57 protein-coding genes (1 of these 57 cut by a window edge) are annotated in these 55,522 nt (G+C 62.2%); 22 read left to right on the top strand and 35 right to left on the bottom strand.

Translation table 11 applies throughout. From position 1 onward, the window contains the following. A protein-coding gene (locus tag Q1B40_RS00285) for an NAD(P)/FAD-dependent oxidoreductase (protein ID WP_299808274.1) crosses the window boundary here: on the top strand, positions 1-224 show its 3' end. Its footprint begins 1,006 nt before the window's first position; the window shows 224 of its 1,230 coding nt (coding positions 1,007-1,230); the start codon falls outside the window, past its left edge; it ends in the stop codon at positions 222-224. 170 nt (positions 225-394) lie between these two features. On the opposite strand, the gene Q1B40_RS00280 is transcribed toward Q1B40_RS00285, so the two are convergent. Continuing rightward, positions 395-1,426: an L-idonate 5-dehydrogenase gene (locus Q1B40_RS00280; protein WP_299808271.1), complete on the bottom strand. Its 1,032-nt coding sequence runs from the start codon at positions 1,424-1,426 to the stop codon at positions 395-397. An 89-nt stretch (positions 1,427-1,515) separates the two neighbouring features. Between Q1B40_RS00280 and Q1B40_RS00275 the strand changes: the two genes are divergently transcribed. The 3 genes from Q1B40_RS00275 to Q1B40_RS00265 are packed head-to-tail and all read left to right on the top strand — an operon-like array spanning position 1,516 to position 3,794. Next, positions 1,516-2,283, top strand: coding sequence for an SDR family oxidoreductase (locus tag Q1B40_RS00275; RefSeq protein WP_299808268.1), 768 nt, complete (start codon positions 1,516-1,518; stop codon positions 2,281-2,283). After that, positions 2,283-2,777, top strand: a complete 495-nt coding sequence (locus Q1B40_RS00270) for a gluconokinase (RefSeq protein ID WP_299808265.1) — start codon at positions 2,283-2,285, stop codon at positions 2,775-2,777. The genes Q1B40_RS00275 and Q1B40_RS00270 overlap by 1 nt, the downstream gene beginning before the upstream one ends. After that, a complete protein-coding gene (locus Q1B40_RS00265; RefSeq protein ID WP_299808262.1) occupies positions 2,778-3,794 on the top strand; it encodes a LacI family DNA-binding transcriptional regulator in 1,017 nt (338 codons plus the stop codon). It abuts the gene before it with no gap. A 74-nt stretch (positions 3,795-3,868) separates the two neighbouring features. On the opposite strand, the gene Q1B40_RS00260 is transcribed toward Q1B40_RS00265, so the two are convergent. From Q1B40_RS00260 to Q1B40_RS00245, 4 genes are read right to left on the bottom strand one after another with little or no spacing between them, the layout of a single operon-like run. Continuing rightward, on the bottom strand, positions 3,869-4,711 hold the full coding sequence (locus Q1B40_RS00260; RefSeq protein WP_299808259.1) for a hypothetical protein: 843 nt from the start codon (positions 4,709-4,711) through the stop codon (positions 3,869-3,871). Beyond that, a complete protein-coding gene (locus Q1B40_RS00255; protein ID WP_299808256.1) occupies positions 4,708-6,336 on the bottom strand; it encodes an acyl-CoA synthetase in 1,629 nt (542 codons plus the stop codon). The genes Q1B40_RS00260 and Q1B40_RS00255 overlap by 4 nt, the downstream gene beginning before the upstream one ends. Further along, positions 6,333-7,502, bottom strand: coding sequence for an acetyl-CoA acetyltransferase (locus Q1B40_RS00250; protein WP_299808253.1), 1,170 nt, complete (start codon positions 7,500-7,502; stop codon positions 6,333-6,335). The genes Q1B40_RS00255 and Q1B40_RS00250 overlap by 4 nt, the downstream gene beginning before the upstream one ends. 31 nt (positions 7,503-7,533) lie before the next feature. Continuing rightward, on the bottom strand, positions 7,534-8,343 hold the full coding sequence (locus Q1B40_RS00245) for an IclR family transcriptional regulator (RefSeq protein ID WP_299808251.1): 810 nt from the start codon (positions 8,341-8,343) through the stop codon (positions 7,534-7,536). A 212-nt stretch (positions 8,344-8,555) separates the two neighbouring features. Between Q1B40_RS00245 and Q1B40_RS00240 the strand changes: the two genes are divergently transcribed. The 5 genes from Q1B40_RS00240 to Q1B40_RS00220 all read left to right on the top strand — a co-directional run bounded on the left by Q1B40_RS00240 (position 8,556) and on the right by Q1B40_RS00220 (position 13,173). Further along, positions 8,556-9,578, top strand: a complete 1,023-nt coding sequence (locus Q1B40_RS00240) for a TRAP transporter substrate-binding protein (RefSeq protein WP_299808248.1) — start codon at positions 8,556-8,558, stop codon at positions 9,576-9,578. A 102-nt stretch (positions 9,579-9,680) separates the two neighbouring features. Continuing rightward, the gene (locus Q1B40_RS00235) at positions 9,681-10,214 is read left to right on the top strand and encodes a TRAP transporter small permease subunit (RefSeq protein WP_299808246.1); all 534 of its coding nucleotides are present in this window, start codon (positions 9,681-9,683) and stop codon (positions 10,212-10,214) included. A 3-nt stretch (positions 10,215-10,217) separates the two neighbouring features. After that, positions 10,218-11,585: a TRAP transporter large permease subunit gene (locus tag Q1B40_RS00230; protein ID WP_299808243.1), complete on the top strand. Its 1,368-nt coding sequence runs from the start codon at positions 10,218-10,220 to the stop codon at positions 11,583-11,585. Continuing rightward, positions 11,582-12,397, top strand: coding sequence for an SDR family NAD(P)-dependent oxidoreductase (locus tag Q1B40_RS00225; protein WP_299808240.1), 816 nt, complete (start codon positions 11,582-11,584; stop codon positions 12,395-12,397). Before Q1B40_RS00230 ends, Q1B40_RS00225 begins: the two co-directional genes overlap by 4 nt. A 23-nt stretch (positions 12,398-12,420) precedes the next feature. Further along, positions 12,421-13,173: an SDR family NAD(P)-dependent oxidoreductase gene (locus tag Q1B40_RS00220; protein WP_299808237.1), complete on the top strand. Its 753-nt coding sequence runs from the start codon at positions 12,421-12,423 to the stop codon at positions 13,171-13,173. A 49-nt stretch (positions 13,174-13,222) separates the two neighbouring features. Here Q1B40_RS00220 and Q1B40_RS00215 read toward each other — a convergent pair whose 3' ends face one another. The 7 genes from Q1B40_RS00215 to Q1B40_RS00185 form a co-directional block, all read right to left on the bottom strand. Next, positions 13,223-14,299: an ABC transporter ATP-binding protein gene (locus Q1B40_RS00215; protein WP_299808234.1), complete on the bottom strand. Its 1,077-nt coding sequence runs from the start codon at positions 14,297-14,299 to the stop codon at positions 13,223-13,225. Positions 14,300-14,370: 71 nt separating this feature from the next. Continuing rightward, complete coding sequence (locus Q1B40_RS00210; RefSeq protein ID WP_299808231.1) at positions 14,371-15,426, bottom strand: carbohydrate ABC transporter permease; 1,056 nt, start codon at positions 15,424-15,426, stop codon at positions 14,371-14,373. Next, positions 15,419-16,387, bottom strand: coding sequence for a carbohydrate ABC transporter permease (locus tag Q1B40_RS00205; protein WP_299808228.1), 969 nt, complete (start codon positions 16,385-16,387; stop codon positions 15,419-15,421). Before Q1B40_RS00205 ends, Q1B40_RS00210 begins: the two co-directional genes overlap by 8 nt. Before the next feature lie 74 nt (positions 16,388-16,461). Next, positions 16,462-17,724 (bottom strand): ABC transporter substrate-binding protein, encoded by a 1,263-nt coding sequence (locus Q1B40_RS00200; RefSeq protein WP_299808225.1) that lies wholly within the window; start codon positions 17,722-17,724, stop codon positions 16,462-16,464. A 35-nt stretch (positions 17,725-17,759) separates the two neighbouring features. Next, positions 17,760-18,815, bottom strand: a complete 1,056-nt coding sequence (locus tag Q1B40_RS00195; RefSeq protein WP_299808222.1) for a Gfo/Idh/MocA family oxidoreductase — start codon at positions 18,813-18,815, stop codon at positions 17,760-17,762. Next, positions 18,812-19,816, bottom strand: a complete 1,005-nt coding sequence (locus tag Q1B40_RS00190) for a Gfo/Idh/MocA family oxidoreductase (protein WP_299808219.1) — start codon at positions 19,814-19,816, stop codon at positions 18,812-18,814. Before Q1B40_RS00190 ends, Q1B40_RS00195 begins: the two co-directional genes overlap by 4 nt. Next, entirely contained in the window at positions 19,816-20,880 is a 1,065-nt protein-coding gene (locus Q1B40_RS00185) for a Gfo/Idh/MocA family oxidoreductase (protein WP_299808216.1), read from the bottom strand. The genes Q1B40_RS00190 and Q1B40_RS00185 overlap by 1 nt, the downstream gene beginning before the upstream one ends. A 140-nt stretch (positions 20,881-21,020) precedes the next feature. On the opposite strand from Q1B40_RS00185, the gene Q1B40_RS00180 reads away from it, so the two are divergent. From Q1B40_RS00180 to Q1B40_RS00140, 9 genes are all read left to right on the top strand, one after another. Then, positions 21,021-21,725, top strand: coding sequence for a GntR family transcriptional regulator (locus tag Q1B40_RS00180; protein WP_299808212.1), 705 nt, complete (start codon positions 21,021-21,023; stop codon positions 21,723-21,725). Positions 21,726-22,159: 434 nt separating this feature from the next. After that, the gene (locus Q1B40_RS00175) at positions 22,160-23,158 is read left to right on the top strand and encodes a tripartite tricarboxylate transporter substrate binding protein (RefSeq protein ID WP_299808209.1); all 999 of its coding nucleotides are present in this window, start codon (positions 22,160-22,162) and stop codon (positions 23,156-23,158) included. Positions 23,159-23,257: 99 nt separating this feature from the next. Next, complete coding sequence (locus tag Q1B40_RS00170) at positions 23,258-23,746, top strand: tripartite tricarboxylate transporter TctB family protein (protein ID WP_299808206.1); 489 nt, start codon at positions 23,258-23,260, stop codon at positions 23,744-23,746. Then, positions 23,743-25,275: a tripartite tricarboxylate transporter permease gene (locus Q1B40_RS00165; RefSeq protein WP_299808203.1), complete on the top strand. Its 1,533-nt coding sequence runs from the start codon at positions 23,743-23,745 to the stop codon at positions 25,273-25,275. The genes Q1B40_RS00170 and Q1B40_RS00165 overlap by 4 nt, the downstream gene beginning before the upstream one ends. Then, entirely contained in the window at positions 25,272-25,952 is a 681-nt protein-coding gene (locus Q1B40_RS00160; RefSeq protein ID WP_299808200.1) for a TetR family transcriptional regulator, read from the top strand. Before Q1B40_RS00165 ends, Q1B40_RS00160 begins: the two co-directional genes overlap by 4 nt. 5 nt (positions 25,953-25,957) lie before the next feature. Continuing rightward, a complete protein-coding gene (locus Q1B40_RS00155; protein WP_299808196.1) occupies positions 25,958-26,806 on the top strand; it encodes a sugar phosphate isomerase/epimerase in 849 nt (282 codons plus the stop codon). A gap of 56 nt (positions 26,807-26,862) precedes the next feature. Beyond that, positions 26,863-28,014, top strand: coding sequence for a Gfo/Idh/MocA family oxidoreductase (locus Q1B40_RS00150; protein WP_299808193.1), 1,152 nt, complete (start codon positions 26,863-26,865; stop codon positions 28,012-28,014). Between the two features lie 3 nt (positions 28,015-28,017). Continuing rightward, positions 28,018-29,196, top strand: coding sequence for a dihydrodipicolinate synthase family protein (locus tag Q1B40_RS00145; RefSeq protein ID WP_299808190.1), 1,179 nt, complete (start codon positions 28,018-28,020; stop codon positions 29,194-29,196). 2 nt (positions 29,197-29,198) lie between these two features. Beyond that, positions 29,199-30,038, top strand: coding sequence for a sugar phosphate isomerase/epimerase (locus Q1B40_RS00140; RefSeq protein ID WP_299808187.1), 840 nt, complete (start codon positions 29,199-29,201; stop codon positions 30,036-30,038). 176 nt (positions 30,039-30,214) lie between these two features. Here the strand turns inward: Q1B40_RS00140 and Q1B40_RS00135 are convergent, their stop codons facing one another. The 17 genes from Q1B40_RS00135 to Q1B40_RS00055 form a co-directional block, all read right to left on the bottom strand. Then, a complete protein-coding gene (locus Q1B40_RS00135) occupies positions 30,215-31,180 on the bottom strand; it encodes an amidohydrolase family protein (protein WP_299808185.1) in 966 nt (321 codons plus the stop codon). A gap of 11 nt (positions 31,181-31,191) precedes the next feature. Next, entirely contained in the window at positions 31,192-32,358 is a 1,167-nt protein-coding gene (locus Q1B40_RS00130; protein WP_299808182.1) for a M24 family metallopeptidase, read from the bottom strand. Then, positions 32,355-33,281, bottom strand: a complete 927-nt coding sequence (locus tag Q1B40_RS00125) for a D-2-hydroxyacid dehydrogenase (RefSeq protein WP_299808173.1) — start codon at positions 33,279-33,281, stop codon at positions 32,355-32,357. The genes Q1B40_RS00130 and Q1B40_RS00125 overlap by 4 nt, the downstream gene beginning before the upstream one ends. 7 nt (positions 33,282-33,288) lie before the next feature. Continuing rightward, on the bottom strand, positions 33,289-34,587 hold the full coding sequence (locus Q1B40_RS00120; protein WP_299808170.1) for a TRAP transporter large permease: 1,299 nt from the start codon (positions 34,585-34,587) through the stop codon (positions 33,289-33,291). Then, a complete protein-coding gene (locus Q1B40_RS00115) occupies positions 34,584-35,093 on the bottom strand; it encodes a TRAP transporter small permease (RefSeq protein ID WP_299808166.1) in 510 nt (169 codons plus the stop codon). The genes Q1B40_RS00120 and Q1B40_RS00115 overlap by 4 nt, the downstream gene beginning before the upstream one ends. A gap of 56 nt (positions 35,094-35,149) precedes the next feature. Next, positions 35,150-36,139 (bottom strand): TRAP transporter substrate-binding protein, encoded by a 990-nt coding sequence (locus tag Q1B40_RS00110; protein ID WP_299808163.1) that lies wholly within the window; start codon positions 36,137-36,139, stop codon positions 35,150-35,152. Positions 36,140-36,208: 69 nt separating this feature from the next. After that, positions 36,209-37,018 carry a glutathione S-transferase family protein gene (locus Q1B40_RS00105; protein ID WP_299808160.1) on the bottom strand — a complete coding sequence of 270 codons (810 nt, stop codon included), beginning with the start codon at positions 37,016-37,018 and terminating at the stop codon, positions 36,209-36,211. 10 nt (positions 37,019-37,028) lie between these two features. Next, positions 37,029-37,964 carry a 3-keto-5-aminohexanoate cleavage protein gene (locus Q1B40_RS00100; RefSeq protein WP_299808157.1) on the bottom strand — a complete coding sequence of 312 codons (936 nt, stop codon included), beginning with the start codon at positions 37,962-37,964 and terminating at the stop codon, positions 37,029-37,031. A gap of 14 nt (positions 37,965-37,978) precedes the next feature. Beyond that, on the bottom strand, positions 37,979-38,998 hold the full coding sequence (locus Q1B40_RS00095) for a branched-chain amino acid ABC transporter permease (RefSeq protein ID WP_299808155.1): 1,020 nt from the start codon (positions 38,996-38,998) through the stop codon (positions 37,979-37,981). Then, a complete protein-coding gene (locus Q1B40_RS00090) occupies positions 38,998-39,861 on the bottom strand; it encodes a branched-chain amino acid ABC transporter permease (protein WP_299808153.1) in 864 nt (287 codons plus the stop codon). Before Q1B40_RS00090 ends, Q1B40_RS00095 begins: the two co-directional genes overlap by 1 nt. Before the next feature lies 1 nt (position 39,862). Beyond that, a complete protein-coding gene (locus Q1B40_RS00085; protein WP_299808150.1) occupies positions 39,863-40,567 on the bottom strand; it encodes an ABC transporter ATP-binding protein in 705 nt (234 codons plus the stop codon). Beyond that, positions 40,560-41,288: an ABC transporter ATP-binding protein gene (locus Q1B40_RS00080; RefSeq protein ID WP_299808147.1), complete on the bottom strand. Its 729-nt coding sequence runs from the start codon at positions 41,286-41,288 to the stop codon at positions 40,560-40,562. The genes Q1B40_RS00085 and Q1B40_RS00080 overlap by 8 nt, the downstream gene beginning before the upstream one ends. Before the next feature lie 63 nt (positions 41,289-41,351). After that, positions 41,352-42,638, bottom strand: coding sequence for an ABC transporter substrate-binding protein (locus Q1B40_RS00075; RefSeq protein ID WP_299808144.1), 1,287 nt, complete (start codon positions 42,636-42,638; stop codon positions 41,352-41,354). Positions 42,639-42,674: 36 nt separating this feature from the next. Further along, complete coding sequence (locus Q1B40_RS00070; protein WP_299808141.1) at positions 42,675-43,604, bottom strand: 3-hydroxyacyl-CoA dehydrogenase family protein; 930 nt, start codon at positions 43,602-43,604, stop codon at positions 42,675-42,677. Then, a complete protein-coding gene (locus Q1B40_RS00065) occupies positions 43,604-44,404 on the bottom strand; it encodes an SDR family oxidoreductase (RefSeq protein WP_299808138.1) in 801 nt (266 codons plus the stop codon). Before Q1B40_RS00065 ends, Q1B40_RS00070 begins: the two co-directional genes overlap by 1 nt. Beyond that, on the bottom strand, positions 44,404-44,751 hold the full coding sequence (locus Q1B40_RS00060) for a cupin domain-containing protein (RefSeq protein ID WP_299808135.1): 348 nt from the start codon (positions 44,749-44,751) through the stop codon (positions 44,404-44,406). The genes Q1B40_RS00065 and Q1B40_RS00060 overlap by 1 nt, the downstream gene beginning before the upstream one ends. Positions 44,752-44,810: 59 nt before the next feature. Next, positions 44,811-45,647, bottom strand: a complete 837-nt coding sequence (locus Q1B40_RS00055; protein WP_299808132.1) for a cyclase family protein — start codon at positions 45,645-45,647, stop codon at positions 44,811-44,813. 208 nt (positions 45,648-45,855) lie between these two features. Between Q1B40_RS00055 and Q1B40_RS00050 the strand changes: the two genes are divergently transcribed. Together Q1B40_RS00050 and Q1B40_RS00045 are read left to right on the top strand one after the other, a co-directional pair. After that, entirely contained in the window at positions 45,856-46,653 is a 798-nt protein-coding gene (locus Q1B40_RS00050; RefSeq protein WP_299808129.1) for an IclR family transcriptional regulator, read from the top strand. 349 nt (positions 46,654-47,002) lie between these two features. Next, a complete protein-coding gene (locus Q1B40_RS00045; RefSeq protein ID WP_299808126.1) occupies positions 47,003-47,671 on the top strand; it encodes a GntR family transcriptional regulator in 669 nt (222 codons plus the stop codon). A 126-nt stretch (positions 47,672-47,797) separates the two neighbouring features. Here the strand turns inward: Q1B40_RS00045 and Q1B40_RS00040 are convergent, their stop codons facing one another. The 6 genes from Q1B40_RS00040 to Q1B40_RS00015 form a co-directional block, all read right to left on the bottom strand. Next, positions 47,798-48,664 carry a dioxygenase gene (locus Q1B40_RS00040; RefSeq protein ID WP_299808122.1) on the bottom strand — a complete coding sequence of 289 codons (867 nt, stop codon included), beginning with the start codon at positions 48,662-48,664 and terminating at the stop codon, positions 47,798-47,800. A 10-nt stretch (positions 48,665-48,674) separates the two neighbouring features. Then, positions 48,675-49,979 (bottom strand): TRAP transporter large permease, encoded by a 1,305-nt coding sequence (locus Q1B40_RS00035; protein ID WP_299808119.1) that lies wholly within the window; start codon positions 49,977-49,979, stop codon positions 48,675-48,677. Continuing rightward, positions 49,976-50,515, bottom strand: coding sequence for a TRAP transporter small permease (locus tag Q1B40_RS00030; protein ID WP_299808116.1), 540 nt, complete (start codon positions 50,513-50,515; stop codon positions 49,976-49,978). Before Q1B40_RS00030 ends, Q1B40_RS00035 begins: the two co-directional genes overlap by 4 nt. Before the next feature lie 17 nt (positions 50,516-50,532). Continuing rightward, positions 50,533-51,615, bottom strand: coding sequence for a C4-dicarboxylate TRAP transporter substrate-binding protein (locus Q1B40_RS00025; protein WP_299808113.1), 1,083 nt, complete (start codon positions 51,613-51,615; stop codon positions 50,533-50,535). Positions 51,616-51,712: 97 nt separating this feature from the next. Then, positions 51,713-52,354: a malonic semialdehyde reductase gene (locus Q1B40_RS00020; protein WP_299812461.1), complete on the bottom strand. Its 642-nt coding sequence runs from the start codon at positions 52,352-52,354 to the stop codon at positions 51,713-51,715. A 5-nt stretch (positions 52,355-52,359) separates the two neighbouring features. Continuing rightward, positions 52,360-53,241, bottom strand: a complete 882-nt coding sequence (locus Q1B40_RS00015) for a fumarylacetoacetate hydrolase family protein (RefSeq protein WP_299808110.1) — start codon at positions 53,239-53,241, stop codon at positions 52,360-52,362. Between the two features lie 80 nt (positions 53,242-53,321). Here Q1B40_RS00015 and Q1B40_RS00010 point away from each other — a divergent pair, with 80 nt between their 5' ends. Then, a complete protein-coding gene (locus Q1B40_RS00010) occupies positions 53,322-53,708 on the top strand; it encodes a YciI family protein (RefSeq protein ID WP_299808107.1) in 387 nt (128 codons plus the stop codon). 58 nt (positions 53,709-53,766) lie between these two features. Further along, positions 53,767-55,275 (top strand): malonyl-CoA synthase, encoded by a 1,509-nt coding sequence (locus Q1B40_RS00005; protein ID WP_299808104.1) that lies wholly within the window; start codon positions 53,767-53,769, stop codon positions 55,273-55,275. Positions 55,276-55,522 lie beyond the last annotated feature (247 nt).

Raw genomic sequence — 55,522 nt, 5'->3', positions numbered from 1 at the left:
CGCTGGGCCAGGCGGACCCCAGGAACCCGGGCCTCTGGTTCACCGGGTACAGCTTGTACTTCCAGGGTTTCTTTCATGCCGCCGGAATAGGCGCCGCACGCATCGCAAGCCAGATTGCGGCCCAACCCAAGGGGCAGGCATCGCCAAAGTCGCCCATTCCATTGTCGGCGATTGCGGGAAACATGAACCAGCCAACCGAGCCCCTGAAAGCCGCGGAGCAATGACACTGCTCTGCCGAGACCCGCTTGAGCCTTGCCGGAAGGTGTCGCACGAAGCAGACATGCCGGAGGCAATAAAGCGATAAAACCAGATTTTATGGACGTATTGGACACCGCCGGACCGGACCCGGAACCGCGTGGATGCCGCCAATCCGCCTCACTCGCATGGCTTCATTTCAGGCGAAAGAGATCTGGGTCTTGACGGCCTGCGTGCGGTCACCGGCGATCTCGAAGGCGGTGACCGCATCTTCCAGCGGAAAGGTCTGCGTGATGAAGGGTTTGACATCAATCAGACCTTTCCGCATCAGGCTGACCGCCGTGAAGAATTCCTCGTGGAAACGGAACGATCCCATGAGGGAGAGCTCCTTCGCGGTGATGGCCATCATGGGAAGGCTCATGTCGCCGCCCAGCCCGAGCTGGATGATCCGGCCTCCCGGCCGCATGGCGGCAATGCCCGCCGTGAGGGCGGGCGCGGCCCCGGAACACTCATAAAGCACGTCGAAGGTGCCCTTGTCCGGCAGGAACTGATCGAGACCGTTGGGGTCGTTCGCCATGTTGACGGTGATATCCGCCCCGGCTTCCCGCGCCTTGGCCAGGGTGAAGTCGCTCAGGTCCGTCGCCACGATCCGGTCGGCACCGGCGCGGCGGGCGGCGAGAATGCACAGGATCCCGATCGGACCGCAGCCGGTGACGAGCACCGACTTGCCCAGCAGGCTGCCAGCGCGGCGGGTGGCGTGCAGGCAGACGGCCAGCGGCTCGGCCATCGCCGCCTCGCCGGCCGTCAAACCGTCGGCGGGCGCGCACTGGATCGCTTCGGCGACAAGGCTCTGGCGGAAGGCGCCCTGAATGTGCGGAAACGGCATGGCGCTGCCATAAAAGCGCATGTTCAGACACTGGTTGTGACTGCCCTCGTTGCAGAAGCGGCAGTCACCGCAGGGACGCGACGGTGATACGGCAACCAGTTGGCCAACCTCGAGATTTTCCACACCCGCGCCCAGCTCGGTGATGGTGCCGGCGACCTCGTGGCCGAGGATCATCGGTTCCCTCAGCCGGATGGGACCGAAACCGCCGTGGTTGTAGTAGTGCAGATCGGAGCCGCAGATGCCGCCGGCAGCAAGCTGAATATGCACCTGCCCCGGGCCGGGCGTGGCGACCGTGCAGTCCTCGATGCGCAGATCCCTGGCGGCATGAATGACGATCGACTTCATCTCGGCTCACAGTCTTCGCGGTTGACATTGATTGTTATCGATAACATAAGAATTCCAACTGTCAATTCGTTTCGTGAGGAGGAAACCCGATGAGCCTGTCCCTGTTCGATCTGTCCGGAAAGCGGGCCCTGATAACCGGTTCGTCGCAGGGGATCGGCTTTGCCCTCGCCGGCGGTCTCGCGCGGGCCGGTGCGGAAATCGTTCTGAACGGCCGCGACGCCTCAAAGCTCAATGATGCCGCCACGGCCTTGAGGGCTGAAGGGTTCACCGTTCACGAGCTGGTTTTCGACGTGACCGACCATGAGGCCGTCCGGAAAGCCGTTGACGGCTTCGAGGCGGAGACCGGGGTAATAGATATTCTGGTCAACAATGCCGGAATGCAGCACCGCGCGCCGCTGGAAGAGTTTCCAGCCGATGCCTTCGAGCGCCTTCTGCAGACCAATATTGCCTCGGTCTATCATGTCGGCCAGGCGGTCGCCCGGCACATGATTTCCCGGGGAGAGGGCAAGATCGTCAACATCTGCTCGGTTCAGACCGCGCTCGCCCGCCCCGGTATCGCCCCCTATACGGCGACCAAGGGGGCCGTTGCCAACCTGACCAAAGGCATGGCGACCGACTGGGCCAAATACGGTCTCCAGTGCAACGGTCTGGCACCGGGCTATTTCGACACGCCGCTGAACGCTGCGCTGGTCAACGATCCGGAATTCAGCTCCTGGCTGGCCAAACGGACGCCCGCAGGGCGCTGGGGCAAGGTGGACGAGCTGATCGGCACCTGCATCTTTCTGGCCTCCCAGGCATCGTCCTTCGTCAACGGAACCACCGTCTATGTGGACGGCGGCATCTCGGTGTCGCTGTAATGACCGCCTATGTGATGATGGGCGTCTCCGGCTGCGGCAAGAGCGAAATCGGAGAAAGCTTTGCCAAAGCCATCGGTGGCCGCTTCATCGACGGCGACGACCTGCACCCGCAGACCAATATCGACAAGATGAGCCGCGGGGAACCGTTGAACGATACCGACCGGGAGCCGTGGCTCGACCAGGTCGGCCGAAAGCTCGACACCGAGGGACCGGTTGTCATCGCCTGTTCCGCGCTGAAGCGGGTTTACCGCGAACGCATTGCCCAGGAGGCGGGCCGTCCCGTCACCTTTCTGTTTCTCGAAGGCTCGCGCGAAGTGCTCGTGGAGCGCATGAAGCACCGCACGGGTCACTTCATGCCCGTCGCCCTTCTCGACAGCCAGTTGGCGACGCTGGAGCCTCCGGCCGCTGATGAGCTTTCCGTGAAAGCTTCCATCGACCAACCACGCGAGCAGATCATCGCGGACCTGCTCGCCGGACTTCGCGAGAGGGGATGAATGCAACGTATTGCAACGATGAAGGACGTCGCGCAAAAGGCGGGCGTCTCGGTCATGACCGTCAGCCGCGCCTTCAAGCAGCATGCCTCCGTCAGTGAAGACACGAGAAAGCGTATTCTTGGCATCGCCGAGGAGCTCGGCTACGTCTTCGACAGCAATGCCGCCACGTTCCGGACCCAGAAAACCGGTTTCGTGGCCGTCATCATCCCCTCCCTCAACAACGCGAATTTCGCCGACACCACCGCAGCCTTGTCGACCGCGCTGAAACCGGCAGGCCTGCAGGTGCTGCTGGGCTACAGCAACTACGACGTTCACGAGGAGGAGGAGATCGTCGAGCAGTTCCTCCGGCGCAGGCCCGAGGCCATTGTCCTGACGGGCGGGCGGCACACCGGGAGAACACGCGAGCTTCTGCGGCGGGCGCAGATCCCCGTGATCGAAACCTGGGATCTGCCGGAAGATCCGATCGGCCACGTTGTCGGATTTTCCAATGCGACGACAATGCATGATCTGGTCGGGCACCTGGTTGCTTCAGGTCGCAAGCGTCTCGCCTTTCTCGGGGGAGACACGAACGGCGACACGCGGGGAGCCGATCGCAGGCGCGGATTCGTCGCCGCGATGAAATACCACGGTCTGTCGCCGGATCGGCTGATCAGTGTTGGTGACCCGCCGATCTCCATGCGCGAGGGTGCCGATGCCATGTCCCGCCTGCTGCGGGATCATGCCGACACCGAGGCGGTGATCTGCGTGTCGGATCTCTCTGCTTTCGGCGCCTTGACGGAATGCGCGCGCAAGGGCGTCCGGGTGCCCGAAGACATTGCGATCGCCGGGTTCGGCGCCTACGATATTTCCGCCGTCTGTTTTCCGACCCTCACGACCATCGACCCGCATCCGGCCGAAATCGGCCGGTCCGCCGGCGAGCTGATCGTTTCCCTGCTGCGAGGGGGCCGATCAGGTAAAAATGACCCGGTCCGTATAGAAATCGCGCCGCAGCTCAGCGTGGGCGGTTCCAGCGCCTGACGTCATTGCCTGCCCCGGCATCGCCGGTCTGGGCCGGTAAAAACATGAAGGTGCCGGTCAAGAAGGTCCACACCCTAACCGGCAACGAGGATCATCTCGAAGGTGACGCAGATCGGCGCCTTGCCGGGCAGGATATCGCCTTCGAAGAAATTGCCGTCCGGATCGACGCAGAAGGTCGGCAGGAAGGACCCGTCCGGTCCGGCCGCCCGCGCCCGGTTGAGAAAAAGAACTTCCGAAATCGGCGATTCCATTGAGGATCCATCGGTGAAATCGGCCCCGATCAGACTTCCGATCCCCAGAACCACCGCATTGCCAAGTTCCAGTTCGCCGGAAAGCTCGGCAACGGCGGTCGACAGATCCTCATGGGGCGCAAGCGAGACGATGGCGGCATTGATGGCAGGCGTGTCTCTCAGCTTCCGGGGCCGGAAGAAGGAGAAATTCGTTTCCGCATCCTCGGTGACATCGAAACAACCACCATCGAACCGGTAGCCGTCGCCGGAATAATCGGCGCCAATCGTTACCTGGTCGGGCAACAGATGACCGGCGCGGCGCCCGTGTTGCGGATCGTCCCAGATGGCATGGCAATGCAGAAACCATTCGCCGTTCCGCCTGCCGACAATCGCGGTCCCCTGTGTCAGGGTCGCGCCCTGCCCGTCGTGGGTCTGACTGTACCAGGCGACATGCTCCTCGTCCGGGGAGGTGTCCGGCATGACGAACTTGTACGGCCCCATGACCAGCCCGTCGAGGCGGACCACCGCGCTGTCGCACCCGGCGGCGTCCATGACTTCGGCAATGGCGGTCATGAGCATCGCCCCTTCGCCGAGGCTGAAGGAAAGCGGTTCGGCGGAGCCGCTCACCACATGCCGGCGCGGCACTGTCGGCGGTCCCGGATGCCGGATCAGGTGAGACCGGCTCATGAGGTGCCCTCCAGCACGGGCATCAAACCGCGTGCGGTCAGCTCTTCGCGAATGAGCTTCTTGGTGATCTTGCCGTAGCCGGTCTTCGGCATGTCGGACAGAAAGACGAAATGGGTCGGCAGCTTGTATTTCGCCAGGCGGCCATGCAGCGTGGCCAGCAGCGACATCTCGTCCAGCTCCTGCCCTTCTTCGGCAACACAGACGGCAAGTCCGGTCTCGCCCCATTTCGGATGGGGAATGCCGAGCACCGCGACCTCCTTCAGCGCCGGATGGGTCAGGAGAAGCTCCTCCACCTCGCGCGGATAGACGTTGGAGCCGCCGGAGATGTACATGTCCGATGCACGTCCGGTGATGTAGAGGTAGCCCTCCGCATCCATGTGGCCGAGATCCCCCGTGCGAAACCAGCCATCGCGGAAAGCCTTCTTGTTGGCTTCCGCGTCCTGGTAGTAGCCGGCGCAGACTGCGGGGCCGGTCACGCAGATTTCACCGCTGGCGAGGGGCGGCAGATGCTTGCCGTCTTCGTCCTGAATGCTGATCTGGATGCCCGTGCGTTCGATTCCGCAGGTTCCGACCCTGGCTTGAGGACCATCCTCAAGATGATGGTCATGACGCGGCAGCACGGTGATCGCGCCCGTGACTTCGCCCAGACCGAAATACTGGACCAGAACCTTGCCCAGTTTGCGCAGGGCGAACTTCTGATCTTCCCGGTACATCGGCGCGCCGGCATAGATGACATAGCGCAGGCTGCCGTGGTCATGCTCGTCGACGGAGGGATGCTCGACCAGCATCTTCACGATGGTCGGCACGGTGAACATGTTCGTCACCTTGTGGCGCGCCACCAGCTCCCAGGCCACAGCCGGGTCAAACCGGCCTGCCGGCAGCAGAACACTGACGGCGCCGACGGCGAGCTGAGTCAGCTGATGCATCCCCGCACCGTGGGACAAAGGCGCCACCACAAGGCTGACGTCTTCCGGCGTGGAGGCCGGCATCAGGTCGTTCAGGTGATTGACGATGGTGAATGTCAGCTGACCGTGGGTGAGAACGACGGCCTTGGGACGCCCGGTAGAGCCGGAGGTGAAGAACAGCCAGCAGGGTGCATCGCGGTCGACATCGGCATTGGGCATGTCCTTGCCGAGGTTCTTCGCGATCAGGGCTTCGTAGGAAGGCCCGAAATCCGCGTTGCCGATTGCAACCACCTCCACCATGTCCGGCAGGGCCGCGCGGCAGGCCGCGGCGTGGGCCGGAAAGCCCTGTTCGCAGAACATCATCGCCGCGCCGGCCTTTTGCGCCAGATAGGCGACTTCATCCGCACCCTGGCGAAAATTGGACGGCACCCAGACCGCGCCAATCCGAAAACAGGCCAGCATGATCTCGATGATCTGGTTGTTGTTCGGCGACTGAACGAGCACCCGATCCCCATGACGGATGCCGAAGTCCTCACGCATGGCTATGGCGAGAGACGATACGCGGGCATCCAGCTCCCGCCATGTCCAGCGGTCGTCGTCCCAGATGATCGCCGGGCGGTCTCCGAGGCGGCGCGCATTTCGGGACAGGAAATGCGCGATGTTCGAGGTGCGGGTCGACCAGGGAAGGGCCGTGTCCCGATTGGCGGTTTCGAAACTCATTTTACCCGCTCCAGAATGGACACGTAATTCGCGACGGCAGCACCGCCCATGTTGAAGACACCGGCCAGCCCGACATCGGGGAGCTGCATGTCTCCGGCTTCGCCCGCCAGCTGCATTGCCGCCATCACGTGCTGGGAGACACCGGTGGCCCCCAGAGGATGGCCCCGCGACTTCAGCCCGCCGGAAGGATTGACCGGCAGCTTGCCGTCGCGCGCGGTGATCCCCTCGCGAACGACCCGGCCCCCCTGGCCGCGCCCGGCCAGCCCCATGGCCTCATATTCCAGAAGCTCGGCAATGGTGAAGCAGTCATGGGTTTCCACCATATCCAGATCGTCGAGGGACAGGCCAGCCTCTTCCAGAGAGGCTTTCCATGCTGCCCGCGCGCCGGCAAATTCGGTTACGTCACGGCGCGACAGGGCCAGGACATCGTTCACCTGGTTGCGCGCCCTGAAGCCGATGGCCCGATCCAGGGTCTCCGCCACATCCGGAGCTGCCAGGACAAGGGCTGCGGCGCCGTCGGAGATCAGCGAACAATCTGTCCGCCTCAGGGGGCCGGCCACCAGCGGATTCTTGTCGGTGACCGTGTTGCAGAAGTCCGCGTCCAGGTCCTTGCGCATGTGAGCGTAGGGGTTGCGGAGGCCATTGCTGTGGTTCTTGGCCGCGATCATCGCCAACTCTCTGGAATGGTCGCCGTTTTCCTGAAAATAGGTCTGGGCGATCTTGCCGAAGATGCCGGCGAACCCCGCATCCACCCGGTCTTCCTCTTCCCGGTAGCAGCCGCTGAGCATGATGTCGCCGGCACGGGACGTGGGAACGGCGGTCATCTTCTCCGCGCCGACGACCAGGGCAACCTTGCCGCGGCCCGCAGCGATGAAATCCATCGCCGCATAGAGCGCGGCAGAGCCGGTTGCGCAGGCATTTTCCAGGCGCACGGCCGGCACATTGCGCAAGTCGTCGAGCGCCATGCCGACCAGCGCGCCCTCGAATGCCTGGGCGGAAAACCCGTTGTTGAAGACACCGACGAAGATGCCGTCGACGTCGGTCGCGCCAACACCGGCATGCTCCAGCGCGGCAGGCACGACTTCGGCCATCAAGCCTTCCAGGCCCGGTGTTTCGGATTTTCCGAATTTGCTGTGGGCCCAACCCACAATCTGAGCATGGTTCATCTTGTTTCTCCCGGGCGTCCGGGCAGGCCGGTCAGGCCGTGCCCGGATTGTTGAATTCCAGTTTTCTGTTCAGCTTCGCTTCTATCGTGCGTTTTTCACGTTTCAGAAGACCGGCAATCTCGAGCTGGCGGTCGGGCTGCATACGCGTGTCCAGCGCAGCGATGGACAGGGCCCCGATCGGTTCTCCGCTCGGGGCCATGAGCGCAATGCCCACCGCCCATGAATTGGGCAGATAAAGCCCGGGATTGACGGACCAGCCGCGCTCCCGGGTTTCCTTCACATGCTCCCGGAGAAGCTCCAGCGTATAGCCCGGATACCCGCTCGCGAGAGTTTGCGCGTTGTCGGCGATCACGTCGTCCACTTCCCGGTCGGACAGGGCCGCCAGGATCGCCATTGCACCGGCTCCAACCCCGAGCGGATGTCGTTGCCCGGCCTGAAGGGCGTAAGTGCGAATGGGAAAGGGGCCGTCCTCCCGGTGCAGGCAAACCGAATGACGTCCGCGCCGGATCGACAGAAAGCAGGTGTCCTCACTCTCCCGTGCCAGCGCGCCAAGACTGTCAATCGCCAGATCGAGAAGATCGAACCGCCGGTTCGCCATCAGACCGATGACATAACTTTCCGGCCCCAGGGCATAGGACCGGCTGTCCTCGTCCTGCTCGACCATTCCGGCCCGGATGAGCGCCAGCAGCATGCGCCGGACGGTCGGGCGGCTCAGCCCGCTTTGCTCAACCAGAGTGTTGATCGATACGGCGTTTCCGCCTGCCCGGGCGATTGCCGACAGCAGGCCGAGTGCCCGATCGACACTCTGCGCCCCGCCCGGCTCCACCTCTTTTTGTTGCATTGCACTATCCATATTGTGGATACTAATCTCTTTTCAGCTTCCGTATTCTGTCTCTCTTTTTCCTACAATTCAACAGATTGCAAATTTTCCCTTACATTTTTTGTTTCATGACGCTACGCTTACAAGCGCGATATCATCCATAATATGGATACTACTTGAAAATTGACGGTGGCATTCACCAGAGATGAACGCGCAAACGGGAGGAAAATCCGATGAAGACTTTTGCACTTGCCGCTGCCGCGGCGCTTTCACTTTCGGTCGCCGCTCAGGCCGAAACGCTTGTCATGCAGAGCGTCTACCCCTCATCCCTTCCCCTCTTGGGAGATAGCGGCATTCGCCTGACCGAACAGGTGGAAGCCCTGACCGGCGGCGAGCTGAAAATCGAATTCAACGAGCCGGGCGCCATCGTCGGCGGAAACGAGATGTGGGACGCGATCTCCACCGGGGCGGTGGACGCTGGCTGGTACAGCCCCGGCTTCGCCCAGGGCATCATTCCGTCCGCGGCGATCTTCACCGCCGTTCCCTTCGGGCCGGATGTGCGCGCCTATACTGCCTGGTGGTACTATGGCGGCGGCAATGAACTGTGGGCCGACATCACGGCCGAGTACAACATCCACACCGAACTTTGCGCCATTCTGGTGCCGGAAGCCTCCGGCTGGTTCGCCAAGGAAATCAACAAGCCGGAAGACCTTCAGGGCATCAAGATGCGCGTCTTCGGTCTTGGCGCGGCCGTGATGGGCAAGCTCGGCGTGGAAGCCCAGTCCATGCCTGTCGCCGACACGCTGACCGGTCTTCGTCTCGGCACCATCGACGCTGCCGAAGTCTCGTTCCCGCTGATCGACAAGGCGGTCGCCATGAACGAGTACGCCTCCCACTATTACTTCCCGGGATGGCACCAGCAGACGTCGCTGATCACCTTCATCGTCAACCAGGATGTCTGGGACGGCCTGTCCGACCAGCAGCGCACCGTCATTCAGACGGCCTGTCAGGCCAATGTCGCCCTGACCGCCGCCGAAGGGGAAGCCAAGCAGTTGCAGCCGCTGGAAGACCTCAAGGCCGCCGGCGTCCAGGTGCATCAGTGGAACGACGAGATGATGGCCGCCTTCAGTCAGTCCTGGGACGAAGTTGTCGTCGAGCAGTCCGCAGCCGATCCGGATTTCAAGCGTGCATGGGAAAGCCTGTCGGAGTTCCGCAAGAACTTCCAGGAATGGTCCGACCTTGCTTACCTGAAATAATCCGAAAGGCCGGGCGCCCCGCGCCCGGCCTTTCCGGCTGTTGTCCCGCGCCATCTCGCCGGATGCAAGGCCACACTTGAGGCCGGACCCAAGGTACTTCTGATGAACACACTTCTGCGGCTCTCCGATTTGCTGGCGTTTCCCTGCCGTCTGGCGGCAAGACTGTGCGGCTGGCTGTTGCTGGTTCTGGCGGCTGTCATTCTCTATGACGTTGTCGGCCGGCGCTTCTTCTCAACCGGCTCCTTCAAGCTCCAGGAGCTGGAGTGGCACATTCACGGCACGATCGCGGTGCTCTGCTTCGGCTGGACCTATCTCGCCAACGCCCATGTGCGGATCGACATCTTCTCCGCCAACATGCGCCAGGACACCCGGCTGTGGCTGGAGGTCGTGGCCATCGTCGCCTTCCTCATTCCCTTCATGCTGTTGCTGACCTGGTTCGGATATGACTTCGTGCTGCGCTCCTTCGAGCGCGGAGAAGGCAGCTCCGGCGGGGTGGGCCTGCCGAACCGCTGGATCATCAAGTCGGTGATCCCGATCGGTGCCCTGCTGACCATATCCGGCGGGCTGGCCGTCCTCCTCAAGGTCATTGTCGCCCTTCGCCGGCCCGACATGCTGCAAAGCCCCTGGGAGACCTGATCCATGATCGAGACGATCTCCGCGATCCTGCCGGGCGCCATGTTCCTCTCGCTGATCGTGCTGCTGTTCTCCGGGGCGCCGGTGGCGATCATGCTGATGGGAACGAGCCTCATTTTCGGGCTGCTCGCGATCTGGACCGGCGACATGCGCCTGGTTCATGCGACCCTGCTGCCCAACCGGATCTTCTCCGGCACCATCGACAACGCGGTCCTTGTCGCGGCCCCGATGTTCATCTTCATGGGCCTGATCATGGAGAAGACCCGCATTGCCGAAGATCTGCTGCTGACCCTGCAGCGGCTGATGCGGGTCGTTCCCGGCGGCCTTGCCCTGGCGGTCGTCCTGATGGGGACGATCCTGGCGGCCGCCACCGGCATCATCGGCGCCTCCGTCATCATGCTGACGATGCTGGCCCTGCCCACCATGCTCGAGAACGGCTACGACAAGGGGCTATCCGCCGGCACGGTCGCTTCCGCAGGCACTCTCGGCATCCTCATTCCACCTTCGGTGATGCTGGTCTTCATGGGGGACCTGCTGTCGATTTCGCTTGGACGGCTGTTCGTCGCGGCGCTTCTGCCCGGCCTGCTTCTGGCCGCCTGCTACGTGATCTACATCGTGACCCGATCGTTTCTTCAGCCCTCGCTTGCTCCCAAGGCTCCGCCGCTGACCGCCGCGGAAAAAAGCGGGCTCTGGCTTGAAACACTGAAGTCAGTCCTGGCGCCGCTGCTGATGATCACCGCCGTGCTCGGCTCCATTCTCGGCGGTTTCGCCACACCGACCGAAGCCTCAGGCGTCGGCGTCGTGGCCGCCCTGCTGATCGGCCTGCTGCGCGGCCGGTTGAACCGGGTGACACTGCGGGAATCCATGGACGGATCGGTGACGTCGCTGGGGATGCTGTTCTTCATCTTCGTCGGTGCCACGGCCTTCTCCTACATCTTCCGCAAGGTCGGGGGAGAACATTTCATCGTGGACACGGCCCGGGCGCTGCCCTTTGGCGACTGGGGTCTGCTGATCTCCATCATGGCGATGATCTTCGTCATGGGGTTTTTCTTCGACTGGATCGAGATCACCCTGATCGTGCTGCCGATCTTCGCACCGATCGTTCCGCTGATGGATCTGGGCGACCATGTCGACAAGGCGCAGATGATCTACTGGTTCGCCATTCTGGTATCGCTCAATCTACAAACCAGTTTCCTAACTCCACCCTTCGGCTTCGCGCTGTTCTACCTCAAGGGAGCGGCAGGCAACATGCTGGCAATGCGCGACATCTATCGGGGCATCATTCCCTTCGTGATCGTGCAGCTTGTTCTGCTCGGTCTCGTCGTCGCCTTTCCCGATATCGCCTTGTGGCTGCCGGATCAGGTGATGCAATGAGCGAAACCGGACAAACAGGCCGCGTCGCCGGCAAACGCGTCCTTGTCATCGGCGGCGGGTCCGTCAGCCCCGGATGGGGCAACGGCAAGGCCGCAGCCGTTCTCTATGCCCGAGAAGGTGCAAAGGTTCTGGTCGTCGACCGGAGCGATGTAGCCGCAAACGCCACCGCCGAGCTGATCCGCGACGAGGGCGGGACAGCCGCTGCCTTCATCGGGGACATGACCGATCCAGAGGTGGCAAAGGCCTCCGTGACGTCTGCCGTCGACGCCTACGGCGGGCTCGACATCCTTCACTACAACATCGGGATCAGCACCCGTGGCGGCATCGCCGACACGACACTTGAGGACTGGCGCAAGGTGTTCGCCGTCAACCTGGATGCCGCCTTTCATGTCACCCGGGCCGCCCTGCCGGTCCTGGAACAGGGCGGCGGCGCGATTGTCTACATCACGACCCTTGCGGCCCATCTGAACGGCCCTTACGCCTATGTCGGCTACGAGACCTCTAAGGCGGCGCTCAGCCGCCTGTCGCGCAGCGTCGCGGCAGAATACGCCGCCCGGGGCGTGCGCTCCAACACCGTCGCGCCGGGCATGATCGATACGCCGCATGTGCATGCCCATGTTGCCACCTCCAGCGACGGCGCGGCGGTGGCGCAAGCGCGTGCGGCCCAGGTGCCGATGAAGCGTCAGGGCACGGGATGGGATGTCGCGGAGGCTGCCCTGTTTCTGGCGTCCGACGCGGCCGGCTTCATCACAGGCGTCGATCTTCCGGTCGACGGCGGCATGTCGATCCTCATGGGCAACGCCGCACTCTGAATTTTCTGGGAGAAAAATTTCATATGACACAGAAACTCGCTCTCGTGACCGGCGCGGCCCGCGGCATCGGTCTTGCCACCACGAAGCTCTTCCTGCGCGACGGCTGGAACGTCGCCATGATCGATCGCGATGCGCCTGCTCTGGCTGAAGCCTCTGCGGACCTCGACGGCGCCCGGGCCTTTGTCTGTGACGTGTCGATCCCCGAGGCCGTGGACCAGCTCTACAAGGATGTTCTGGAGCATTTCGGGCAGATCGATGCTCTCGTCAACAATGCGGGCGTCGCGGACTTCGGGCCGATTGAAGACACTACTTTCGCGCGCTGGCGCACGGTGATGGAGACCAATCTGGACGGGGTGTTCCTGATGTCCCAGGCCGCCATTCCGGCCTTGCGCGAAACCCGCGGCGCCATCGTCAACATCGCGTCCATCTCGGGCCTGCGCGCCTCAACGCTGCGGGTTGCCTACGGAACATCGAAGGCGGCGGTCATCCACATGACCAAGCAGCAGGCGGCGGAACTCGGCGAATACGGCATCCGCGCCAATTGCGTCTGCCCGGGCCCGGTGCGCACCAAACTGGCCATGGCCGTCCACTCGCAGGCGATCATCGCCGCCTATCACGATGCCATTCCGCTGAACCGTTATGGCTCCGAAGACGAGATCGGCGAAGTCATCGTCTTCCTCTGCGGCGACAAGTCCAGCTATGTCACGGGCCAGATCGTCGCCTCCGACGGCGGTTTCGAAAGCACCGGCATCGGCTTGCCAGACCTGCGCGGCTAAGCCGGCTTCGGCGGTCACCACCCTTTGCAGAGAGGCTTGCTGCGTGCGCTCACGCTGACAGGAGGGTTTTGCCGGATTGGGTGTCGAACAGATGCATTCTGTCCGAGGGAACAGAGATCCGGATTTCCTCTCCGATGGCAACCGGCGTCTGACCTTGTGCGTGCAGGGTGAGCTTGCGGCCATCCGCGGTCGTTCCGAAGATGTGGGATTCGCCGCCAAGCTGTTCGACCCCTCCGACATCCAGCCGGATCCCGTCCTCGGACAGATCCAGATCCGTCGGGCGGATGCCTATGGTCACCCGCTGGTCAGGCCCGCCGGAGAACTTGCCCGCCGGAACATTGAGGCGTTCGCCGGAGTCCAGAACGATCTCAGTTTGAGCGTCAGCGGAAATCCGGCCCTCAAGGAAGTTCATTTTCGGTGAGCCGATGAACCCGGCGACAAAGAGATTTGCCGGGCGGTTGTAAAGCTCCAGCGGTCGGCCGTACTGCTCGACCAGACCGGCGCGCAGAACCGCGATCTTGTCGGCCATGGTCATGGCCTCGACCTGGTCATGGGTGACGTAGATCATCGAATTGCCCAGCCGCCGGTGCAGCGAAGATATTTCGCCGCGCATTTCGACACGCAGTTCGGCGTCGAGGTTGGACAAGGGCTCGTCGAACAGGAAGCCGAGCGGCTCGCGCACCACGGCGCGGCCGATGGCGACGCGCTGGCGCTGGCCGCCGGACAGTTCCTTCGGCCGCCGCTCCAGGAGCTGGTCGATCTGCAGCATCGTCGCGACGTCGCGGACCTTGGTTTCGATCACGTCCTTCGGGGTGCGGACGTTTTCGAGGCCGAAGGACAGGTTCTGCCTCACCGACATGTGCGGATAGAGCGCATAGGACTGGAAAACCATCGACAGGCCGCGTTCGGCCGCGGACACATTGTTGACCGGCTTGCCGTCGATCAGGACCTCGCCGCCTGTGATGTCCTCGAGCCCCGAGATCATGCGCAACAGTGTGGACTTGCCGCAGCCGGATGGTCCGACGAAGACGCAGAATTCGCCGTGTTCGATCCGAAGATCGACCCCCTTGATGACTTCCAGCGCGCCAAACCGTTTAACGACGTTGCGCAGTTCGATATTCGCCATAGTCTACTCCCGTTGCGGCCGGCGCTTCAAAGCCGCTTTGGCTTGTTCTGATGGGTGGAGGCTGTCCCGGCTTATTTCCCGCCGGTCGATGCAATGCCTGTCGCGATGTATTTCTGCAGGAACATGAAGACGATAGCGACGGGCAGCAGCGTCAACACCGTTGCCGGCAGCAGCTTCTCCCAGTCCGTCAGGAATTCCCCTTGGAACGAATTCAATGCAAGCTGCAGGGTGAACTTGTCGTTTTCGCTGAGCACGATCAGCGGCCAGAGGAAATCGTTCCAGCGCCACATGATGGCCAGGATCGCCAGCACCGCGATGGCCGGCGCCGACAGCGGTATGATGATGCGCCAGAAGATCTTCCATTCACTGGCGCTGTCCATGCGCGCCGCGTCGAGTATCTCGTCCGGGATGGTGATCATGTATTGCCGCAACAGGAATACACCGGTCGGTGTCGCGGCCCCCGGGATAATGACGCCCCACAGGGTGTTGACCATGCCGAACTGGCTCACCAGAAGAAATGTCGGAACCAGAAGCACGGTTCCCGGCACCATCAGCGTTCCGATGACCAGCGCAAGAACGGTCAGCTTGCCGCGGAACTTGTATTTCGACAGGGCGAACGCGGCCATGGAATTGATGACCAGCATGATCGCGGTGGCCGTCAGGGTGATGGCCGTCGAGTTCCAGAGATAAAGCGGGAAATTCAGCCTCTCGAAAAGATCGGTATAGTTGTTCCACGCGAAGGCAATCCGCTCGATCGGCTCGCGGTCCGCCACATTCACCTTGAGCCGCGTTTCAGGCTCGGCCGGATCAACCATCTGGGCGATCAGGCCGACGCGCCGGATCTGGGCGAGTGTCCGACCTTCCTGGTCTCCTGCAATCATTTTGAACAGCGGCAACGGTTCGTCGTAGCTTTCGACGACCAGTGTGTCCTGCGCGACGGGAAGCAGCCTCGGCGGAAAACGTTCCAGCTCGGCGCCGGTCTTGAAGGACGACAGCAGCAGCCAGGCAACCGGCCCGAACATCAGCACGATGCCGAACAGCAGGTATCCGTATGTGACCCAGTCGGTCCAGTCCATCCGGCCCTTGCCAGCCCTGGTCCGGGTAAGAAATGCTACAATTCTAGCCATCGACCTTCTTCCTGTTTATCCAGAACTGCAGGGCCGTCAGGAAAATCAGCACCATTGCGAGCATGATCGCCGCAGCGGCCGCCACACCGAGCAGACGCGGCTGAACTCCGAATCCGGTTTCATAGATGAACTGCATGATGAGTGTCGTCGCCGATCCGGGACCACCGCCGGTGAAGGCATAGATTTCGTCGAACGTCTGCACCCCCTTGATCAGCGCCAGCACCAGAACGACCAGCAGGGTCGGCGACAGCAGCGGCAGGGTGATCCTGCGGAAGCAGCGCCACGGCGATGCACGATCCATAAGCGCGGCTTCATAGACGTCCTGGGGAATGGCCTGCAGACCGGCCAGCAGGATCAGCGTGTAGAAGCCCATATGCGCCCAGATCGAGATGAACGTCGACCAGAAGAAGGCCCAGTGACGCTCGATCAGCCAGTTGATAGTTTCAAACCCGAGGGATTCCAGACCCGCGTTCAGCAGGCCATTGCGCTGCAGGATCCATTTCCAGATCAGCGCGACAACCACCGGAGACAGCAGGACGGGGAAAAAGAAGACGCCGCGAAAGAGGCCGCGCGCGCGGATTTTGCGGTTCAGGACAATCGCGGTGGCAAGCGCGGCAATGACCATGATGCCGACCTGAAACACCACGAACCAGACCGTGTTCCAGACCGCGCGCCAGAACAGGTCGTTACGGCAGCTGCTCGGGTCCAGCACGTTTTCGCACTCGAGCAGATTGCCGAAATTCTGAAAGCCGACATCGGGACGGTCGCGCAGCAGAATCGCTTCCCCGCCCGTGGTCGCATAAGAGAAATTGAGAATGATCGGCAGGAAGGTGAACAGGCTGAACAGGGCCAGGTTGGGCGCCAGGAACAACCAGGCCGTCATGCCGATGCCCAGCCGCTTTTGCACCAGCAGAAACGGAATTTCGACCAGCCGCATGATCGGATTTAAAAGTTTCAGCATCCCATACCCCAGTGTGCCGAAAAGAGCCGCCCGACCCGATTGGCCGGGCGGCTCCAAGGATGATTGACCGAGGCTTACTTCGCCGTTTCGGCAAGCACCGTGGCAAGGTCGTCCCTGGCACGCTCCATCGCCTCATCGACTGAATATTCACCGACGACTGCCTGGGTCACGCGCTGCACCGTGATGTTGAACATGGCGCGATTGTTCTTGTAACCCTGATAGGCGAAAGCGATGGGAGACAGCTTTTCGACCTGTGCTCCCCAGGCATTCAGCGCTGCGGCGGCCGGCGCCGACACATCCTGGTAGTCCACGCCCGCGGCTGCGACACCGTAGTGGGCCGGCACGGACCGGGTCCGGGACGTCAGTTCTGCATAAACGTCCTGCTGCGCGAGATAGTCGATCAGTTTCGCCACCAGTTCGGGATGTTTCGTGTGCTTGAAGCCAACGATACCCGAACCGCCGGGCATGCCGCTGCATCCGCCTGCACCGCACGGCGAGCCAACCACCTGCCAGTCGAAGAGATCGCCGATCTTCTGGTCGAAGTTCAGCGTCTGCCAGCTGCCGCTGAACAGGTAGGCGAGTGTGCCGTTGATGAATTCAGCGCCCGCATCGCGGTAGCTTCCGCCACCGGCCCCTGCCCAGACATCACGCAGCATGACGCCGTCGTTGTTCCAGTCCACGAATTTCTGCACATACTCCTGGAAGGCGTCATCGACGAGGATCGGCTCACCGTTTTCATCGAAGATTCTGGCGCCATAGGAAATGGCCGGGCCCGCGATCCGGTGACCGGAGCGGTCCATGGCCATTGCAGCTTCGATCCCGGTTGCCTCGGCAACAGCGGTGGCTGCTTGCGCCCATGTGTCCCAGTCGGCGTCCGCCGACGGAATTTCCACACCCGCCTGATCGAACAGCGTCTTGTTGATATAGGCACCGGTGATGGTGAAGTCCCCGTGCATCCCGTAGATGCCGTCGTCGTCAGCGCCAACGCGATACCAGTCAAGCGTATCGCCGAAACTGTCCTCCCAGTAACCGCGATCCACATACGGAGCCAGATCGATATAATATTCGTTGAGCCCGCCCAGGTCGGTCACCCGGGCCATGTCCGGTCCTTCACCCGCTGCCAGCTGGACAGGCAGGTTTTTCAGGACGACATCATAGGAAACGATGTCGGTGACCACATCGACACCCGGATTTTCGGCTTCGAACCCGGTGAACAGATCGTCCAGAACCTTGCAGAAAGGTTCGTCGTTGCACATGAAGCGGATTTCCTGAGCCGCTGCCGGGGCGGTGAAGGCCGCCGACAGCATGAATGCTCCGATAAGTCTGGTATATTTCATATTTTCCTCCCTGGATTGAATGACTTTTCAGACGTTTATGGCGTCCATCCCCGGTAGAGGCCGGACGCCGTTCCCAATGGCAGTGACACCTGCCCGCCGCTGCGCGCGGCCTGGTAGATTGCGGTCACCAGCTCGATCGAATGGCGACCGTCCTCCAGTGTCACCTCGTTGCCCGGCGCCCCTCCCAGAGCCTCGCCGATGGCTTCGAAGAAACCCGCAAACCCGCATTTGGCTTCACGAATCGAGGCAACCACTTCATCCACGCGCGGCTGGTTGTCCGGGTCGCGGGCAATGTAGCGCCACGTCCCCTGGGCCGGCGTATAGGGCTCGGTCCCGGACTCGACGGTGAGGCCGGAGTAAATGAACCGCAGCCGGGAAACCTCGTCCGAGGACCCGAGCGTGACCGAACTGGTCGCCAGGGCGCCGTTTTCCATGCGCATGGAAATTGCCGCGCAGTCATCGACCTCGATGTCGTTGACGCGTGTGTCGAGCATCGCCGACAGATTGCTGACCGACCCCATGAACCGGCAGAGCAGATCGTGGTTGTGGATCGCATGCCCGAGAATGGCGCCACCGCTTTCGCCGGCCCACGTGCCGCGCCAGTCGACCGCATAATAGTCTTCCCGGCGGTTCCAGTGCGTTTCCACCGTGGCGACAAGGGGTTTTCCGGCAAGCCCCGCATCGATCAGGGCCTTCAAGCGGGCCGTCGCCGGGCCGTAGCGGTACTGAAACACGGGAAAGATGCGTTTGCCGGTCTGGCTGGCGATCCGGATCAGCTCGTCGGCTTCGGCAATGGAGCGAACCAGCGGCTTTTCGCAAATGGCATGCTTGCCCGCCTGCAGCACCTTCTTCGTCACGTCGAAATGCAGTTGCGGCGGCAGGCAGACATCGACCAGATCGATTTCCGGATCCGCCAGAACGGTCTGGATGTCATTGCTCAGGGCAATGGTTTCCTGCTCGGAGACCATCTCGGCCGCGCGCTTCAGATCAAGGTCGCAGATCGTGCGTACCTCGAACATGTCCGGAAGCTCCCGATAGCCGTCCAGATGCATACGGCCGATTCCGGCCCCGACAATCGCGACGCGGATCACTTCGCTTTCCTTTCCGCCAGAACCTGGGCCTTCAGGGCCAGTTCCATCGTCTTGAAAGCATGCGCCTGGGGCATGGCGGTCTCGGTGCGGTTTCTGACGTCCTCGATCAGACGCCCGAAATAGGGCAGGCCGGCCTCGCGGGCGTCTATCTTTTCGCAGCGCTCGCCGTTCACCAGGATCAGCGTGTCCGTGACTTCGGAGGTCGCGACATCGACATATTTGCGCAGCTCGATATAGCCTTCGGTCCCAAGAATGGTCAGACGGCCATCCCCCCAGGTCGGCAGCGCGTCGGGCGTGTACCAGTCGACACGCACATATCCGTGCCCCTGATCGCTTTTCAGAACGATCTCGCCGAAATCCTGCAGGTCCGGCTTGTCCGGGTTGGCATAGTTTCCGACGCTGGCGTGAACCACCTCGGCATCGGTGGAGCCGGTGAAGAACAGGAACTGGTCGATCTGGTGGCTGCCGATATCGGCAAGTATGCCGCCATAGGACCGGGGGTCGTAAAACCAGTCGCTGCGCATATGCGCATTATGCCGGTGGGGGCCCATGCCCAGGGTCTGCACGACCTTGCCGATCACACCCGACTGCACCAGTTCGGCCGCTTTGGTGACGCAGGGTACCTCGAAGCGTTCGGAAAAATCGATGCTCCAGATACGCCCGGTGCGCGCGGCAACTTCCTTGATACGGTCGAGCTCCTCAAGCGTCACGCAGCCCGGCTTGTCGACCATGACATCCTTGCCGGCTTCCATCGCCTTGATCGCCCATTCGGCACGGTCACGCGGGATGCAGGAGATCAGGATCATTTCAATCTCCGGATCGTCGAACAGCGTCTGAGCGTCCGGAGCCCGGGGAATATCCGCAAACCGCTTCAGGAACCCCTGCAACGGCTTCGGTTCGCCTTCGGTCCACCAGCCAGCAAATTCCCCGCCCGCGGCCATCAGGTTCTGCGACATTCCGTAAATGTGCAGGTGGTCAATTCCAATCGCACCAAATTTCATCAGGTCATCTCCCAGATCCGGCCCTTTTGTCCGGATTGTTCAATTGCATGGATCAGCCGCTGCGCGGCCAGGGCCTGTCGGCCTGTGATTGCCGGTGGGACACCGCGGCGGACCGCACCGGAGAAATTTTCAAGAACGGACTGGTGCCATTCATGGGTAAAGGCCATCGGGTTGGCGCCGCCGCCGGTCGCGCTGTTCGTGCCGTAGGTTTCGGTTTTTCCGTTTCGCCAGTTGACGGTGAGCACCCCTGCCTCGAGACGCAGGCTGGCCTTTTCGAAATGCAGGGCGATGGATTCCGACGACCCGGGGAAACTGCAGGTGCTGGCGGTGAACGATCCGGGCGCGCCATTGGCGAATTCCAGCCCGGCAACGACGAAATCCTCCGCCTCCATCTTGTGAAAGATGCTCGTTGCCGTCAGCGCCTGCACCCGGCGGACCGGTCCGGTCAGCCACAACATCAGGTCGATGGTGTGGATTGCCTGGCTGATCAGCGCGCCGCCGCCATCGCGGTCATATGTGCCGCGTCCGGGCTCGTCGTAATAGGACTGGTCGCGCCACCAGGGCACGGCGACCTCGACCGCTCCGAGCCGGCCGAGGCCGCCATCTTCCACAAGTCGTTTTGCGCTCAGGGAGGCCTCACGAAAACGATGCTGGAAGACAATGCCGAGATGGATGCCGGCTTTTTCGCAAAGCTCCACGACGGTTTCTGCTTCCGCCTGTGTTCTTGCAACCGGCTTTTCCAGAAGGATATGTTTTCCGCTGCCGGCAATCGGCCCGATCAGGTCCAGCCGCACATTCGCCGGTGTCATGATGATCACGGCGTCCACCGTGTCATCGGCGATCAACTGTTCGAGATCGCGGTAGACTACCGGCGCAGCAGGGTAATTGTCCGGCAAACCGGCCAACAGCGCTTGCGCCCGTTCCGCCCTCCTGGAGAGAACGCCGCGCAGGGTCACGTGATCCCCGGCATGGGCGATGGCCGCAAGATGCGTACTCGCAACCATGCCCGCTCCAACAAGCGCCACCCCCAATGGCGGCGAAACGCGGTCTCCAGCAACTCCCATCTGTTCCCCCCGGTCAATTTGTGTTATGGGATACCGGTATACCGATATACCGCCATGAGGGTTAGCAGACTTGAATCGGGCTGACAAGTACCTGTATACCGGCATGCAACAGAGGGACTGCTTCGGCGATCGGAACACACATGCGGACATCTGGAGTTGGTGATATCGAGCATACAGAGCTGGATCCGGATCGACCGGCAGGCAACCAGATCTTTCTCAGCCTGCGCGATGCGATCCTGAACATGGAGCTCCCGCCCGGCTGCACCTTGTCGGAATCGGAGATCGGTCTGCGCTTCGGCGCCAGCCGCACCCCGGTGAGGTCGGCTCTGACCCAGTTGCGCGAACAGGGCCTGATCGTGACCCGGCCAAGCCGTGGAAATTATGTCGCGAAACTTTCGGAAAAAAAGATCCGCGCCGCGCAGTTCATTCGCGAATGCCTTGAACTGGGCATCGTCCGCCGGCTTTGCGAATACGGCATCCCGGAGAAGGACGACGAAAAGCTGACAGCCGTTCTCGAGCGTCAGAGACAGGCGATCGAGGATCCCGAAAAATTCGATTTCTACAAGCAAGACGAGGCTTTTCACAACGGATTGGCGACAGCGACCGGAATGGAACAGGTGCACCTGCTCTACAAGCGGGAGATGGCCGATCTCGGCCGACTGCGGCACCTGGGAATGGACGACGAGGCGCACAAGAAGCAACTTCTGTCGGAGCATCTGACGATGCTCAATGCCATCCGCGAACGCGACCGGGAGCGCGCCGAGGCCGTCATGCAGACCCATGTCCGCTGCGTGCTCGGCAAGCTGTCGGGGCTGATGAACGCCAACCAGGATTTTTTCGCCTAGAGATCACTGCGATAAATTGAATCCTGGCGCTCGCCCGAACGTATTTTCAAGGCAAACGCTGCCTCCGACGTCTTCCCAAACTCAAGGTTCCGCCTGAACGCGAGACGCGATGGGCGACACCCCATAATTCCGGATCTGCCGATGCAGTGTGCGTGATGTCCGGCGAGGCAATCCACGCGCAGCTGTGCACCACTCCCGGCAGTGCGGATCCGGGGTTTGCGCTTCGCAGTATCCTCTGTTTCCCGCCGAATTGAGCGGCCCGACGCCCTCCGTCGCGGCCGAGCACGGACGTTTATCCGCCCATACATCCAGACCACTGTCTCTCGTCTGAAGCGTCCTTGCCGCCGTTATTCGGCACGTAGGCGTGTTGACAGATTTGCCGATCTCCACTTATAACCAACTAGTCAGTTATATAACCCTGACGGGAGGAAACCATGAAAATTTTTGCGCTCGCGGCCGCTCTTGCGGTCGGCGCGGCACTGCCCGCGCATGCGGACTGGAAGCCGAACAAACCAATCAATATCATCGTTCCGTGGTCCGCCGGTGGCTCAACCGACCAGGTGACCCGGGTTGTCGCGCCGCTTTTGGAGGAAGCGCTTGGCACATCCGTCGTCGTGGTCAATCAGCCCGGAGCTTCCGGCTCGATCGGCACCAAGGCCGCCCTCGACGCACCGCGCGACGGCTATACCTGGACCGCCAACGCCGTTGCCAACAACGCGACCTACGCTGTCACGGGACTGATCGAAGACACCAGCATAGCCGATTATGAAATCTACCTGCATGTGGCCAACGTGCCGGTCGTTTCCGTCAACGCGGATTCCAAGTATCAGGATTTCGGCCAGTTGCTCGAGGCAATGAAAACCAGGTCCGACGATGTCACCGTCGCCACGGCCGGTGTGAATTCCTCCGGCGGCATGGCACTTGCGGCCATCAAGGAAGCCGCAGGCGACATCGGCGCCCGGATGATTTCCTATGACGGCGGCAATCCGGCAGCCATCGCGGCAGCCAGCGGCGAAGCCATCGCAACGACCCAGCTCGCAGTCGAACAGACGGAAATGATCAAGGGTGGCAAGCTGCGTCCGCTGGCGGTTCTCGCCGACAAGCCGCTCGTCGTAGAAGGTCTCGATCCGATCCCGTCGATCACCGAATGGTTGCCGGAAATGGAAATTGCCGCGGATTTCTTCGGCATCCTGATCCCGGTCGGTGCTCCGCCGGAAGTCTATGAGACGGTCGAGAAGATCTGGAATGAGAAAATCCAGAACTCGAAAGAGCTGCAGGAATACGCCACCAGCCGTGGGGCAGTGTTCGACCCCGCATCCGGCAAGACGGCCATGGACAAGGCCATGCCGGTGGTGATCGCGGAAGCCTGCGCCCGCGTGACACGCGGTGAAGCGGTGATCGATCCGTCGACCATCGGGATCACCTGCCCGTAAGGCCTGTGTGCGTTCCGGACCTTGTGTCCGCCGGTCTCTCCCAGAGGGGCCGGCGGGCACAACCCAAAAGAAGACTTCCGAAAAATCGAGGCCCCGCGCATGCGTGCCGATCTCTACACCGCGCCCTTTCTCTTTCTGCTCGGCGCCGCCTTCACCTACGGCGGCTGGACCATGGACAGGCTGGAAATCCGGCAGATCCATCCCGCAAGCATCCCCGGTCTGGTTCCGATGCTGCTCGGGGTTGCCCTTGCGGTCGCCGCCATCGTCCTGTTCGTGCAGGCGCGCACTCGACCCGTGGCCGAAACCGCTCCTGAAGGGACAAAAGACAGTGCGCCCGGCTCCCTTCGCGATCTGGCGACGGCCGCTGTCCTGTGCTGCATCTATGCCCTCGGCCTCGTTGGAAACATTCCCTTCGGCGTGGCGACGGCGTTTTTCATCGCCTGCTTCGTCATTGCCTTTGAAGCCGATCCGGCCAAGGGCCGCGCGCATCTGATCAAGGTAGCCGTCATCGCAATCGCGCTCGGCATTCTTGTCGCCACCGCCATGAGCATCCTTTTCCGCTACGCATTCCTGGTGAGGCTGCCGTGATCGAAACATTCGTCCAACTCGGCAACGCCTTTGCGGCCCTGACAACCTGGGAAATGCTGTTTCACGCCGCCTGGGCGACCCTGCTCGGCATCGCGGTCGGCAGTCTTCCCGGCCTGACGGCGACCATGGGCGTCGCGCTGCTCACCACGCTGACCTATTCCCTGCCGACAAACGCCGCCATTCTGGTGCTGATCTGCATGTATGTCGGAGCGATTTACGGCGGTTCGCGAAGCGCCATCCTGTTGAACATTCCCGGCACCCCTGCAAGTGCCGCCACAACGCTGGACGGCTTTCCGCTGGCAAAGCAGGGCCGCGCGGCCTATGCGATGAGCGTCGCGACGACAGGGTCGACGCTCGGAACCCTGGTCGGCATCGTCCTGCTCATCGCCCTTGCCCCGGCGCTCTCCGAACTCGCCCTCAGGTTCGGCTCCTTCGAATATTTCTGGCTGGCCGTTTTCGGCGTGATCATCTCCGGTCAGTTGACGGGGGGCAGCGCTCCAATCAAGGGCTATATCGCCGGCATTCTCGGACTAATGGTGGCGATGATCGGCTCGGAAGGCATTCATGCCCATGTGCGCTTCAATTTCGGATTTTCCGACCTCAATGGCGGCATCGGCCTGATTCCGGCGATGGTCGGCGCCTTCGGCTTTGCCGAGGTGCTGATGGTCATGTGGCAGCCGAAGGCCGATATGGTGAAATCCACCCGGGAAAAAGGCTCCGGCCTGCCCCGGTTCAAGGAAGCCTGGAAATACCGCGTCACCGTGCTGCGCTCCGGCGTGATCGGCACCTTTGTCGGCCTGATCCCCGGTGTGGGCGAGGACATCGGCGCCTGGGCGTCCTATGCGGCGGCCAAGAGAGCCAGCAAGGAAAAAGACACCTACGGCAAAGGCTCCATCGAAGGCCTGACCGCGGCGGAAACCGGCAACAGTGCCGTGGTGCCCGGCGCGCTTATCCCGGCACTGACGCTGGCCGTGCCCGGATCGGCTCCCGCGGCCGTCCTGATCGCCGCGCTGTTCATTCACGGCATCCGGCCCGGACCGATGATCATGATCGAGCAGCCGGATTTCATCTATTCCGTTGCGGTAATGCTGTTCCTGGCCACGGTCGCGATTTTCGTCTTCGGGATCTCGCTGGCTCCGGTCTTCGAGGTGGTTCTCAGGATCCCGCGCGAACGGCTGATGCCGGTCGTCTTCGCGCTGTGCGTGATCGGCCCCTTCGCGCTGACACAGCGCCTGTTCGACGTCTGGGTCATGGTCGTCTTCGGCATCCTGGGCTTTTTCATGAGGCGTTTCGGCTATCCCATGGCGCCACTTGTGCTCGGCATCATTCTGGGGGACCTGCTCGACAAGAACCTCAGGCGGGGCCTGACCCTGAGCGACGGCGACATTTCCCCATTCTTTACAAGACCTTTGTGCATGATTTTCGTCGCGCTTATTGCCTTCACGATCCTGGCCGGCATTCCCTTCGTGCGGAAAAACACCTCGGGCATCGCAAGATCCCTCATGAGGGCAGGAAAGGACGCACGATGACATCCGATCAAAAAGGACGGGACATCCCCCGCACGGTCGAACCGCGCACTGCCAAGGCGCCGAAACGCGACGCGGAACGCACCAAGAAGGAAATCCTGGCGGCGGCCATGACCGAATTCGCCGAATATGGCGATACGGGTGCCCGCATCGACCGCATCGCGGAACGGGCCGGCTCCAACAAGGCGATGATCTATTCCTATTTCGGCAACAAGGAAGAGCTCTATGCGGTCGTCCTGCGTGAAGCCTATCTGCAGATCCGCGAGGGCGAGCGGAAACTGGATCTGGAAAAGCTCGACCCCAAGAGCGCCATTGTCGAACTGCTCCGCTTCACGGCCTATCACTTCCGGGACAATCCCTGGTTCCTCAGGCTTCTGAACACGGAAAATCAACGCCGCGGCCAGACCATCCGCCAGTTGGACGGCCTTGCGGAACTCAATTCCCCTCTGGTGGAATTCCTGCGCGAGATCCTGCTGCGCGGCGAGAAAAGCGGCGTCTTCCGCAAGGGAGTCGATCCTGTCGAGATCTATCTCTCCATCGCCAGCCTGTTCTATTTTCCGCTGTCCAACACCTACACGCTGTCGATCGTCTTCGATCCGGACATCGGCTCCGACGCCTGGCTGGAAAAACGCATCCGCCAGGCCGAGGACATGATCCTCAAGTATCTGATCGCGGATTGAAATCGATGACCAGCTCCCCCTTCCTGTCGTTTTGCAACGAGCTGCTCGCGTTCGAGGGCCTGAGCCTTGCCGAACAGGCAAGCATCTGCGCCTCCCTCGGATACCGGGGCCTGGAGATCGCGCCGGAAACGCTGGGAGAGGCCCCGCATACGATCCCGGCCGCCGAAGCGGCGAAGCTGCGGGCGGCGGTGGAAAATGAAGGCATGCGCGTAACCGGTCTGCACTGGTTGTTGCGGCCCTATCCCGAACTTTGCATCACCTCCCTGTTTCAGACCGTTCAAACGTCCACCCAGGACACCTTGCTGGGTCTTCTCGACCTGTGCGCCGAGCTCGGCGGAACGGTGATGGTGCACGGTTCTCCGGGCCAGCGCCGCCGGGATCCGAACGAAACCCCTGCAAATACGCTTGCACGGGTTGCCGATTTTTTCCGCCCGGTAGCGGAGGCCGCCGGAGAGCGCGGCATCACCTATTGCATCGAACCGCTTTCACGGCACGAGACGAATTTCATCAACACGGTGGACGAAGCCGAGGAGCTTCTGCGCCTCGTCGACCATCCCGCCTTCCTTACGATGATCGACACCAGCGCGGCGGGCCTGACCGAAGACAGGCCGGTCGCCGACCTGATCCGCGACAAGCTGCCGGGCGGACGGATCGGCCATATTCAGCTCAACGACACCAATCGCGGCGCACCGGGCACCGGTGACGATCCGTTCGAGGAAATCCTGACGGCCATACGGGAATGCGGCTGGGACAAGCCGCTTGCCGTCGAGCCGTTTGTCGTCAGCGGGGATGCCCGCATCACCGCCGCCTGCGCGGCGACAACCGTCAAGTCACTCTGGGAGGCCGCACGATGAGACGGCCCGCAGACCAACCCCAACAAAAATCACTTGCAGTTTATCGGGAGTAAACAATGTCAACGCAACGGCTTGGTATAATCATGCACGGCGTCACCGGCCGGATGGGTATGAACCAGCATCTCATCCGTTCCATCCTTGCCATCCGCGAGCAGGGCGGTGTCGTTCTTTCCAACGGCGACCGGGTGGTTGTCGATCCGATCCTTGTCGGCCGGAATGCCGACAAGATCGAACGCCTGGCCAAACAGCACGGTGTGGAACGCTGGACCACGGATGTCGATGCGGCCCTGGCCAATCCCGACGACCGGCTTTTCTTCGATGCGGCCTCGACACAGCTTCGCGCCGAGCTGCTGAAGAAAGCCATGGACGCGGGCAAGGATGTCTACAGCGAAAAGCCGACCGCCGAAACGCTGGATGTCGCTCTCGATCTTGCCAGATACGCCAAGGCGAAAGGCGTCAAGAACGGCGTCGTTCATGACAAGCTGTCCCTGCCGGGCCTGATGAAACTGAAGGCGCTGCGCGAAAACGGCTTCTTCGGCGACATTCTCTCCGTGCGCGGGGAATTCGGCTACTGGGTGTTCGAGGGCGGCTGGCAGGATGCGCAGCGCCCGAGCTGGAATTACCGCAAGAAAGACGGCGGCGGCATCATTCTGGACATGCTGTGCCACTGGCGCTACGTGCTCGATCATACTTTCGGCCCGGTTCGCTCCGTGTCCTGCCTCGGCAAGACCCATATTCCCAAGCGCTATGACGAAAACGGCCAGCCTTACACCGCCGACGCCGATGACGCAGCCTATGCCACCTTCGAGCTCGAGGGCGGCGCCGTCGTGCAGCTCAACAGTTCGTGGTGCACGCGCGTGCACCGGGACGATCTGGTGACCTTCCACGTGGACGGAACCCTCGGCTCGGCCGTCGCCGGTCTTCACGGCTGCAAGACCCAGTCACGGGTGAACACGCCCAAGCCCGTCTGGAACCCAGATGTTCCCCAGACGATGAACTTCTATGACGATTGGGCGGAAGTGCCGAACAACCGGATCTATGACAACGGCTTCAAGGTCCAGTGGGAGGATTTCATTCGCCACCTCTTCGAGGATACACCGTGGTCCTATGACCTTCTGTCGGGCGCAAAGGGCGTGCAGCTTGCCGAACTCGGCCAAAAGAGCTGGGCGGAACGTCGCTGGATCGACATTCCCGAGCTGGAGGTCTGAGCCATGATCGCCCTGAACCTGCCCGCCATGGACGGCACCGTCGGATCCTTCACGCTTTCCGCTCCGCGCGACTTCACCGCCCGGGCCGGCGGGCCGGCAGGCGATCTGCCGAGGATCGCCTATTCGGCGGCACATGTTGTCGCCGATCCGCTGGCGGATTGCGACCCCTGGCTGGAGACGGCCATCGACTGGGACGCGACCATCGACTACCGTCGGCATATCTGGTCGCTCGGCCTTGGCGTTGCCGAGGCGATGGATACCGCGCAGCGCGGCATGGGCCTCGACTGGCCGTCGTCGCTCGAGCTGATCCGGCGCTCCGTCGATGCGGCGCGCGATTTCGACGGCAAGGCTCTGGTTGCCTGCGGCGTGGGAACCGACCACATCACGCCGGATCCCTCGCTTTCCATCGACGATGTCATCCGCGCCTACGAGGAACAGGCCGAGGCCGTCGAGGCGGCAGGCGGACGCATCATCCTGATGGCAAGCCGGGCGTTGGCGGCGGTGGCGAAATCCCCGGACGACTATGTGAAGGTCTATTCCCGTATCCTCGGGCAACTGAAGGAACCGGCCATTCTTCACTGGCTTGGCGAGATGTTCGATCCCGCCCTGAAAGGCTACTGGGGCAACGACGACCACATGGCGGCGATGAAGACCTGTCTTGAGGTCATCAATGCCAATGCGGCGAAGATCGACGGCATCAAGATTTCCCTGCTGGACGACCGGAAGGAAATCCTGATGCGGCGCCAGCTTCCGGACGGCGTGCTGATGTATACCGGGGACGACTTCAACTATCCGGACCTGATTGCGGGCGACGACCAGGGCTATTCACACGCCCTGCTGGGAATCTTCGACGCGATCGCGCCTGCCGCAAGCGCAGCCCTGCAGGCAATGGCCCGCCAGGATATGAAGGCATTCCACGACATCCTGGCCCCGACGGTGCCTTTGTCGCGGCACATCTTCAAGGCGCCGACACGGTTCTACAAGACCGGTGTCGTCTTCATGGCCTGGCTCAACGGACACCAGAGCCATTTCACCATGGTCGGCGGGCAGCAAAGCACCCGGTCACTGCTGCATCTGAGCGAAATCTTCCGGCTGGCCGATGCCGCCGGTCTTTTGCGCGACCCGGACCTTGCCGCCGCGCGCATGAAGACCCTGCTCAAAATTCACGGTCTGGAGGGCTGACCATGCGCGACCTTTCAAAAGACACGTCCCTGCTGTCGCTGAACACGGCAACCGTGCGCAAACAGTGGACCTTGGCGCAAATCATCGACGGCTGCGCCCGTCATGACATTGGCGGCATCTCCCCCTGGCGCGATCAGGTGGCGGAATGCGGCCTGGATGAGGCCGCAAGACTTGTTCGCGATGCCGGACTGAAGGTGACCGGCCTGTGCCGGGGCGGCATGTTTCCGGCGGCGGGCAAGGCCGGACTGCAGGCCAATATCGAGGACAACAAACGAGCCATCGACGAAGCGGCGACCCTGGGCGCCGAATGCCTAGTTCTGGTCGTCGGCGGCCTGCCGGAAGGATCGCGCGATCTGGCACTGGCGCGGAGCCAGGTTTTCGACGGCATCGGTGCGGTCTCCGAATACGCCCGCTCCTGCAAAATGCCGCTGGCCATCGAACCGCTCCACCCCATGTATGCTGCAGACCGGGCCTGCGTGAACACGACGGCTCAGGCGCTGGACATGTGCGACCGGCTTGGAGACGGCGTCGGCGTTGCGCTCGATGCCTATCATGTCTGGTGGGATCCGGATATCGAAGCGCAGATCGCCAGGGCCGGCCGCAACGGCCAGTTGCTCGCCTGGCACGTCTGCGACTGGCTGGTGCCGACGAAGGACCTGCTGCTGGACCGCGGCATGCCCGGCGACGGTGTGATCGATCTGAAGAAGCTCCGCGGCTGGGTTGAGGACGCCGGTTATACAGGTTCCTGCGAAGTCGAAATATTCTCGCAGGACACCTGGTGGACAAAAGACCCGGATACCGTTCTGAAAACCTGCATCGAGCGCCACCAGACGGTAGTGTGACCGGCTCCGGCTGAAGAGCCGCGCGTCAGCCTTTCCCGCAACCGCTCCCGCGGTCAGGCGTTAAAAATCCTGCCCTCTCAAACCAGTAAACCGCCCAACGTGGGCGGCTTACCGGGGGAGGAACCATAGCGACCTGACAGGCCCGCACGCGCAAATTGCGGCGGGTCCCGGCCAGATCAGAGGGTCAGCAGGGCACGGGCGTTTTCGTGACAGACCTTCGCGCGCTCACAGTCGGTGAGGGGGGCCTGTTCGATCCATTCGCCAGCCTCGGCTGCCTGCTCGAACGGATAATCGACCGAAAACAGCACCCGGTCATCGCCCATCATGTCGAGGGCGCAGCGCAGGGGTGCGTCGGCACACATGCCCGAGGTGGTTACCCAGATGTTGTCCCTGAAATAGGCGGACGGATCCTTTTCCAGACGCATGGCTCCGCGGTTGGAGATCTCCCAGCGGCTGTCGAGCCGCCACATGAGGTAGGGCAGGCATTCGCCGAGATGTCCGAGCACCAGCTTCGCACCGGGATAGCGGTCAAAGGTGCCGGCAAAGACCAGTCTGAGTGCGTGGGTCGCCGTTTCCACCGTCCAGGACCAGACCGGTCCCCAGAGCTCCGGATGCCCGTTGTACATGTGCACCTGTTCGGGCGGGTTGTTGGGGTGGATATAGACCGGCACCTGAAGGTGCGAGGCACGCTCCCAGAACGGCGCATAGCGGTCGTCGTCGAGATAGGTGCCGCCTGTCTGGCCGTTGATCATCGCACCCTGCATGCCGAGCTGAGTCACGCAGCGGTCCAGTTCGTCGGCGGCCGCGACGGGGTCCTGCATGGCAAGATGAGCGAATCCGCCGTAACGGTCCGGCCGTTTCGCCATTTCGGCAGCCAGGAAATCATTCACCTGACGTGCCAGGCGCACGGCCGTTTCGGTGCGTTTTTCCACCTGGACGCCGGGACCCGCCAAGGACAGGACGGCTTTTTCCGCGCCGATTCCGTCCATCGCCTCCAGCCGCATCGGGCCAAAATCCTCAAGCGCTGTCCGTGCCTTGCCGAACAGGTCCGGGCTGATGTTCGGCGCCGTCGTCGCCCAGTAGTCGACGAAATCCGGGTGCATGAAGTGCTCTTCGAGGAGGATCTTCGGGGTCAGCTTCATTGCGGGGTCCTTCACAGTTCGAAAATCTTCTTGTCAGTCTTGTGCAGGCAATCGCTGACACCGTCTTCGGTGACCAGGTAATTGTCGCAGATCACCGCGAAAACCCGGCCGTCGTCGTATCCCGGGTGGACGGCCAGACACATGTTTTCCGCCAGCGGCATGGTTTCGTCGCGGCGGATCAGCGGCCGCTCCACCATCTCGCAGCCCTGTCCATGGGCATAAAGCCGGATCTCCGGCGGCAGTCCGCGCGCTTCCATCCAGGCGTCGTGTGCCGCCGCGATGGAAGCCGGCTCCGCTCCCGGTTTCATCAGCGAAAGCGTGTGGTCCTGGGCATCTTTCACGTTCTGGAACGCTTGCAGCAGATGATCGTCGGCCGTTCCCAGCACCATGGTGCGGGCTATCTCCAGGTAGAGACCGCCGGGACCGTTGATCTCGATCAGCAAAGACATGTGGTCGCCGGGCTGGATCTCGCGGGTCTGGAAAGGCCGGTTCATGAATCTCGAGGGCTGACCGAGGGGCGCGGAGAGGCCCAGATAGATGCCCTGGTCGGAGCCGAGCCGACGGCCGACGGCTTCCGCGTGAGCTGCCACGTCGCGATCGGTCAGACCCGGCCGGATGAAGTCGCAGACCTCTTCGAAGACCTTGTCCTGCAGCGCGGCAACCTGCCGGACAAGCGCGATTTCCTCCTCGCTCTTGACGGCCTTCACCCGGTCGAGAGCATCGGTGGCATCAACCGGTTCGAAAGCTGCTTCCAGCGCGCGCATCAGCCCGTGCGGCAGCGCGGCCGGACAAAGTGTCCCGACCCGCCTCGCCCCGGCCTCCTTCAGGGCGGTCACCGCCAGATCGCTGTCGTAATCGATGGTGTAGTCGATCGTGTGGAAGGACGGCGTTCCCAGCACCCGGTCGACGCCCCGTGTCTGCACGGCGAGCGGATCGGCCGGCCGGTCCGTGCCGAAGGCGCCCATCTCGATCACGGTCATCGGCCGGTCGGCGAAGAGAATTACTGTGCGCGGATAACCGTTGTTGGCGGGAACATCGGTCAGCCAGCGGACATAGCCGCCCATCCAGTCCTCGCGCGCCTGGCAGACCAGGGCGTCCAGTCCGAGATCTTTCATGACGCCGCGCGCCAACGCCTGGCGCCGGTCGAGCTCGCGCGCCGAAATCGGTGAATTGGTCATCGGTCCAGCCTTCCCTTCAGTGCAGCCACGCCGCCTTTTGCGTAGTCGGCCATGTTGGCCACGAGAATCGGCAGCGCCTGCTCGTGGTAGACGTCGGAGAAACCGCCGATGTGCGGTGTGACGATCAGGTTCGGCATGTCCCACAGGGGATCGTCCGGTGGCAGCGGCGATGCGGAGAAAACATCCAGGGCAGCCCCGGCAATGCGCCCGGCGCGCAAGGCCTCCACCAGGGCGGCCTCGTCGAGACAGCCGCCACGGGAGATATTGACCAGAATGCCGGTCGGCTTCATGGCGGCGATCACCGCCGCGTCGACGATATGATGGGTTTGCGGGCTGTAGGGTGTCAGCAGGACAAGGAAATCCGCCTCACCGGCTGCTTCGGCAAGCCGTTCGCGCGGAAAGATCCTCGCAAAGCCGGGCGCTTCGCTGCGGCCACCGGACACGCCGGTGACGGTCATGCCGAACGCCGCAAGAACGCCGGCAAGATGCTCCGCGATGGCGCCGAGGCCGACAATGCAGGCGGTACGCCCGCTCAGGATCGGCTGCGGCCAGCGCTCCCAGACATGTGCTTTCTGGTTGGCGAGCATCTTCGGGAAATCGCGCAGAGCGGCGAGCATCATCATGACGGCCAGTTCCGACATCTGCGGTCCGTGAATGCCGTGGCAATTGGTGATCGCGATGTCTTTTAGACCCTTGAGGTTGTCCACCCCCGTTGTCAGCGCCTGTATCCATTCGAGCTTTCCGCAGGCGGAGATGAGCCTCGGGCTGAGATAGGGAGCGAGCCCGACCAGAACCCTGGCGTCGCCGGCCAGCGACAGGGCCTCGTCTTCCGTTGTCGCGGACTTGAATTCCAGATCCGGCACAGCTTCGGCCAGTCTGGAGGCATAGAATTCGGCATTCGATTCCAGGATCAGGATCGACATCGGGTCCTCAATACAAGATGGATGGCAGCCAGAGCGCCAGCGACGGGAAAACAAACAGGATCGCGATCAGGATGACCGGCGCAATCAGGAAGGGCAGGATCGACCGGTAGAGCTCCTGCATGCGCACTTCCGGCATCTGGGCACGGATGATGAAGAGGTTCATGCCGACAGGCGGAGTGATCAGTCCGAGTTCGACCAGCAGGGCCACCAGCACGCCGAACCAGATCGGATCGAAACCGAACCCGGCAACGATCGGCAGGAACACGGGCACGGTGATCAGCACCATGCCGATGCCTTCCAGGAAGCAGCCGAGCACGATGTAGATGGCAACGATGATCGCCATCACCTGCCAGGCCGACAGGTCTGCGGACTGGGCCAGCGCCAGCAGGGTATCCGGCAGTCGGGTCTGGACCACGAAATTGGCAAAGAGGGTCGCGCCGATGATGATCATGAAGAGCGCGCAGGACACAAGAACGCTGGCCCTGACCGCATCGAAGAAGCCCTTTAGCGTGAGGGATCGGCGCATGAAGCCCAGTACAGCTGCCCCAAAGGCCCCGACGGACGCAGCCTCCGTGGGGCTGAACAGCCCGGCATAAATCCCCCCGATCGTCAGGACGAAGAGCACCACGAACTGCCACGGTCCCTTGAGCGCCCTGACCCGTTCGCGAAAGGAGGCGGCAGTCTCGTGGGGTACGGCGGACCCGCGATGGGCCACGACAAGCGCCACGGCGACATACAGCAGGAGCAGGACCAGGCCCGGCAACATGGACGCAGCGAACAGGCGCGCCACCGAGGTTTCGGTGATCGAGCCGTAGATGACGAGAATGATGGACGGCGGGATCAGGATGCCGAGCGACCCGCCTGCGGCGACGGACGCTGCGGCGTAGCCTTGCTTGTAGCCTGCGCGCGTCATTTCCGGCATCGCGATGCGGGTCATGCTGGCGGCGGTGGCGACGGAGCTGCCGCAGATCGCGCCGAACGCTCCTGACGCCGCCAGGGTGGCAAGGCCAAGGCCGCCACGAACGCCGGACAGGACCACGCGCGCGGCATTGAACAATTCCGCCGACATCCGCGATCCCGTGGCGATCTCGCCCATCAGGATGAACAGCGGTATGACGGAGAGATTGTAGTTGGAGGCAACGTCGAACATCGTGGTGCCGGCGATGAATTTCGCGGACATCAGGCTGTTGAGGATCCAGTTGCCGGCAAGCCCGATGACCCCCAACGCCAGCCAGACCGGCTGCCGCAGGAACAGGAAGACCAGCATCAGGGCGATGCCGCCGAGACCGAGGACAAAACTGCTCACAACCCGCCCTCTTCATCCGGAGCTGCGGGAGCCTTGCGAAGCGACTGGCGAACCTGCAGCAGGTAGGCCCAGAAAATGCCGACAAGCCCGGTGAAGGCAATGAGCCACAGCGGCCATTTCGGGAGGCCCAGCTCCAGCGAGCGCTCGCCCCAGCGCCAGGCGTCCATTGCCGGCGCGAACATCGCCCAGCCGAAAAAGGCAAACAGGAAAACGCCCGTTAGCGCCGAGATGACCGCGAGCACCCGAAGAGCCGCCTCCGGCAGAAAGGCGTCTGCCAGATCGATGACGATCTCTCCCCGGCGGGCCACCACCGGCGCGATGCCGAACATCGTCATCACCAGCAGCGCGATGCCCACCACGTCATACGCCCCCTGGATCGGGATGTTGAAGACGGCACGCAGCACGATGTCGCCGACCACGACGAGCATCATCGCGACCAGTGCGATTCCCGCGATCAGATGCATGATGCGGGTTACGGGATCAGTCTTTTCAGGGCTTTCAAACATCAAACGCGCCTTTCAGGCAGATGCCGCGGCCCGCCACCCGGCGGGCCGCGCCGTCATCATTTCGTATAGGCCTCGAGGAAGGCCGATGCCTTGTCGCCCGCATTTTCCTTACTGCTCTCGACAATGGACGCAAAGGTTTCCTGCAGGCTTTCGACCTGCGCGTCATTCAGCGAGACGATATTGACGCCGGAATCGACCATGTACTTGCGGCCGTGATCCTCACCCTCGTCCCAGAGACCGCCGAACCATGCGGCCCGATCCGGACCGGTCGTCTCGTCGATCAGCTTCTGCATCTCGGGAGACAGGCGGTCATAGGCGGCATCGCTCATCACGACCGCAAAGGTCGCCGATGCAAGGCCAGGCTCCATCGAGTACTTGAGAACCGGCCCCAGGTCGAACGCCATGGTCGCCTCGAAGGGGAAGGTGGCGCCGTCGACAATGCCCTTTGAAATGGCTTCCCCGGTTTCGGCGGGCGGAACCGGTACGGGCGATGCACCGAGCGCTTCGACGATCTGCTGCCAGGTGGAGCCGGCATACCGCAGGCGAAGTCCCTTCAGGTTGCCGAGGTCACTCGGATCGGCATCTGCCAGGTTGATCTTGAGCGGCGGCGTGACCGCCACCCAGAGAATGCGCGTTCCTTCATGCTCGGCAGCGAGATACTCGGGTGCAAGTTCCGTCAGACGGCGCGACGTGATCGCGCTGGAATCCCCGGCGGAGGGATGCGTCAGCGGCAGCCCGGCCAGCTCTGTTATCGGAAACCGACCCGGCGTGACCGCATGCAGAAAGATCGCGATATCGGCAACACCGGAGCGGACGATATCGAACTGACGGGGTGCCGGTCCGAGCTGGCTGGCCGGAAACACTTCCAGCTCCAGTTCGCCGCCGGACTTGACCGTAAGCTCTTCGCCCCAGGCATTGATCGCCTTGACGAAGGTGTGCACCGGCGGCAGGAACGTGGTTACCTTGAGCGTCTCAGCCATTGCCGGACCGGCGAACATACCCGCCATGAACACCCCGGCGGCCGCCATCGTTTTCAGATTTCTCATATTACTTCTCCTCCCAATTCACCGCGGGTCCAGCCCGCCGTTCTCCCGCCCGGACAGGGCGGGAAATTCTCATTGCGTTTCGTCGGCAAGCTTTTTCCAGCGCTGCGCCAGTTCGGGCCAGTGCGCGCGTCCCCCGGATCGCATTGTCTCGGCGGTTCCAGGCGGCAGGTGACCGGCGATGCCGGTGGCATAAGCCGGAAGGGCCTTCCAGGTGTCGAGCCAGGGACCGACGCGGGCAAACTCCTCCTCCCAGAAACCACTGAACCCCAGCCTCTCCAGACGGTCGACATAGGCGACAAGCGCAACATCGGCGATGCCGACCCGGTTGCCGTCGAGCCAGGGGCCTTCTTCAAGCTCGTCCTGCATGTCGATGAACAGACGCCGCAGATGCACCAGGGCCTGGCCGACATAGGGGGACGCGATGCCGTTCAGGATCAGGTCCTTGCGCTTCAGCCCCATGATCGGGTCCGGGAACTTGGCGGCTAGGGCGTCGATCTCCTCCCGAGTCTTTTCGGCAAGGATCTTCTTGCGCATCGCCGTGGAGAAACTGAGCGTGTTGATCGCCGCATGAATGGACAGGCAGCGCAGCAGCCAGTGCTCCGCGCGCACCCTTCCCGCCGGATCGGCGGGCATCAGTTGCGAACTGAAATGCTCCCGGTCGAGGTAAGCGAGGATGAGGCTCGATTCGACGACGACGAGATCGCCGTCGACCAGCGTCGGCACCACCGCGTCCGGGTTCAGTTTCAGGTAGTCGGGTTCGAACTGGTCGCCTGCCTGAAGGTTCAGCATGCGGCTCTCGTAACGAAGCTCCATGAGCGCAAGGCCCACCCGGACCTTCTGGGAACAGACGCTGGTCGGTGCGTGGTAAAGCGTGAGCATGGTCGGCCTTTCAGAAATTTACCTTGTCGCCACCCTTGAGGCCGAGCATTTCGCGCGCCTCGTCGGGTGTTGCCACTTCGCTGCCGAGTTCCTCGACGATCCGGTGAATCTTGGCGACCTGCTGGGCGTTGGAGTCGGCAAGCGTGCCGCGGCTGATAAGCAGACTGTCTTCCAGACCGACACGAACATGCCCGCCCATCTGGCTTGCCGTGGTGGCCATGGGGATCTGGGAGATCCCCGCAGCCAGGACCGACCAGCGATAGTCGTCGCCGAACAGCTTGTCGGCGGTCTTCTTCATGAAGACCAGATTGTCGATATCCGCGCCGATGCCGCCGAGAATGCCCATGACGAACTGGATGAAGATCGGCGCCTTGAAGAGCCCGGAATCCATGCAGAATTTCAGGTTGTAGAGGTGGCCGACATCGTAGCATTCGTGCTCGAACTTGATGTCATGCGGGGCCAGGGTCTCGGCGGCCTCGCGAATGTCCCGGAAGGTGTTGCGGAAGATATTGCCATCGGAGTTGGCGACATAGTCGCGCTCCCAGTCGAACTTCCAGCTGTCGTACCGGCCAGCAAGCGGATGGAACGAGAAATTCATGCTGCCCATGTTCATCGAGCACATTTCCGCGCTGAAGGTGGCCGCAGGCCTGATCCGGTCCTGTATGGACAGCGTGAGCGATCCGCCGGTCGAAATGTTGACGACCGCATCGGTCGCCTGCTTGATGCGCGGCAGGAACGGCGCGAAATCGGCAGGGTCGACGGAGGGGGCTCCGGTCTCGTTGTTGCGCGCATGCAGGTGCAGGATGGATGCACCCGCTTCCGCGGCATCAATGGCCTGCCTGGCGATGTCGTCGTAGGTGTAGGGCAGGGCATCGGACATGGTCGGGGTATGGATTGCCCCGGTGACCGCGCAGGTGATGATGGTCTTGTTGCGTTTGCGAGCCAATGCCGCCTCCCTTTTCAAGTCTTGTTTTTCACCACTCGCCGCGACAGCGGGAACAGTTCCAGGCCGGTGCGTTCCTTGAGCATTCCCCAGAGCCCTTTCGGGGCCTTGAGCATGACCACGATCGCCACGGCACCGAGGATCAGCAGGTAGGTGGAACCGAGATCGGCCAGGGTTTCACGAAGCAGAAAGAACACGATCACGCCGAGGATCGGCCCCTCCAGCGTACCGATGCCGCCGATCACGACGATGAAGATCACAAAGGCCGTCCAGTCGTTGACGTTGAAGGCGGCATCCGGCGAGATCCGCAGCTTTTGCAGGAAAATCAGCGCCCCGGTCATCGCCGTAAGGCCGGCCGTGATGAGATAGACGGCAAACTTGTGCCACCAGATATCGATGCCGAAGCTCTGCGAGGCCAGTTCGCTGTCGCGGATGGCAGTCAGGGCCAGTCCTTTGCGCGAGCGCAAGAGCGCATAGATCACCACCAGCACCAGAACGGCCATGCCCAGCGCCATCCAGTATGTGGTTGCCTCGCGCATCGACCGGCTGGAGGCGATCGATCTCACCAGGGCGACCGGCAAACTGGTTCCCGATCCGCCGCCAAGCGCGGATATCTGGGCGAAAGACAGGCGGAAGACCTCGGCAATCACCCATGTGCCTATCGCGAAATAGGCGCCGCGCAGACGGAAGATCAGCAGGGCGACAGGAACAGCCACCAGCGCGCCCAGAATTCCGGCCAGCGGAATGGCCGCAAGCGGTGAGACGCCGGCAAACATCGCCAGGGCAAACAGCATGTAGCCGCCGAAGCCGACAAACGCCTGCTGGCCGACCGAGACCAGTCCCGCATAACCGGCGAGCAGGTTCCACAGGCACGCCAGGGACAGATAGAGAAACACCTCGCTGAGAAGCCGCATGTCGGCACGTCCGGCCCACAGCGGCGCCGCGGCCAGAACCACCAGCACCAGCAGCCCGAGAACAGCTGCGATCAGGCTGGCCTTCGAGGATCGTGAAATCGAATATGTGTGTTCGGTTGTCATCAGTCGATCCTGGGAAACAGGCCACGCGGGCGGACAGCGAGCACGAAGAGGAAAGCAAGGTGACCGGCGAGTAGCTGCCACCCGGGATTGATCTGGGCGCCGATGTTCTGGCTGACACCCAGAATGATGCCGCCCACCAGCGTGCCCCAGAGATTGCCGAGCCCGCCGATGATCACCGCCTCGAAGCCGAAGATCAGGCGGCCGGGGCCGATGGACGGGTCGAAACTTGTGCGGATGCCAAGAAAGACGCCGGCGATGCCGACCACCGCCAGGGACAAGGCCATGGCCATTCCGAAGACATGGGCCTTGTTCAGCCCCATGAGCTGGGCGATGTCCTGGTTGTCGGACACCGCACGGAAGGCACGGCCGAGGGAGGAGCGATAGAAGATCCATTGCAGACCGGCGATGACGGCCACCGCCACGACGAACATCAGGATCGGCAGGACGCCGACATTGAGATCGCCGGGCAATGACAGGCTCGCGGTTTCTAGGGAACCGGCGCTCATTTTCTGCGGATCGGCGCTGTAGATTTCCAGAAGGCCGTTCTGGATGATCACCGACAGCCCGAAGGTCACCATGAGCGGTGGCAGAATGTCTTCCCCCAGGGTGCGGTTGAGGATGCCGCGTTGAAGCACGTAGCCAATAGCCGCCATCACCGGGACGACCAGCGCCAGCGCCACCAGGGGCGACAGGCCAAGCGTGGTGGTGATCGTAAGCCCGAGAAACGCGGCAAGCACGATGAAGTCGCCATGCGCGATGTTGACGAGCCGCATCACGCCGAAAATCAGCGACAGGCCGGCCGCGAACAGCGCGTATAACCCGCCGAGCAGAATTCCCTGAACAATGGCGTTGACCCAATCCATCTCAAACTCCGAAATAGGCGGCGCTGATGGCGTCGCGGGTCAGATCCTGCGGCCGTCCCTCGAGCGAAACCCGGCCTTCCTGCAGGCAATAGACCCGGCTCGACACACTCACCGCCTTGGCGATGTCCTGTTCCACGATGATCGCGCTCATGCCCTCGCCGATGATGGTCGGCAGAGCTTCGTAGATGGACTTGATGATGATGGGAGCCAGGCCGAGACTGATCTCGTCGAACAACAGGATGTCCGGATTGGACATGAGCGCCCGTCCGATCGAGACCATTTGCTGCTGACCACCGGAAAGCGAGGTCGCCTGGATGTTCCGGCGCTCCTTGAGGACCGGAAACAGCTCATAGACCTTTCCGAGAGACCAGGCGCCCTTGCGCCCCACCTGTCCGCCGATGATCAGGTTTTCCTCTACGGACAGGGACTGAAACAGCTGGCGGCCTTCCGGCACCATCGCGATCCCCAGACGGGCGATCTGATCCGCCCTCAGGGCGCCGATGGCCTGACCTTTCCAGGTCACCATCTGCGGCTTGTTGACGAGAAGCCCCGTGATCGATCGCATCAGGGTGGACTTGCCGGCCCCGTTGGCGCCGATGATGGCGATGACCTCTTCGGGATAGACGTCGATCGACACCCCGAAGAGTGCCTGAAAGTCACCGTAATGGGCTTCGAGGGACCGGGTGGAGAGGACTGCATCAGCCATCGGCAATCACTCCCATGTAGATTTCCTGGACCGCCTGGCTGGCCATGGTTTCCTTCGGATCGCCATCGGCGATCTTCTTGCCGAAATCGATGACGATCAGCCGGTCGACGACAGACAGCAGCGCATGGACGATGTGTTCTATCCAGATGAGCGACAATCCGGTCCCGCGGATGGTGTTGATGGTCGAGACCAGGTCGTGACATTCCTTTTCCGTCAGCCCCCCGGCGATTTCATCGAGCAGAAGCACCTGGGGCCGCGCACAAAGGGCCCGGGCCAGCTCCAGCCGCTTGCGCCCCAGGAGGGTCAGGCTGCCGGCCGGTTCATTGGCCTTGTCGATGAGGCCGGTCAGCTCGAGCACCTCAAGGCAATGGGCGTTGGCGGAGGCGAGCGTATTCCGGGTTCCGTGGGTGCCGGCCACCAGGGTGTTTTCAAACACCGTCATTGCCGAAAACGGCTGCGGGATCTGAAATGACCTGGCAATGCCGGCACGGCAGCGCCGGGCGACACTCTGGCGGGTAACATCGCGCTCTTTCAGCAGGATCTGCCCCCGGTCGGCGGGAATGGTGCCGGTGATCAGGTTGAACATGGACGTCTTGCCCGCACCGTTCGGCCCGATCACGCCCAGAGCCTCGCCATGGCCGAGTTGAAAGCTCAGCTCATCGGCTACGGTGATCGCGCCATAGGTCTTGGAAACGCCCTTGAGTTCCAGAACTGCAGTCATTCAAATCCGCGCCTTGATATGTGACCTGGAGACGCACGGCGGCACGCCGTGCGTCTTGTCCTGTTAGCCGAGGAGCTTCAACGTGCCCGTCGTGGGGATTTCCGGAGCGCTGTGATTGGATGTGATCACCAGCTCCATGCCGTTGGCACCCTTCTGCCACTGGCCGGCGACCAGAGGTGTCTTGGAGACATTCTTGACCGGACCGAAGTTCCAGTTGACGTGGCCGACGACCGTCGGCAGATCCGTGGCCGCGACCGCTTCCAGGATCGCGTTCGGATCATCGAGGTCGGCACTGCGGCGGATCACGTCGGTGGTCACCTCGAACAGCGCGTGCTTGAAGCCGATCGGCTGGGTCCACGGACGTCCGGAGGCGGCTGTGTAACCGTCGGCCAGCTGCCTTGCCGTCATGCCGGTCAGGGACGAGGAGAACGGATGATCCGGCGTCCACCAGATTTCCGAGGTCAAGCCGTCGCCGCGGTCTCCCAGGGATTCAATGAACGAGGGGAACAGCAACGCCTTGCCGAGCGTGGCGACCTTGGGAGCAAAGCCCTGTTGCGCCGCCTGCGACCAGAACGTGGCGAAGTCCGGCGAGATCATGTTGCCCGTGACGATCTCGCAACCGGCGGCCTTGAAGGCCGAAATCTGCGACGAGAAATCGTCGGTGAGCGGCTGATACCGGCCCGGATCCGTCAGTTCGAAGCCGCTGCCGATCAGAGCCGGCGGGAAGCCGTGGATCTCGTCACCCCAGGCATTGCCGTCGGCATCATTGGGAAACAGACCGCCAACCTTGCGCTCGACGCCGCTTTCCTCCCACATGCCGAGGAACGCCTTGATGACATCCTCAAGCCCCCAGAAGAAGTGGTAGGTGAAGTCGAAACCGGTCGCCGGGTCGCCGTTGCGGCCGAAGAAATAGGGCTGCCATGGACAGTCGGTAGTAATGCAGGGAACTTCGTTAAGTTCCGCCTGGTCCGACACCGGATTGGTCGTGTCCGGGGTCGAGGCGGCGACGATGATGTCCACCTCGTCACCGAGGATCAGCTCCGACGCCACTTCCGCCGCGCGGTTGGGATTCGACTGGCTGTCCTTGGAGATGATCTCGACCTGATAGGTCCTGCCGTTGTTTGCAATTCCACCGGCCAGCGCCTTCCTGACACCTTCAATGACGTAGTCATCGGCCTCGGCGAAACCGGCCAGCGGACCTGTTCGCGGGCTCACGTGACCGATCTTGATGATCGGGTCGGCCGCATAGGCGCGGGTGCGGGTCAAGATGGCGGGTGCCGCCAATCCGACCGAAGCCCCGGCCAGGAATTTACGGCGATTGATACCTTCTGTCTTCCAAAATTGCGTCATGGTCTTCCTCCCAGATGCGCTTGGTACGGCAGGCTTTCAGTCGGGCAGAATCGTCTCCAGCCTCCGCAGATGAGTGGCTACACGCTGGCGGACTTCCTCCATCGCCTCCGGCGTCCAGCTCATGAACCCCTCGCCGCTTTTCATGCCGAGTTTCCCGGCCTTGACCAGGTCGCGCAGATAAGGCGAGGGGGATGGCCGGTTATCCAGGTCGGCCAGAACATTTTCATGGATATCGAGTGTCAGATCGGTGCCGACGAGATCGGCATTGGCCAGCGGCCCGAGTACCGAAAGACGGCGTCCGAAACTGGCATTGACCACCTGATCGACGGCTTCCGCGGTGCAGACCCCGCTCTCGACCAGATAGATGGCTTCCCGCCACATGGCGTGCTGCAGGCGGTTGCCGATGAACCCGGCAACGTCCTTTTCGACACGGACCGGCGTTTTCCCGACGGACGACAGCAAGCCGACCGTCTCTTCGATCGCGGTTTCCGCTGTCCACTCGGTGCGGATGACTTCCACCAGGGGAATCATGTGCGGCGGGTTCCACCAGTGCGTTCCCAGTGCCCTGGTCTTGTCTTCCAGATCCGACACAATGGTCGTGATCGGAATGACGGACGTGTTGGACGCAAGGATCGCGCCTGACGGAGCGAACCGTTCGACTTCCCGGAAGAGGGCGCGTTTCAGGTCGGGCTTTTCCGGTGCGGCCTCGAACACGAAATCCGCGTCCGCGACACAGGTGGCGACCTCCGGATCCGGCGCAAGGCGCGCCAGGGTCTCGTCGATCTCCCGCGTGTCGGCGCCCATCGCGCCGAGACTTGACGACACCCGTCCCTGCAGGGAGTCCAGTCCGGCTGAGGACGGATCGTAGACCCGCACGCCATGCCCTGCCCGGGCAAAGGTCAGGGCGATGCCGTGCCCCATCAGGCCGGCCCCCAGAACAGCGATGTTGCGTGACCCTGCCATCATCAGCCCGCCGTGTATCCGCCGTCGGCATAAAGGATATGCCCGGTGTAGAAATCGGAGGCACGCGAGGCGAGGAACAGCAGGGGACCGATCAGGTCCTCCGGCTCGCCGAGACGCCCCTTCGGCACGCGGGCGAGAAATCCGTCCCGGAAGCCCTTGGCCTTTTCGTTGTCCTCGAACATCCAGGCCGTCAGCGGCGAACGGAACACGGTCGGCGCGATGGCGTTGACCGTGATGTTATCTTCGCCGAGCTCGCAGCCGAGCGCCTTGGTGATGCCGTCGACAGCCGCCTTGGAAGCACAATAGGCCGTATACCCTGCCGGGTGTCCCAGCAGTCCGCGCGCAGATGACACCAGCACGATCTTGCCGCCGTCCGACTGCGTCTTCATCTGCCGTGCGGCGGCCCGCGCCAGCAGCCAGGACTGGGTGACGTTGGCATTCATGACGTTTTCGAAATCGGCCGGGGTCAGAGCGTCGATCTTGGCGACCTTGTTCATGCCGGACGCCACGACCAGCACGTCCAGCGAGCCGAAGCGCTCGACCGCGAGGCCGACCAGCTGATCGCACGCCGCTTCGTCGGACGGGCGTATGCTCAGCGACACGACTTGCGCGCCGAGGGCCTCGCAATCCGCCACGACCGACTTCAGAGCCGACTCGTTGCCTGCTGCGAGCACCAGCTTGCAGCCGGCCCCGGCAAGCGCCCTGGCGGCAACCGCGCCGAGTGCGCCGGAAGCGCCCGTGATCAGGGCCACCTTGCCCGACACGTCGAAGAGACTGAGAGGATTGGTCCAGCTGTCCGTCATCAGATTGCCTCCGGCGGGTAGGGTACGACGACCAGCATCTTGCAGACGTGGTTCGACTTGTTCTCGATCCGTCGCACCACTCCGGGCGGAATGGTGCAACTGTCCATGGCACGCAGGACTTCGCAGCCACCGTCCCACTCGATGGTCATTTCGCCATCGAGCACGACATAAACTTTTTCAAAGGGTGTGGAATCCGGCCCGGCGCCTCCGCCGGGCAGGAACTGGGAGAAGCCGACCCACTGGTTGGTCGGTCCTCCCTCTTCAAAACCCTGCAAGCGGAGCCCGTAGACACCCCAGTGATTGGGGGCCTCATAGGCCTGCGCGTCTTCGAAACGCTTGATATGCATTGCGTTCCCCTCCCGTGGATCGCAAGTTCATTTAAAACCGCCGTTCAGGCGGCAGCGGCTCAGAAGTTTTCGCCGGCCTCGATCCGGTATTTCTGTCCCTTGTCGATCATGGCGACGAGACGGATGATGCAGCCGTCGCCGCGGTCCCAGTTCCAGGGGAAGAATGCAAAGGTGCAGCGCTTGCCGGAGACCGCATCGAGATCGCCGCCAACATTCTCGATTCCGAGAATTCCGTTGGAAAACAGCTTGTTGTGCACCGGCTCCCACTCCGGGAATGCCTCGTCCCAGGCAATACCGCCGGACCATTCCTTGTATTCGTCGGCCAGGTGCGGCAGCAGCGGGCCGTTGCGGTGCGGACCGATGGCGGTTGCCAGCGGGTGATCGTTGGCCTGCGTATCGTGGCCGACAACCTTCACACCCTTCTCGACAATCCAGTCAGCAGCGGAAGGCACCAGGCCGGGGCAGTAGGGGAAATAGTCGCCGTCGTCGTAGACCTTGTGCCAGCCGGTGTTGATGATCAGGACGTCGTTCTTTCTGATCGCGTGACCGCAGGCCTTTTCCAGGTCGTCCGCAGTGATCTGCTCCCATTTCTTCTTGGGAATGGACACGACGAGACCCGAGCCGAAGAAATGCGGCAGCGGCACTTCGTCGATGAACGGCGTTCCCTGCACCACATGCGCAGGGGCGTCGATGTGGGTGGTCACATGCATTGTCGTGGTGATCGTCTGGCTCAACACGCCGGACTTGGCCATGTAGTGCATGCGCTCGATCTGAACGTCGCGGAAATACGGCCAGTTGGGGCACTGATACCCGAAGCGATGGCTGAGGTTATAGAACTCCAGTCCCATGTCGTTGTCGGTATTGGCCTGGAATTCGATGCCGCGGATTTCAACCATTTCGCAATACTCCTCCCTGCACCGCCGAAGCGGTGTTGCGATGCTGATGACAGTGTTCTCTAGTGACAGATATCAATGATACTGTTTCGCATGATGGTACATATGCACCGCATAGCAGTCAATAATTATTTGCTTCTCAGGCCATTTGTACCGTATGGTGGGCCAACCCCATCCCTGCGGACCCAAAAAAGAACCGGCCTGTCACATCATGAGCGAAGAAGAAACCACCCCCGGCACCGAGCCAGACCGAGGCCGTAACGGCATTCAGGTCATTGAACGGGCGGCCAAAATCCTGAGATCCCTGAAAGAGGACCAATCGGGCATGAGCCTCGGCCAGATCGCCGAAGCGGTCAGCCTGCCGCGGTCGACCGTGCAGCGCATCGTCGGCGCGCTGCAGAAGGAACGGCTGGTGATTTCCGGCGCCAATGGCGGCAAGCTCCGGCTGGGTCCGGAGCTGAGCGCACTGGCCGAAGCTGCCCGCTACAACATCGTCGAATGCTGCCGGCTGCACCTTACGGAACTTTCCCAGGCGACGGGAGAAACGGCGGATCTTTCCGTGCTGCGCGGACCGGCCATGATCTTTCTCGACCAGGTGCCCGGAACCCACCGGCTGCGCACCGTATCCTCGGTAGGAGAAGCCTTTCCGCTGACGACCACCGCCAACGGCCTCGCCTGCCTTGCCCTGCTTGACGACACCACGGCCCGGGAGCTGGCGCTGACGGAATGGAACCGCCAGGGTATCAAGCGCGACCTGTCCGCGTTCATGGAAACCCTGGCAGAGGTCAGAAAAACCGGCCTGGCCTACGATCTGGATGAACACACCCGCGGGATCTCGGCCATCGGGTTCGCCTTCCGGGACTGGTCCGGAGACATTCACTCGATCTCCGTTCCCGTGCCTTCGACCCGCTTCAAGGAGATCCGCCCCAAGGTGGAAGCAACCCTGCGCCTGACGGCAAAGCATGTCGAGCGCATGATGGAACAGGACCGTCAGGTCATTGCCCCGTAATGAGTATCGGAACGGCTCTGCCCGGCGGCGACTGCCGGGCACAGCAGCGACCGTGGAAAGGGCAGACGGGTTTTCCTTCCTTAAAATATCGATATTAATTATTGTAAGATAAAAATATCGTTGTTATGGTTTCGCCATAGGGAGGATCCATACAATGTCATTCAATCTGAAAACCATCGCGGCCGCCGCGGAAGACAACAAGCGAGGCATCCCTTCCTGCGACCGGTCCTGACTGTGGGCAACGCCGCTGCAGGACCCCGGATTGCGGGCTGCCGCTTGCGAACGCAGGACCCGGTGAATATGGTGTGCCGGGGCTCGCAGCCTCAGGATTTTTCAGGACAATTTCAAAATGGACACAGTCGCCCAGTCATCGATCATCTCGGCCACGCAAACGGCCTATTCCGCGCTTCGCCAGATGATCGTGACCGGGGAACTGCGCCCGGGTGAGAAACTCAAGATCGAGAATCTCAAGGAACGTCTTGAGACCGGCGCGTCGCCCATTCGCGAAGCGCTGAGCCTTCTGGTTTCGGACCAGCTTGTCGAACGGCTCGATCAGCGCGGCTTTCGCGCCGCTCCCGTCAGCCATCAGAATTTCAGCGAGATCCTGATGCTGCGCTGTGCGCTGGAGGACATGGCCCTCAGGCAGAGTATTGCCCACGCGGATGACGCCTGGGAGGAAACCATCGTCCTTGCCCATCATCGCATGGCCCGGGTCGATCCGGCCGACATTCCGGTCTTCGAGGACCTGCACAAGACCTTCCACATGGCCATGCTCGCGAACTGCGCTTCGCCGATCCTGCTGCGCTACTGCAGCCAGCTTTACGACCTGAACGTCCGCTACCGGTATCTTGCGGGCCGTTCGCAGAACTACGGCAGCCGTGACGTTCCCGGAGAACACCGCGAAATCCTGGAAGCCGCGGCGGCGCGCAACGCCGACCTGGCCTCCAGCCGGCTGCTCAGTCACTACCAGCAGACAGGAGAATTCCTGCGCCAGTTGTCCGAGGTCCCGGGGTCCTAGAGCGTTGTGAAGGTCTTGAAAACGAACCGGATTTCCTGCGTTCGTTTCCTGATGAAGACCCGTTCAACTCAAATCAGTTGATATGTATTCACGCGGCCACACTCCGGAAGACCGGCAGGGTGCGCGTTACGCCCCGACCAGGGTGAAGTCGAAATCGACCTTCGACCATGGTCCGTCGACCTTGCCCGAAAGCGCATAGCCATCCGGGAAGGTTCCGGCCGGCTGGGCCTCGTAGTGCATGACCAGATCCTCCCGCACGCCGAAGACCGTATCCTCGTCCAGATAGGGATCGTCATCGGGAAAGACCTCGGTCACGAGGGGGCGAAAGCCTTCGGCCTTGATGATGAAATGCAGATGCGACGGGCGCCAGGGATGCCGTCCGGCGGCATTCAGGATCTGGCCGACAGGCCCGTCGGTGGGAACCGTGTAGCTGACCGGCCGCACAGTGGTGAAGGCGTAATGGCCGGTTTCGTCCGCGGTCATCAAGCCATGGAAGGACATGATGTCCTGATCCGGGTCCTGGCTGGAATACAGCCCGTTCGGCGCGGTCTGCCAGATGTCCAGAGTGGCGCCCGGAACCGGCTTTCCGTCAAGGTCGCGCACATGACCCTCGACCAGAAGCACCTCGCCCTCGAAGTCGCCCTTCATGTCCTCGCCGATGGCAATGGGAGGCGGGTTGGAGACATGGAAAGGTCCGAGCACGCTCGAGCTTGTCGCACCGGGATGGGAGTTGATCATGTCGACCAGCGAGGACAGGCCGAGCACGTCCGACAACAGGACGAATTCGTTCCGTTCGGGCGTCGTGATCCGTCCGGCCCATTCCAGTGCCTCGAGACCGGCGCGCCATTCGTCGTGGGTCAGATCCACCTCACGGACAAATGCATGAAGATGCCGTGCAAAGGCGGCCATCACTTCGCGGAAGCGTGGATCGGTATCTTTTCCGAAATAGCCGGCGAAGACCTCAGTGATGTTTTCAGGCGTAACATTTCTCATCGGGCACCTACTACAGCAATACGAGAGTGAGAGAAGGAAAGGCGATCAGGATGATCAGGACGGCCAGCATGACGCCGGCGAAGGGCAAGGCCCCGAGAAAGACATCCTTCAGCGTGATCCGGTCATCGTTGAGCGTTGCCTTGATGACGAAACACGAAATTCCGAGCGGAGGCGTCAGAAGCCCGATCTCGGCACCGATCACCGTGATGATCCCGAACCAGACGAGGTCCATCCCCATCGGCTCGATCAGGGGCAGGAACAGCGGCACCACGATCAGGATGATCGACGAGGTGTCGAGGATGGTGCCCAGGAACAGCATCAGAGCCAGGTAGAGCGCCATGACCGTAATGAAGCCGAAATCGCCCGCGGTCAGAATGCGGTCCAGTTCGTGCGGCAGACCCGCAAGACCCAGCATTCTGCTGTAGATCGACGCGGCGGTGATCAGGAACAGGATGGCGGCGGTGATATGCCCGGTTTCGATCAGCGTCTCCCACAGGCCGCGCCAGGACATCGACCTGCGGACAACCGCGATGACAAGCCCGAGAAGCGCACCGGCCGCTCCCGCTTCCACCGGAGTCATCCAGCCGAGGTAAATACCGCCGATGACGGTCACGATCAGGATCACCATGGGCAGGGTCAGCCTGACGATCTCGATCCAGCCCAGCGGTTTGTAATCCTCGGCCGGCCGGCCTCCGACAAACCCGGGGGTGAAGCGGCCCATGAGGAAGATGGCGACAACATAGGCCACAGCGAGCATCAGGCCTGGAATGACACCTGCGATAAACATCTGGCCGACCGACTGTTCCGCGACGAAGGAATAGATGATCAGCATGGCCGATGGCGGAATGATCATGCCGAGCACCGACGACCCGGCCACCACTCCGACGGCAAAGCGCGGACTGTAGTCGTATTTCAGCATCTCCGGCACCGCGACACGGGCGAACACCGAAGCGGAAGCGATCGAACTGCCGGTCACGGCCGCGAAAGCGGCGTTTGCGCCCACCGTCGCCATGCCGATTCCGCCGCGAACGGATCTGAACGCGGAGCTCATCACGGTATAGATATCGGTTCCGAGCCCCGCCTTCGACACCACCAGCCCCATGAAGGTGAACAGCGGTACGGTGGCAAAGGTGTATTCCATCGCGCTTTCGCCGATGGCGATTTTCAGGAGATTCAGCGCGAGTGTGAAATTGTCCCGCATCAGCCAGATCGACACGAAGGAGACCGCTGTCAGGGCGATGGGAATATAGACGCCGAGATAGATCAGAACCACGATGGCTATGACCGATAGCGCGCCGATTTCGATGGGCGTCATGGGGCCTCTTTGTTTTTGGGCGCAAGCGTCTTGAGGGCGAAGATCACCGCACACAGGATCGAGCTGGCCAGCACCGTGAGCTTGATCGGCCACCAGGGGGCCGTGAAGACACCCGGAATTCCGAAATAGTCCTGGCTTTCCCACATTTCGAAAAAGAGCGGGAAGGACGCAACCGCGATCAGCGCCATGACGGCGAAGGACAGCAAATCTTCAAGCCGCCTGAGGATCCGGGCAACCCGGGGCCGGGTCTGTTCCATAAGGAGGAGAAAACCGTCGGAGCGGGTGAGCTTGCCGGCGCGGATGACGTCGGGCAGCTGCATAAAGACGATCAGAACCATGGCGAACTGCACCAGTTCTATGGTCCCGTGGAGCGGCTTGTTGGCAAGACTGCGCGCAAGCATGTCGTAGTTCACAACGAGAACCAGCAGGAAGACGACGAGCGTTCCCGCCGCATTCGCGCCGAGGGCGATCGTGTTTGCGGTCCGCGTCAGGGCGCGGTGCAGGGAAGGGAGCCACCCGGACTCCCTCCCCTTCATCTGTCCGGCCTGTCGGTTCAATTGCCGAGCCCCGCGGTCCAGTCCCGCATCGACACGCTGCCGGCCTGCTCGAGCTTTGCAAGATAGGCGCGCAGCATTTCGGAGCCCGGCTGTTCTTCCGCATCCAGGCCAGCGGCCCATTCGGCGGCGATGTCCGGCATGGAGGCAACCCATGCCCGGCGCTGGTCCTCACTCAACTCGGTGATCGTGCCGCCGGCCGCCGTATAGGCTTCATGACTTGCCGCTGCCCGTTCCATCGCCAGATCGGCAAGATGGTCCCGGTAGGCAACAGCGGCTTCCGAGATCGCTGTGCGAACCTCCTCGGGAAGCTTTTCCCAATAGTCCTTGTTGACGGTCATGGTCTTGGTGTTCACCGCACCGAGATCGACATCGAGCATGTAGGGCGCGACTTCGGAAATCTTGAACGTTGCGGCTGCCTCCGGCCACAGCATGGCGTGATCCACCAGGCCGGTCTGAAGCATGTTGTAGAAATCGGTGAGGCCGCCACGTACGCCGGCAGCGCCCTCGATGCCTTCCACATAACGCAGGTTCATGCCCGCACCGGCAATCTTGGCGCCTTCCAGATCGGCCAGCTTTTCAACCTTTTCGCGCGAATAGAGCTGATAGGTATCGAGCACGACGCCGGTGGTCAGGTAGACCTGGTTCTGCGCATCGAATTCGGCACGCATTGCCGGATATTCCTGCGCGATTTCGTCCACGGCCCGGGCGACCGCCCTGGCGTCGGCCGACACGAAGGGCGTGACCGCCGAAATCGCCTGGCTGGGCAATTTGGAGGAGTGGAAGATCGTGGTGACAATCCCGATGTCGCCGAGACCCAGCTGGACACCTTCAAGGACACCCTTCGGCTTGACGACCGTTCCGCCATAGCTTTCGTGCCAGTCGATCTTGTAGTTGCCGGTTTCGGCGAGGCGTTTGTCGACTTCCGGAATGAAGAAGTTCGTCAGTTCCTGCACCCACATCGCGCGGGCCGGATATCCGTCAATGACATTGGCGACAATGACTTCCTGCGCCGAAGCCTGTCCGGCCGAAAACAGGCCCACGACAATGCCAGCGGCGGCACATTTCAACAGCTGTTTCATGTTTTCCTCCCATTTGCTTGCGCAACGCGCATCACCGCCCGCGGACATATGTGCCCGCATCGCGGAGTTCTCCCGGGCGCCGCTCCCACGGCACCCATCACAGAACGGTACACACCTCCTCGAAGGCGAAGCGCGGCAGTTTCGGAAACAGCGCGCTTTCGTCGGCGTAGCCGATATTGCACAGAAAGTTCGATTTCCACCCGGTGTCCGCCAGGAACTCGGCATCCACGATCTCGTTCGAAAACCCGGACATGCCGCCCACGTCGAGCCCCAGGGCACGGGCGGCAATCATGAAATAGGCTCCCTGCAGTGTCGAATTGCGAAACGCCGTGGTCTCGCAATGCTCCGGCTTGCCTTCGAAAAAGGGGCGCCGATCCTCATGCGGAAAGAGAAACGGCAGATGGGTCCAGAATTGCGGGTCATAGGCGATGATCGCCGTGACCGGCGCCGACATCATCTTGTCGATGTTCTTGGCCTTGAGCGCCTTTGCCAGCCGCTTCTTTGCATCGGCCTCCCGCACGAAAACGAACCGGGCGGGGCAGGTGTTCATGCTTGTGGGGCCGGCGTTGGTGATCTCGTAGATCTTGCGCAGGAGCTCGTCCGGCACCGGACGGTCGGTCCAGGCGTAATGCGAGCGCGCCTCGCGCAGGATCAGGTCGATCGACAGGTCGTCCAGCGACGCTCTGGCCGTGCGCAGGGTACGCACCTCGGCCTGGGCAGTTGCACGCTTGTGGTCCATTCCGGTCATTGGGCCGCCTGCGCCTTCAGATCGGCTTCATCGACGATGGGGCTCCTGCAGATGCCGATACCCTCGATCTCCACCTCCACGGTCTCTCCCGGACGAAGCCAGCGCGGATCGGGCTTCCTGGCGTGGCCGACGCCCGGCGGCGTGCCGAGTGCAATGAGGTCGCCAGGTTCCAGCGTCGTGAATTCGGACATGATGACAATGGTCTGCGCCACCGACCAGATCATGTTGCTGGTGTTCGAACTTTGCAGCACTTCCGAGCCGACCCGGCTCTCGATCTTCAGGTTCCGGGCTCCTTCGGGAAGGTCCTCCGGCGTAACGACCACCGGACCGATGGCCCCGGTGCCGTCGAAGTTCTTGCCCGGCATCCACTGGTGGGTCTTGCGCTGGAAATCCCGCACCGACCCGTCGTTGAAAACGGTGTAGCCGAAGACATGGGAAAGGGCGTCTTCTTCCCGGATATGACGGCCACCCTTGCCGACGATCAGCATCAGTTCGGCTTCATAGTCCAGCTTTTCGGAGCAGGTCGGGCGGATCATGGGTTCGCCCGCGGCCATGATCGACTGACGCGTGCGCATGAACATCGCCGGATAATCGGGAATTTCGTAGCCGCCTTCGCGGATGTGTTCGATGTAGTTCAGGCCGAGACACAGGATCTTGCCGGGTGCGTCCAGCGGCAGCGCCGGAACCAGTTCCGGAACCGCCACACCGGCTCCCTCCCCGGCGAACGCTTCCGCCTTGCGCATAAGCTCTTGCGAAGCGACCAGCCCGGACAGGTCCGACCCGATGCCAGGAATGGCCTCCGTCAGGTTGAACGCACGGTCTCCCACGATCTTGAAAACGGAACTTGAACCGTTAGAAGCAGCGACCAGAAATTTCATATGCATCCCTTCCCAATTTTCTCTTCTTTTGCCGATAAAATTATCGTATGTCAAATAATATCGATATTTTGGAGGGCGAAATGATGGACTGGGACACATACAGGCGAGAAGCGAAAACCCGTGGCGCCCTGGCACTCGAGCTCTATGTCGTTCTGTCCCTGCCGGTGGAAGGCGGCACGTCCCCGGAAACGGTCCTTGCGGACCACCTCGAATACCAGCGCAGACTTGAAGGCGAAGGCCGGCTCGTTCAGGCCGGGCCGCTTTCGGACGAGTCGGGACAACTGCTGTCCGGCGCCGGTCTTATCGTTTACCGGGCCAACTCGCTGGAAGAGGCACGCGAACTTGCCGAGGCCGATCCGATGCACAGTTCAGGCGCCCGGAGCTATTCCCTGCGCCGGTGGCTGTGGAACGAGGGGCGGCTGACCCTGGATGTCGGCCTGTCGACGCAATCGGTCACAGTGAGCTGACGTCATGCTTGCGCAGCCCCCGTCAGACCGGCCCGGACGACACTCAAAGGAAATTCGGATGGCAAACCATCTTTTCGACCCGCTCTTTGGCCGGCACGCCACCAGCAATGCCGACTTTCTGACCGCAGGCGGCGCGTCGCTCAGCTATAGCGCCTTTCTCGGCCTGTCTGCGCAGATGGCGAACCTCTTTACAACGCTGGGTGCGAAGAAAGGCGACCGGGTTGCCTTGCAGGTGTCCAAAAGCCCGGAAGCGCTGGCGGTCTATGCCGCGTGCCTGCGGTGCGGCCTTGCCCTCCTGCCCCTCAACACCGGCTACACCATCGCCGAAGTGGACTATTTCCTGAGCGACGCCGAACCGTTCCTCGTCATCTGCGATCCGGCAAAGGCCGCCGATGTCGCGATGATCGTGCCGGACGGGAGCCGCCTCCTGACCCTGGATGCAAACGGCAAGGGCAGTCTCACCGACGATGCGGCCGAACAAGAGGACACCCAGGCACCGGTAACCTGCGGACCCGACGACCTGGCCGCCATCCTCTACACCTCCGGCACGACCGGACGATCCAAGGGCGCGATGCTCAGTCACGACAATCTCCTGTCGAATGCCCGCGCGCTTGCCGGCCTGTGGCGGTTCTCGGAAGACGACGTCCTGTTGCACGCGCTGCCGATCTTCCACACGCACGGTCTTTTCGTTGCCGTCAATGTCACCGCCATTTCCGGCGCGAAGATGCTTTTCCACGCCGGCTTCAAACTGGAGCGCATTCTGGAGGATCTGCCCCGCGCAACGGTTCTGATGGGGGTTCCGACCTTCTACACCCGGCTGCTGGACGCCCCCTGTTTCACACGCCAGTTGGTGGCGCACATGCGGCTCTTCGTGTCGGGCAGTGCGCCGCTTCAGGCCGAAACCCACGAGCGGTTCGAAAGCCAGACCGGCCACCGCATTCTCGAACGTTACGGCATGACCGAAACAAACATGAACACCTCCAACCCCTACGACGGCGAAAGGCGTGCGGGGACCATCGGCTTTCCGCTACCCGGCGTCGATCTGCGCATCACCGATCCCGAAACGGCAAGGCGACTGCCAGACGGTGAAATCGGCATGATCGAGGTGCGCGGTCCCAACGTGTTCAAGGGATACTGGCGCATGCCGGAAAAGACCGCGCAAGAGATGCGGGACGACGGGTTCTTCATCACCGGCGACCTTGGCCGCATCGACGACGACGGCTACCTGTCGATCGTCGGCCGGCAGAAGGACCTCATCATTTCCGGCGGCTACAACATCTATCCGAAAGAAATCGAGGGGCTGATCGACGCCCTGCCGGGAGTCGGTGAATCCGCGGTGGTCGGAGTACCCGACGCCGATTTCGGAGAGGCCGTGATCGCGGCCGTGGTTCCCGCCCCGGGAGCGCAGCCCGACCCGGCGAAGCTTCTTGAGCAACTCCGGCCGATGCTCGCCCGCTTCAAGCACCCCCGCAACATCCACCTCGTGGAGGAATTGCCCCGCAATACCATGGGGAAAGTGCAGAAAAACATCCTGCGCGCTCAATTCTCGAACGCCCCGGCGGCCTGAGCCGCCTTATCCGCAAACTTGGGAGGAGACCGGCGGCGGGGCGAAGCTGCGGTTCGAGAACGGCTACCTGTGGGACGCCTCCGGAAAACTAGAGAACTTGCAGGCGTCTTCCCTGTCGAACCGGCATTAGGTTTTGTTTTGTACGTCAAACGCAAAAGCCCCCTTGGACGGATCCGAGGGGGCTTTTTGATTTGGTTGCGGGAGCAGGATTTGAACCTGCGACCTTCAGGTTATGAGCCTGACGAGC

Source organism: uncultured Roseibium sp., assembly GCF_947496995.1.
Classification (GTDB): domain Bacteria; phylum Pseudomonadota; class Alphaproteobacteria; order Rhizobiales; family Stappiaceae; genus Roseibium.
Note: the sequence above shows the minus strand (reverse complement) of the source record. Positions and strands in the feature narration are given on the sequence as shown.

Bases quoted from the DNA above. Each gene is read 5' to 3' on its own strand.
- Q1B40_RS00185 (WP_299808216.1), bottom strand. From the start codon at position 20,880: ATGGGAGTTGCTGGAGACCGCGTTTCGCCGCCATTGGGGGTGGCGCTT.
- Q1B40_RS00190 (WP_299808219.1), bottom strand. From the start codon at position 19,816: ATGAAATTTGGTGCGATTGGAATTGACCACCTGCACATTTACGGAATG.
- Q1B40_RS00240 (WP_299808248.1), top strand. From the start codon at position 8,556: ATGAAGACTTTTGCACTTGCCGCTGCCGCGGCGCTTTCACTTTCGGTC.
- Q1B40_RS00145 (WP_299808190.1), top strand. From the start codon at position 28,018: ATGATCGCCCTGAACCTGCCCGCCATGGACGGCACCGTCGGATCCTTC.
- Q1B40_RS00135 (WP_299808185.1), bottom strand. From the start codon at position 31,180: ATGAAGCTGACCCCGAAGATCCTCCTCGAAGAGCACTTCATGCACCCG.
- Q1B40_RS00270 (WP_299808265.1), top strand. From the start codon at position 2,283: ATGACCGCCTATGTGATGATGGGCGTCTCCGGCTGCGGCAAGAGCGAA.
- Q1B40_RS00065 (WP_299808138.1), bottom strand. From the start codon at position 44,404: ATGACGGACAGCTGGACCAATCCTCTCAGTCTCTTCGACGTGTCGGGC.
- Q1B40_RS00250 (WP_299808253.1), bottom strand. From the start codon at position 7,502: ATGAACCATGCTCAGATTGTGGGTTGGGCCCACAGCAAATTCGGAAAA.
- Q1B40_RS00215 (WP_299808234.1), bottom strand. From the start codon at position 14,299: ATGGCGAATATCGAACTGCGCAACGTCGTTAAACGGTTTGGCGCGCTG.
- Q1B40_RS00235 (WP_299808246.1), top strand. From the start codon at position 9,681: ATGAACACACTTCTGCGGCTCTCCGATTTGCTGGCGTTTCCCTGCCGT.
- Q1B40_RS00045 (WP_299808126.1), top strand. From the start codon at position 47,003: ATGGACACAGTCGCCCAGTCATCGATCATCTCGGCCACGCAAACGGCC.
- Q1B40_RS00160 (WP_299808200.1), top strand. From the start codon at position 25,272: ATGACATCCGATCAAAAAGGACGGGACATCCCCCGCACGGTCGAACCG.
- Q1B40_RS00255 (WP_299808256.1), bottom strand. From the start codon at position 6,336: ATGAGTTTCGAAACCGCCAATCGGGACACGGCCCTTCCCTGGTCGACC.
- Q1B40_RS00150 (WP_299808193.1), top strand. From the start codon at position 26,863: ATGTCAACGCAACGGCTTGGTATAATCATGCACGGCGTCACCGGCCGG.
- Q1B40_RS00070 (WP_299808141.1), bottom strand. From the start codon at position 43,604: ATGATGGCAGGGTCACGCAACATCGCTGTTCTGGGGGCCGGCCTGATG.
- Q1B40_RS00205 (WP_299808228.1), bottom strand. From the start codon at position 16,387: ATGCTGAAACTTTTAAATCCGATCATGCGGCTGGTCGAAATTCCGTTT.
- Q1B40_RS00230 (WP_299808243.1), top strand. From the start codon at position 10,218: ATGATCGAGACGATCTCCGCGATCCTGCCGGGCGCCATGTTCCTCTCG.
- Q1B40_RS00130 (WP_299808182.1), bottom strand. From the start codon at position 32,358: ATGACCAATTCACCGATTTCGGCGCGCGAGCTCGACCGGCGCCAGGCG.
- Q1B40_RS00260 (WP_299808259.1), bottom strand. From the start codon at position 4,711: ATGAGCCGGTCTCACCTGATCCGGCATCCGGGACCGCCGACAGTGCCG.
- Q1B40_RS00075 (WP_299808144.1), bottom strand. From the start codon at position 42,638: ATGACGCAATTTTGGAAGACAGAAGGTATCAATCGCCGTAAATTCCTG.
- Q1B40_RS00080 (WP_299808147.1), bottom strand. From the start codon at position 41,288: ATGACTGCAGTTCTGGAACTCAAGGGCGTTTCCAAGACCTATGGCGCG.
- Q1B40_RS00125 (WP_299808173.1), bottom strand. From the start codon at position 33,281: ATGTCGATCCTGATCCTGGAATCGAATGCCGAATTCTATGCCTCCAGA.
- Q1B40_RS00035 (WP_299808119.1), bottom strand. From the start codon at position 49,979: ATGACGCCCATCGAAATCGGCGCGCTATCGGTCATAGCCATCGTGGTT.
- Q1B40_RS00175 (WP_299808209.1), top strand. From the start codon at position 22,160: ATGAAAATTTTTGCGCTCGCGGCCGCTCTTGCGGTCGGCGCGGCACTG.
- Q1B40_RS00110 (WP_299808163.1), bottom strand. From the start codon at position 36,139: ATGAGAAATCTGAAAACGATGGCGGCCGCCGGGGTGTTCATGGCGGGT.
- Q1B40_RS00050 (WP_299808129.1), top strand. From the start codon at position 45,856: ATGAGCGAAGAAGAAACCACCCCCGGCACCGAGCCAGACCGAGGCCGT.
- Q1B40_RS00055 (WP_299808132.1), bottom strand. From the start codon at position 45,647: ATGGTTGAAATCCGCGGCATCGAATTCCAGGCCAATACCGACAACGAC.
- Q1B40_RS00245 (WP_299808251.1), bottom strand. From the start codon at position 8,343: ATGCAACAAAAAGAGGTGGAGCCGGGCGGGGCGCAGAGTGTCGATCGG.
- Q1B40_RS00060 (WP_299808135.1), bottom strand. From the start codon at position 44,751: ATGCATATCAAGCGTTTCGAAGACGCGCAGGCCTATGAGGCCCCCAAT.
- Q1B40_RS00200 (WP_299808225.1), bottom strand. From the start codon at position 17,724: ATGAAATATACCAGACTTATCGGAGCATTCATGCTGTCGGCGGCCTTC.
- Q1B40_RS00140 (WP_299808187.1), top strand. From the start codon at position 29,199: ATGCGCGACCTTTCAAAAGACACGTCCCTGCTGTCGCTGAACACGGCA.
- Q1B40_RS00265 (WP_299808262.1), top strand. From the start codon at position 2,778: ATGCAACGTATTGCAACGATGAAGGACGTCGCGCAAAAGGCGGGCGTC.
- Q1B40_RS00115 (WP_299808166.1), bottom strand. From the start codon at position 35,093: ATGTTTGAAAGCCCTGAAAAGACTGATCCCGTAACCCGCATCATGCAT.
- Q1B40_RS00095 (WP_299808155.1), bottom strand. From the start codon at position 38,998: ATGACAACCGAACACACATATTCGATTTCACGATCCTCGAAGGCCAGC.
- Q1B40_RS00030 (WP_299808116.1), bottom strand. From the start codon at position 50,515: ATGAAGGGGAGGGAGTCCGGGTGGCTCCCTTCCCTGCACCGCGCCCTG.
- Q1B40_RS00090 (WP_299808153.1), bottom strand. From the start codon at position 39,861: ATGGATTGGGTCAACGCCATTGTTCAGGGAATTCTGCTCGGCGGGTTA.
- Q1B40_RS00020 (WP_299812461.1), bottom strand. From the start codon at position 52,354: ATGGACCACAAGCGTGCAACTGCCCAGGCCGAGGTGCGTACCCTGCGC.
- Q1B40_RS00170 (WP_299808206.1), top strand. From the start codon at position 23,258: ATGCGTGCCGATCTCTACACCGCGCCCTTTCTCTTTCTGCTCGGCGCC.
- Q1B40_RS00280 (WP_299808271.1), bottom strand. From the start codon at position 1,426: ATGAAGTCGATCGTCATTCATGCCGCCAGGGATCTGCGCATCGAGGAC.
- Q1B40_RS00210 (WP_299808231.1), bottom strand. From the start codon at position 15,426: ATGGCTAGAATTGTAGCATTTCTTACCCGGACCAGGGCTGGCAAGGGC.
- Q1B40_RS00085 (WP_299808150.1), bottom strand. From the start codon at position 40,567: ATGGCTGATGCAGTCCTCTCCACCCGGTCCCTCGAAGCCCATTACGGT.
- Q1B40_RS00025 (WP_299808113.1), bottom strand. From the start codon at position 51,615: ATGAAACAGCTGTTGAAATGTGCCGCCGCTGGCATTGTCGTGGGCCTG.
- Q1B40_RS00275 (WP_299808268.1), top strand. From the start codon at position 1,516: ATGAGCCTGTCCCTGTTCGATCTGTCCGGAAAGCGGGCCCTGATAACC.
- Q1B40_RS00155 (WP_299808196.1), top strand. From the start codon at position 25,958: ATGACCAGCTCCCCCTTCCTGTCGTTTTGCAACGAGCTGCTCGCGTTC.
- Q1B40_RS00015 (WP_299808110.1), bottom strand. From the start codon at position 53,241: ATGAAATTTCTGGTCGCTGCTTCTAACGGTTCAAGTTCCGTTTTCAAG.
- Q1B40_RS00105 (WP_299808160.1), bottom strand. From the start codon at position 37,018: ATGCTCACGCTTTACCACGCACCGACCAGCGTCTGTTCCCAGAAGGTC.
- Q1B40_RS00005 (WP_299808104.1), top strand. From the start codon at position 53,767: ATGGCAAACCATCTTTTCGACCCGCTCTTTGGCCGGCACGCCACCAGC.
- Q1B40_RS00180 (WP_299808212.1), top strand. From the start codon at position 21,021: ATGCGGACATCTGGAGTTGGTGATATCGAGCATACAGAGCTGGATCCG.
- Q1B40_RS00040 (WP_299808122.1), bottom strand. From the start codon at position 48,664: ATGAGAAATGTTACGCCTGAAAACATCACTGAGGTCTTCGCCGGCTAT.
- Q1B40_RS00220 (WP_299808237.1), top strand. From the start codon at position 12,421: ATGACACAGAAACTCGCTCTCGTGACCGGCGCGGCCCGCGGCATCGGT.
- Q1B40_RS00010 (WP_299808107.1), top strand. From the start codon at position 53,322: ATGATGGACTGGGACACATACAGGCGAGAAGCGAAAACCCGTGGCGCC.
- Q1B40_RS00225 (WP_299808240.1), top strand. From the start codon at position 11,582: ATGAGCGAAACCGGACAAACAGGCCGCGTCGCCGGCAAACGCGTCCTT.